Source organism: Eikenella longinqua, from assembly GCF_001648355.1.
Taxonomy (GTDB): Bacteria; Pseudomonadota; Gammaproteobacteria; order Burkholderiales; family Neisseriaceae; genus Eikenella; species Eikenella longinqua.
The window spans coordinates 54,929-110,957 of the sequence record NZ_LXSL01000012.1 but is presented as its reverse complement, the minus strand read 5'-3'; the positions used below and the strand labels follow the sequence as shown (position 1 = coordinate 110,957).

Genomic DNA, 56,029 nt, shown 5'->3' with positions numbered 1-56,029 from the left:
CACAAGAACAACAAAGCAAGCAACCTCTTCATTCTCCATCTCCTTAACACAATCAAACACTCTGCCATCATACTCCAAGCTAACGAAAAAGGCAGCCAGCGATGTTCTTTCTCCCTACCTATGTCTCAGTAAACTGCTAAACACCTCCATCACGTCCTCATTAACCTATTGTTCACCCCCTATCCGCACTAACGCCGCACACAAAAAGGCTACCTGAAAACTATTTTTCAGGTAGCCTTTAGCGCAATCGGACAAACGCTTTATTTAATCGCCATCAGCCTTTGGTAAAGCTGGGTCATCAGGCGGCTGGTGTGCGCGTCTTTGGGCAGGATGACGTAGCTGTTGGCCATGGCTTCTTCGCTGGGGAAGATGGATTGGTCGTTGCGGTATTTCTCGGGCATCAGCTCACGCGCGGGCTGGCTGGCGGGAGCGTAGGTGACGAAGCTGCCGTTGGCGGCGGCCACTTTGGGGTCTAGGGTGTGGTTAATATATTTGAGGGCGTTGGCGGGGTGGTGCGCGTCTTTGGGGATCATCAGGGAATCAATCCACACGGCCAGCCCGGTTTTGGGCACGAGCACTTGGATGTCGATGCCGTTGCCGGCTTCGATGGCGCGGTTGCGGGCGATGTTGAGGTCGCCGCCGTAGCCGATGGCCACGCAAAGGTTGCCGGCGGCCAGGTCGTTGATGTAGGTGGCGCCGGTGAAGAGGCGGATGTCTTTGCGCACAGCGCGCATGAGGTCGGTGGCTGCTTGCAGGTCTTCGGGCTGGGTGCTGTTGGGGTCTTTGCCTAAGTAGCTGAGTGCCAATGGGTATTGCTCGAGCGGGCTGTCGAAATAGGAAATGCCGCAAGATTTGAGCTTGGCGGTGTATTGCGGGTTGAACACCAAATCCCAGGGGTTTTCGGGCAGAGGGGCGCCGCCCAGGGCTTTCTGCACCATTTGGATGTTGATGGCGAGGGTGTTGATGCCCCAGAAATAGGGCACGGCGTATTTGTTGCCGGGATCCACCTGCTCCATCAGCTTGAGCAGGTGCGGGTCGAGGTTGCCGTAGTTGGGGATTTGGCTTTTGTCGATGGGCTGGTAGGCGCCGGCCTGTATCTGGCGGCCGACGTTGGCAATGGAGGGCACCACCAAATCGTAGCCGCTGCTGCCGCTGAGCATTTTGGCTTCGAGGGTTTCGTTGTTGTCGTAATAGGCGGAGCGCACGGTGATGCCGGTTTGCTTGGTGAACTCGGTGAGCGTGGCGGGATCGACATAATCCGCCCAGTTGTAGAGATTGAGCACCTTGGCGCTGTCGGCGGCAGGCGCCGAGGCGTTGTTGTTTTCCTGTGCGCCGCCGCAGCCGGCCAGCAATCCGGCACACAGCGAAACCAGAAGCAGTTTTTTCATCGTTATTCCTTCCTTGGGGGCGGAGCGCGGTTTCCGCCAAATCAAATTTTGCCTATTAAACTTGGAAAGCTCTGCCTAGGCAAGTATTTTCTTTATCCGAACAGCAGATTGGCACTTCATGGCGCGGCATCCGCCCTTTGGCGGCAGGGTATATCCGGATTTTCAGGTAGCCTTGGCTATGGATAAAGCACATGTTATAGAGTATCATGCCGCCCGTTACAACATAACACGGCCACCGCTATGCACTCCTGGTTACTCGACAGCCTCCCCCGCCGCCTGCTTTTGGCGGCCGCACTCATCGCCCTGATGCTGGGCGTATTCGCCTGGACGGGCGCCGCGCTATGAGCATCGTGTTCGACAACCTCACCGTGAGCTACCGCCGCCACCCCGCCGTGCACCACATTTGCGGTGAATTCGCACCCGGCAGCATGTGGGCGGTGTTCGGCCCCAACGGCGCGGGCAAATCCACCCTGCTCAAAGCCATCATGGGCCTGCTGAAAACCAGCACTGGCGCCGTGCACTGGCAAGGCCTCGAGCGCCGCGACATCGCCTATTTGCCGCAGCAGTCCGACATCGACCGTAGCCAGCCTATTTCCGTGTATGAGCTGGCCGCCATGGGCTTGTGGTATGAAATCGGCTTTTTCGGCGGCGTCAAGCCCGCCCAGCGCGAACGGGTGCACGCCGCGCTCGAACGCGTGGGCATGGCCGACTTCGCCCGCCGCGGCATCGGGCAGCTTTCCAACGGCCAGTTCCAACGCGTGCTGCTCGCCCGCATGCTGGTGCAAAACGCCAAATTCCTGCTGCTCGACGAGCCCTTCAACGCCGTGGACGCGCGCACCACCTACGAGCTGCTCGACGTATTGCGCCAATGCCACCAAGACGAAGGCCGCGCCGTGATTGCCGTGCTGCACGATTATGAGCAGGTGCGCGCCTATTTCCCCCACACCTTCCTGATTGCGCGCGAAAAAATCGCCAGCGGCGCCACCGCAGACGTGCTCACCGAAGGCTACCTGAAACAGGCCGCCCACGCCATGCACCGCCATGCCGACAGCCGCGAATGGTGCGAAGCCTAGGTTTTCAGGTAGCCTATTTTCAGGTAGCCCATGTTTGCCGCCCGAGTGATTTTTTTCCAAAACCGCAGCGAAGATTTCCCCGCTGGAGCTTTTCCGCAGCGCATCCGCAGCCGGCCGCACTTTCCCGCCGCAGGCTACCGCCCACACTTCGCGCCCAAAGGCAGCCGCCAAATGTTCGGCATCGTGTTTGCCGAGTTTGAGCACAGCCGGCTAGGCAAACCGCTGCAAGCCGGGCTGGATTATCTCTACCCCGGCCGCGTGGATTATTCCGCCCTGCGCCCCGGCACAGAATTTTGGATTATGGAAGGCGGCACCGCCGTGGGCGAAGGCGTAATCACTGCCAATGACAGCCCGCCCGCCAAACAGGCTACCTGAAAACCGAATCGAACATCATGCCGCATATTCAAGGGCAGCCCCAACCAACAGAAAATGATGACATCAGCAGAATTAGTAAACCATTATCGAACCAAGCTAAACAGCTTACCCGAAGCCGCATTGATTGCAGACATCCCCGATGGCGCGCGCGATATTCCTCATCCATTGAAACAGCTGCTGATTCAAGAGCACCAAAATTTCCTGGCAATATGCAATGGCGGCTCGTTTGGGGATATTGTGCTTTGGAGCACGGCAGAGATTTTGGATAGGCAATACCGCGTTGAAGAACGCCTTAAAGGGGCGGTGTATGAAATCGGCCAGGTTTTGTATGCGCCGATATTTGCCGACATCCGTTCCGGGCAGATCAATTTTGAAGTAGATAAGCCGATAAGCTGCCCATTCAACGAATTTATCGCCCACTATATTTTTGGAGGGAAATATCCGGATATTTTCTCCAATGCAGCGGAAGATGATATGTGGTTTGCGTTTTTAACTAACAATCAACCCAAGCCGCCAGCATTAAAGGCTACCTGAAAACTGACACCGCCGCCCATTCCCACCACTCACTTGAGCCAAACACACACCATGACCCTATCCCAGCTCCTCATCGAACCCTTTGACGACGATTTCATGCGCTATGCGCTCGCCTCCGTGCTGTTTTTGGCCGTGGGCGCGGCGCCGGTGGGCGTGTTTTTGGTGATGCGGCGCATGAGCTTGGTGGGCGACGCGCTCGGCCATGCGGTGCTGCCCGGCGCGGCGGCGGGCTATATTGCCGCCGGTTCGCTCAGCCTGCCGGCGATGAGCCTGGGCGGTTTTGCCGCCGGGCTGGCGATGGCGCTGCTCGCCGGCCTAGTGAGCCGGCACACGAATTTGAAGGAAGACGCAAACTTTGCCGCGTTTTATCTGGCCAGCCTGGCCTTGGGCGTGGTGCTGGTGAGCAGCTACGGCAGCAATGTGGATTTGCTGCACCTGTTGTTCGGCTCGGTGCTGGCGGTGGACACGCCTTCGCTGATTCTGGTGCTGTGCGTGAGCGCGGTGTCGGTGCTGATGCTGGCGGTGATCTACCGCCCGCTGATGCTGGAGAGCATCGACCCGCTCTTCCTGCGCGCGGTAAACGGGCGCGGCGGGCTGTGGCATGTGCTGTTTCTGATGCTGGTGGTGCTGAACTTGGTGGCGGGCTTTCAGGCCATCGGCACGCTGATGTCGGTGGGGGTGATGATGCTGCCGGCGATTACGGCGCGGCTGTGGGCGCGCAGTATGGGCGGGCTGATTGCGCTCGCGGTGCTGATTGCGCTCGCGTGCAGCTTCTGCGGGCTGCTGTTTTCCTACCATGTGGACATCCCTTCGGGGCCGGCGATTATTTTGTGTTTGGGCGGCGTGTATGCGGTGTCGCTGTTTATCGGGCGCGAGGGCGGGATGCTGCCGAAATGGTGGCGCGGGCGGCATTTGCGGGTGTGAGGTTTGCTGTGCCCAACTGCACCCAACCAGCTTTAAAGGCTACCTGAAAATTTTCAGGTAGCCTCAAGGAAGAGCCAAACGGCTCGTTGATACAAGCCAATCAAAAGGAGCAAAAGATGAAATTGAAACATTGGAAACTCGGCCTCATCGCCGCCCTCTTCTCCGGCAGCCTCTATGCCGCGCCGCTGGAAGTCGTGTCCAGCTTCAGCATTCTGGGCGACGTGGCCAAGCAGGTGGGCGGCGAGCGCGTGAACGTGAGCAGCCTAGTCGGCCCCGACCAAGACGCCCACGCCTACAACCTCACCAGCCGCGACATGCACCGCATCCGCAACGCCAAGCTCGTGCTGGTAAACGGCCTCGGCTTCGAGCAGGCCGCCGTGATGCGCGGCATCCGCCAAAGCGGCACCCCCTTTGCCGAAGCCACCAAAAACATCCGCCCGATGAAAGCCGAAGAGCACGACGACCATGACCACGATCACGGCCATCACGGCCACGATCACCACCACCACGGCGAATTCGACCCCCACGTATGGAACGACCCCGTGCTGATGAAAACCTACGCCCAAAACGTAGCCGACGCCCTCATCCGGGTCGATCCCCAAGGCCGCGCCTATTATCAGCAACGCCTCACCAACTACCAAGGCCGCCTCGACGCCATGCACCAATGGGCGCAAACCCAATTCAACAGCGTGCCCGCCGCCCGCCGCAAAGTGCTCACCGGGCATGACGCCTTCAACTACCTGGGCAAACGCTACCGCGTGGAATTCATCGCCCCGCAAGGCGTGAGCACCGAAGCCGAGCCCTCCGCCCGCCAGGTTTCCGCACTCATCCGCCAAATCCGCAGCCAAAACATCCGCGCCGCCTTTAGCGAAAACATCAAAGATTCGCGCATGGTGGAACGCATTTCCCGCGAAACGGGCATCCGCGTAAACGGCAAGCTCTACTCCGACGCCCTCAGCCGCGGCGCCCCCGCCGCCACCTACGAGCAGATGTTCCGCCACAACGTCAGCTCACTGGTGAACGCGATGAAGCAGTAATTGCTTTGAAACCGGTTTGAACCGGGCATAGTAAAGGCTACCTGAAAAATAGTTTTCAGGTAGCCTTTTTGCATGCCGCAGTCGCCCGGGCATTCATGCTCGACAATCCTGCGTATGGTGTGGAAAACATTCGGCCTGCATACCCGGCCTACTTTTTTCAGGTAGCCTCTGCGGGCTGCCGGAGGCTACCTGAAAATTTCCGCACCGTTAACGCACGGCTTTCGGCCTTATCTGACTTTTGTGTACATAGCCATAAGTGTCGCCGCCTCTGCCTTGCACACCCACATAAAGCCAATCACCTCTGCGATTGGCGGGGCGCTCGATCAGAGTGGTGCCGTTGGGGATGCGTTGCTGTATTTCGGCGCGGATGTTGGCATTCATGCGCAGGTTGGCCGTGCCGTCGGCGCTGTGCACGATATAAACGTGGCGCAGGCTAACCTGGCTTTGGTGCACATAGCCATCGATGAGGCGCCGATCTTGCGGCTGGTACGGGCGCAAAGCCAGCTGCACACGGTACCACGCGCCATTTTTGCCGAGGATGGCGACCTCGCCCAAGTTGTCACACACGGCAAGGATGTCGGCGCGGGTGGTGGGCTGGGCGCGAATGTTTACGGTTTCATCGCCGTCGGTAACCAGATAGGTGGAGACAGAAGCGGGGCTGGGCAGGACGCAGCTGTCGGTGTCGGCACCGGCGACAGCGGAAGCGGAAGCTGCCAGCAGCACGGCGCTGAGGGCGGCGGTTCGGATGGTTGGGGAAGAAATCATGGGCTTGCTCCTATACGGGGTTGGGAAAATCTGGCGGCATTATCTGCCATCATGATGGCTGATATGTGCCGGATAAATTTCAGGTAGCCTGAGCCTGCATGGCAACACAGGCTACCTGAAAATGCGGTGCGGCCTTGCTTCTCAATTTTCGCGCTGCAACTGGCTTTTGTGCACAAAGCCCATCACCGGCTCGGTCACAAACAGCCAGCTGCCCATGCTCTGCTCAGGATACACCCACACCCGCGTACCCCTGCGCAGTTGGGCAATCGGCGGCTCGTCCATATAAACGCCGCTTTTATAGGCTTCGCGCACATTGGCGTAGCCGTCGCGGCTGCTCACGATATAGCTGTGCAGCAGGTGCACCACCTGGCTCTTGTGAATATAGCCTTCTATGTAGCCGCTGTGCCGGCGCTGCACGTGATACCAGTTTCCCTGTCGGCCCAAAATTGCGAATTTCTCGTTGCGATCTAGTTGCACCAATATCCCGCTTTGCGTGGTGGGCTGCGCGCGCAGGTTTACCCGATTGTCCGGCTGCATATGCGGATCAGTTTGCGCTACCGCAGATAAAGAGAACGCTGCCAGCAAAGCCATAGCGGAAGGCTGCCAACGTGATACGGAAGAAAACATAAGACACCTCCTCAGTTAATCGGCTACCCACAAACATTTCTTTACATACAGCCATCATACCTAAAATACTGGCCGAAATAAAGTTTCAGGTAGCCTGCATGGTGATACAGGCTACCTGAAAATGCAGCTTCAACACAGTTGAAACGGGCAAAGCGAGTTTCTACGCAACTAAAGCAGCGGTGTCCGCTTCTGTGGAGCAAAAACGGTGCACGGCTGCGCCGTCAATCAACGCTCAATCTGGCTCACATCCCTTACCGCGCCCCGGTCGGCCGAGGTGGCCATGAGGCCGTAGGCGCGCAGGGCTTGGGAGACGTGGCGGTCGCGGTTTTCCGGCTTCCAGGCTTGGCTGCCGCGTGCTTCCATTTCGGCGCGGCGGCGGGCGAGTTCTTCGTCTGATATGGCGAGGTGGATGCGGCGGTTGGGGATGTCGATTTCAATGGTATCGCCTTCGTGTACGAGACCGATTGCGCCGCCTTCGGCGGCTTCGGGGGAGGCGTGCCCGATGCTTAAACCGGATGTGCCGCCGGAGAAGCGTCCGTCTGTGAGCAGGGCGCAGGCTTTGCCGAGGCCTTTGGATTTCAGGTAGCTGGTGGGGTAGAGCATTTCCTGCATCCCCGGGCCGCCTTTGGGGCCTTCGTAGCGGATGATGACGATGTCGCCGGCGACGATTTGGTTGCCCAAAATGCCTTCTACGGCGGCTTCCTGGCTTTCAAACACGCGGGCGCGGCCGGTGAACTGCCAGATGCTTTCGTCCACGCCTGCGGTTTTGACCACGCAGCCGCGTTCGGCGATGTTGCCGAAGAGTACGGCCAAGCCGCCGTCTTGGGAGTAGGCGTGGGCGGCGTCGCGGATGCAGCCGTTGGCCCGGTCGAGGTCGAGCGTTTTCCATTGGCGGTTTTGCGAGAAGGCTTGGGTGGTGCGGATGCCGCCGGGTGCGGCTTTGAAGCGTTCGATGGCTTCGGTATTGGCGGGGTTTTCGATGTCCCAGCGTTGGATGGCTTCTTTCAGGCTGCCTGAATGAATAGTGGAGACGCGGGTGTCGAGTTTGCCGATTTGGTCGAGCTGTTTCAAAATGGCCATGATGCCGCCGGCGCGGTGCACGTCTTCCATGTAGTAGTCGTAGTTATTGGGCGCGGTTTTGCACAGGCAGGGCACGACGCGGCTGAGGCGGTCGATGTCGGCCATTTTGAAGTCCACGCCGGCTTCTTGGGCGACGGCGAGCAGGTGCAGGATGGTGTTGGTGCTGCCGCCCATGGCGATGTCGAGGTTCATGGCGTTTTCAAAGGCGGCTTTGGTGGCGATGCTGCGGGGCAGCACGGTGTGGTCGTTTTGCTCGTAGTAGCGGCGGGTGATGTCTACAATCATGCGCCCTGCTTCGAGAAACAGCTCTTTGCGCCCTGCGTGGGTGGCCACCAGCGAGCCGTTGCCGGGCAACGACAAGCCGAGCACTTCGGTGAGGCAGTTCATGGAGTTGGCGGTAAACATGCCTGAACATGAGCCGCAGGTGGGGCAGGCGTTTTGTTCGATTTCGCTCACAGCGGCATCGGATACGTTGTCGTCTGCCGCATCAATCATAGCGTCAATCAAATCCAAACGGCGGTCGGCGGCAATATTGATAGCACCGACCACTCTGCCCGCCTCCATCGGCCCGCCGGAGACGAAGATGGTTGGGATATTGAGGCGCATGGCGGCCATCAACATTCCAGGGGTGATTTTGTCGCAGTTGGAGATGCACACCAGTGCGTCGGCGCAATGGGCGTTCACCATGTACTCCACGGAATCGGCAATCAAATCGCGGCTGGGCAGGGAGTAGAGCATGCCGCTGTGCCCCATGGCGATGCCGTCATCGATGGCGATGGTGTTGAATTCTTTGGCAATTGCGCCGGCTTTTTCGATTTCGCGGGCAACGAGCTGGCCCATGTTGTGCAGGTGCACATGGCCGGGTACGAACTGGGTGAAGGAGTTGGCGATGGCGATAATGGGTTTGCCGAAGTCTTCGTCTTTGACGCCGGTGGCGCGCCAGAGCGAACGCGCACCCGCCATGTTGCGGCCGTGGGTGGAGGTTTTGGAGCGGTAGTCGGGCATTTGGGTGGTCCTTTGTTGGGCACGATGGTTTATAGAATAGTTGAGGCTACCTGAAAACGCCGGCTTCCACGCTTAGTGAAAACGGATTGGGCGCTTGGTTTTCAGGTAGCCTTTCGGTTGGGACGTATTTTAGCCGAATAGGGCGGGCTTGTTGCAAGTGTTGACTCAAAACGCTATGCGCCATTTGTTTTATATTTTATCCATATTTTTGCAATTTTATTCCACAAACTCTGTTTTCAATATGATTCCAAACCGTTTTCAGGTAACCTAAAACACAAATCGAGCAAATTCCTGCCTGTTTGAATCGGGTGTTTCCCACGCCGAGATTGCCTTGGCGGGCGGAAAATGATAGTTTGGCGGCTTCTTTACAAAAATTGTGGCACAAACTGCCAATGCAAAATTAGAGGAAACTGAAGTGAAAGAAGCAAAAGAAGCCTTGTTGGAAATGCGCCCGCGCGAGGCGGCGGTGATTGCCGCGCTGGTGGTGGCCGTGATGGGTATCACCATGATTCAGTTTGGCTGGGTGCCGCATTTGTCGGTGATTTTGGTGTTGTGCACGCTCTTGGTGTTCGGCAAAAGCAAGGGGCTGGAATTCGGCCAAATGCAGCTGAGCATGGCGCGCGGCGTGCTCTCGGGCATCGGCGCGATTTATCTCTTTTTCTTCATCGGCTTGCTGGTGTCCGCGCTGATGATGGCGGGTTCGATTCCCACGCTGATGTATTACGGCTTCGAGCTGATTTCGCCGCGTATTTTCTATCTTTCCGCCTTCGTGCTCACTTCACTGGTGGGCGTGGCCATCGGCAGCAGCCTCACCACTTGTGCCACCCTGGGCGTGGCCTTTATCGGCATGGGCACGGCGCTGGGCGCCAATCCGGCCGTGGTGGCTGGGGCGGTGGTGTCCGGCGCGTTTTTCGGCGATAAGATGTCGCCCTTCTCCGACACCACCAGCATCGCCGCCTCCATCGTGGGCATCGACCTCTTCGACCACATCCGCAATATGATGTACACCACCGTGCCCGCCTGGCTCATCACCGCCGTGTTGCTGTGGCTGCTCTCCGGCCACACCGCCAATGCCGACCTCGGCATGGTGGCCGCCTTCAAAACCCAGCTTCATGCCAGCGGCCTGGTGCACGGCTACACCCTGCTGCCTTTCGCCGTGCTCATCACCCTCGCCCTGCGCCGTGTGAACGCCATCTACACCATCATCCTCACCATCCTGGTGGCGCTCGCCCTCACCTATCTGCACAGCAGCCCCAGCATTGAGCAGCTCGGCGGCTACTTCTTCAACGGCTACCAAGCGCCCGAAGGCAGCGATTTGGGCGACGTGGGCAAACTGATTTCACGCGGCGGCATCAGCAGCATGTTTTTCACGCAAACCATCGTTATCCTCGCCCTCAGCCTCGGCGGCCTGCTCAACGCCCTGGGCATCCTGCCCGCCCTGCTCTCCGGCATCAGCCACATGCTGGTGAACGCCGGCCGCGCCACCTTCACCGTGGCCGCCACCTCGCTGGGCGTAAACGTGCTCATCGGCGAGCAATACCTCAGCCTGCTCCTGGCCGGCAACACCTTCAAACCGGTATACCAACGGCTCGGCCTGCATCCTCGCAACCTCGCCCGTACCGTGGAAGACGCCGGCACGGTAACCAACCCGCTGGTGCCCTGGAGCGTGTGCGGCGTGTTTATCCACCACGCGCTGGGCGTGGCCGTGATCGACTACCTACCCTATGCCTTCTTCTGCTACCTCAGCCTGCTGCTCACCCTCGTGTTCGGCTTCACCGGCATCACTCTGAGTAAAAGCGAAGCCGCGGCATAAAGCACACGGCCAAACCAAAAGGCTACCTGAAAGCGTGAGCTTCAACGCAGTTAAAACGAGCAACGCGAGTTTCTGCGAAGCTAAAATTTTCAGGTAGCCTTTCGCGCCCACGGGCCAATCGGCCTGCCTTGGCTTTGCAACTGCCGCCGTATCTCATCATGCCGAAACCAGAAAAACCTGGTTTCAGGCTACCTGAAAATATCCCCACCGTTTTTCAGGTAGCCTCTTCCTCCCCAAAATCAAACCGCCCGAGCCGAAGCCCGGGCGGTTTCTCAAACGGACGAACCGTTCAACCCAAAAACATTTTGGCAAACATCAGCCCCAGCACCAGGCTGAAGCCCATGCTCAAAAGCCCGGGCAGCATGAAGCTGTGGTTGAAAATATACTTGCCGATTTTCGTGGTGCCCGTGCTGTCGAAATCGATGGCCGCAATAATCGGGCCGTAGTTCGGGATAAAGAAATAGCCGTTCACCGCCACAAACGTGCCGATGATAATCGGCGCGGACACGCCCAGCGCAATCGCCACCGGAAACAGCGTGGCCACCGTCGCCCCCTGGCTGTTTACCAGCACGGAAAGCACAAACAGCGCAAAGGTAAATGCCCAAGGCGCGCTTTCCACCAAGCCCGATACCGCCATTTTCACCTCGTCCAAATGCCCGTGCATCAGCGTATCGCCCAGCCAGGCCACGCCAAACACGGCAATCACCGCGCGCATACCGGCATGAAACACCGAGCCCTGCGTAATCGCGTTGCCGTCCGGCTTGCAGGTGACGATAATCAGCGCCGCCGCGGCCAGCATCACGATTTCAATCGTGTGCGCCATGCCCATCGGCTTGTCGTTAAACACCGGGCGCAGCGAAGGCAGCGCGCCGAGCAACACCACCAAAATGGCGGCAAACAAGAAAATCCCCACCGAAATCTTAGCCTTGGCGCCCACTTCCGTATCCGCTACCGCCGTTTCCGCCTCATACAGCTTGCGGTAGGCCGGGTCTTGCGGGCGGCGCTGGTATTCCGGGTCGTCTTTCAGCTCCTTGCCCATTTTGTTCACCAGCACGCAGGCAATGCCGATGCCCAACACCGTGGAAGGAATGCTCACTTTCAGCACGTCCGCCATCGTGATGTGCTGCGGCTCCAAATAGCTCACGCAAGCCACCACCGCCGCCGCAATCGGACTGGCAATAATGGCAAACTGCGAAGCAATCACCGCCATCGAAAGCGGCCGCTCCGGGCGGATGCCGTTTTTGCGGCTCACTTCCGCAATCACCGGCAGCACCGAATACGCCACATGCCCCGTGCCGGCCAGCACGGTGAAGCTATAAGTAACCATCGGCGCGATAAAGGTGATGTATTTCGGATTTTTGTGCAGCACACGGGTAGCGATTTTAATCATATAGTCCAAACCGCCCGCCGCCTGCATGGCTGCCGCAGCCGACACCACCGCCATAATCATCAGCATCACATCAATCGGCGGGCTGGTGGGCTCCAGGCCGAAGCCGAACGACAGCACCGCCAAACCCACGCCGCCAAACACACCCAGGCCGATGCCGCCCACGCGCGCGCCGGCCAAAATGCACAGCAGCACCACGGCAAACTGGATGAAAAACTGCATATGTTGAGCAAAAAAGCCCATGTTGCCTCCAAAAGTAAATTTATGTATGCAAAACGAAGGCCGCAGTTTAGCAAAAATTAACAGCAAATAAAACAAGTTTTATGCCAGCCATGCCGCAAACCGCCCGCCCCTCGCCGAAATCATTTTTCAGGTAGCCTCACACGCAGAACGAAGGCTACCTGAAAACGCCAACAAAAATCCCACGCCAAACAGCGTGGGACAAATGGAGCGGGTAACGGGAATCGAACCCGCATAGTCGGCTTGGGAAGCCGGTGCCTTACCATTAGACGATACCCGCAAAACAGGAGTGTGCGCAGTATAGCAGAAGCCGCCGCACCTGCCCATGCCCGCATACCGCCTAATCGCGGAAAAACAGCTCGCGCAAAAGCCCATCCCGCGACGCCGCATCGCCTCCGGCCGCACACACCCAATACTCCCCTTCCGGCCGAATACAACGCCATTCCAGCTTCGCCCCTTCCTCGTTTCTGCCCGAAGCAGACAAAGCCTGCCCGTCCCGCTTCGCCTGCGGGGACTATTTCAGGCTTCAACAACACCGTATCCTTCCTCCACATCTCCCCCCTCGCCAACCCCGAAAGCTGCGCCAGAAACCCAAGCGCCTGCAGCCGGCACGGCCTGCAATACACCTACGGCAAAGACGGCCGCCTGCAACAAATCCAAATCTACGACCGCAGCATCATCCTCAAAGGCGAAAACAGCTACACCTTCCTCGCCAACGGCACCGCAAACGTATACGACCACAAGAGCAACAACGACACGGCAAACTTCAACAAAATCGACAACATCCCCGCCAGCGAAGCCCTGCGCCGCCTCACCACCCAGCCCCTCCAGCTCGCCGCCCAAGCAGCGCAACTGCCCGCCGGCTGCCTTCGCGTGGCATCCCTGCCCGAACCGGCGTTTTGGCGAAATTTGCTTTGCCTGCTTTCACTGTGTGGCAGCTTACCGTTTTAGCGAAACTCGCTTCGCTGGTTTTAACTTCGTTGAAGCTCACGCTTTCAGGTAGCCTTTATGCTTCCAGCCAATCAGCCAGGCTGGCGAGCCCGTCGAGCATGGCCAGGTGGGGCACGGTTTGCAACTGCGCGGGGGTGTGGGCGCCAGTGGTAACGGATACGGCGGGGCTGCGGGCGTTGGCCGCCATCTGCAAATCGTGGGTGGTGTCGCCGATCACCAGGGCTTCGCGGGGGTGCACGCCGAGCTCGTTGCAAATGGAGAACACCATGTCGGGCTGGGGCTTGGAGGCGCATTCGTCGGCGGTGCGGGTGGCGAAGAAGAGGCTTTGGGTGTTGGTATCTGCCAGCCCGGTGTCGAGTTTGCGCCGGCTGCGGCCAGTGGCGACGGCGAGCCAGTAGTGCTGCTGTAGCCGATGCAAAACATCGTAGGCGCGGTCGAATAGAATATCGGGGGGGCTGTGGTGGAATCGGTCGGTTTGGTACACCCGGCCGACTTCGGCAATTTGTGCGTCGTTCAAATCGGGGCAGAGGCGGCGCAGTGCGTCGTGCAGGCCAAGGCCGATGATGTCTCGGATGGCGGCTTCGCCCGGCGGCGTGCGACCGAATTCGCGGAACGAGGTTTGTACGCGGCTCACAATTTGGGCGGTGGAATCGGCCAAGGTGCCGTCCCAATCGAAAATCAATACGCGGTAGGGTTTCATGGGGGTTCTTTCTATTGGGTTGGATTGGGGCTACCTGAAAAAGCATGGCGGTATTTTTCAGGTAGCCTGATTGCGGTTTGCGCGCCGGGCGGATTATCCGCCATACAGCACCATCTCGCCCGATTTGTCCTCTCCCTCGGGCGCGTTTTCCAGCAAAAGATGCAGCAGGTGGTCGATGACCAAATCGTTGGGCGTGCTGCAATAGGGGCGGTTGGCGAAATAGCGGCTGTGGTGGCGGTATTGCCGTTTGATGACGGCGGCGTCCTGCAACAGCAGGCATTCAACAAAGGGGCGGAACAGCAGGGCTTTCACGGCAAGCGGCAGGCGGGTTTGGGGGAAATGCACGCGCACGCTCAGGCCGATTTGGCCTTTGTCCTGCGGGATAAAGAAGGCGGAGATGCGGTATTCGCAGCCGCGCGGGGACAGGTAGTCGATGCGCGCCAGCCCGGGGAAGGTGAAGGCGGCGTCGTTTACGGTGATGCCTTGGTCGAACAGCTTGTTAATCAGGCCGTTCTGCCGCTCGTGGAGGACGTAGCGGGTGGCAAAGCCGTTGGCGTGGCGGCTCTGGCTCACGGTCATGCCCTGCCGTCCCGCGCCGCGCAGCAGGCCTCGGTGGATATAGGGCGTGTGGGTGGGGTCGAGGAAGTTTTCGATGGCGTGGATGAAATCGCCTTCCATCTGTTTGGCGGCGTTTACGGTTTCAAAGCTGGGCGGCGCGTCGAAATCGGCATAGGGCGCAAACGGCACGTCGGGCGCAAGGCACACCCACACCCAGCCGCCGTGTTCGCGGCAGGGATGGGCGGGCACGGCGGAGGCCTCTTCGCAGGCGCACATTCCGCCCGGCACGGCGCACACTTTGCCCGCCGCGTCGAACTGCCAGCCATGGTAGCCGCATTGCAGCCGCCCCGACACGATTTTGCCCGCGCTCAGCGGCACATGGCGGTGCGGGCAGCAGTCGTCGAAACACACCGCCTGCCCGCCAAGCCGCGCCAACACCAGCGGCTGCCCCAACAGCTTGCGGGCAAGGGGCTTGTGTTTGAGTTTGGCGGAAGGCACCAGCGGGTACCAGGCGCGTTTCATTTTGGCGATGTTCATGCGGTGTTCCTGTGGTATTAAAAGCTGCTTGAAAACGGAGTTTCCGAAGGAAGCGAAGTTTCTGCGAAGCTAAAACGGAGTTTCTGCGAAGCTAAACGGCGTTTCCGGTTTTCAGGTAGCCTGATTGCGGTTTGTGTATATTCGGGCGGTTTGCCGCAGGTCGGGCAGCAATGCTGGCCTATCCGACTGCGGATTTGGAGGCTACCTGAAAAACAATGCCCTCTTTTTCAAGTAGCCTGAATTGCGCCCCGCCGCCTTAAAACCTGTCTTTAACCTTGTCGAACTCGATTGCAAAATCGCCCAGGCAAAACAGATATTCCCGCTCGAAATCGGGCGTGTCCCAGCCTTCGATATATTGCAGGAAGGAGAAAACGGCGGGGTCGGTTTCCGCGCCGGCGGACTCTATCCGCCCAAGCAGGGCGGATGCGCTTCGGGAGGCGGCTTCTCTGGATATGCTGCCGTCCAATACCGCTTCGGCCAATTGTTTGATTGCCTGGTTGGTTTCTCGGCTGATGTCTGCCATACGCATTCCTTTCGGATAGGGCATTGCCTGCCGCTTCCGTTTTGCCCTCCCGTGGGAGTATATGTAGGTTGGATTGCAAAACCCAACAAAACCTTTGAATTGTCTGAAATGTTGGGGCTTGACCCAACCTACCCTGCGGGCTTGGAGGCTACCTGAAAAACGATGTCGGTTTTTTTCAGGTAGCCTCCCGTTTCACAGGCCGTATTTCAGCAGCGTTTTCTTGTAAAACGCATGGCTCAGCGCGTGCAGCAGCGTCCAAATCGCTCGGCGCGGCGGCGGCAGGTGGCGGGTATAGACCGCCATGTATTCGATGGCGGGGGCGGCTCCGCGCACTTTTTTGAAATCGGGCGCGCCGGAGCTGAAATTCAACACCAGCCCGGCTTCGTGCGCGGTCTGCATCGCCTGCGCCATGCAGCGGCGGTACAGCCCTGCGCGTTGCGGCACGGCATCGTCGTAGCCCACGATGGGGGCGGTGGCGGTGTCGCTGTCCTTCACAATGCCGGACACGCCCGCTCCCGCGCCGGTTTCCGCGTCGCGCAGCAGATACAGGCTCAGGATGCCGCGCGCGGCGGCTTCACGCAGGAAGCGGGTGGCGAACTGCACGTTTTGCTGGGAATATTTGTGCAGATACAGACGGTTATAGCAATATAGGGTTGCCTGAAAATCGGCTTCGGGGCTGCTTGCGTCCAAACGTTGGAACACATAACGCCCGTCGTGCAGCAGTTTGCGGTCGCGGCGGGTGTTGGCTTTGGCGCAGGCGTGCGGCCAGTCGTCGATGATATAGACTTGGCGCGACACCAGCATCTGCCAGCCGAGCCGTTGCAGGCGGGCGATTAAATCCGCGTGCTGGCGCACGTTGAGCGAGCGGACGGAGAGGGCGTGGCGCGGCCATTTCTGCACGGCGGCATCGGTCAAATCCGCCATGGAGGCTACCTGAAAACGCTGCGAGAAGCTGTTGGTGGAAAGGCAGTAGTTGTTGAGCGTGGCCATGCGGTCGATTTGGTTGGCGCGCAAAATACCACCCAAGCCCGCCAGCAGACCTGCCGCCGCCATGCGCCGCAGCGGCGGCAGTTTCACCAGTTCGTCTCGGGCGTAATCCACAATGGCGGCGTGCGGCGAGGCGGTGTAGCAGTTGGGCGTGGTGCGGTCGATGACGGTGCAGGGGATGTTCAGGCTGCCTGTGTCGAGCTCTTCGGCGCGGGCGTTCATGTTGGCAAACAGTGCGTGCAGCGGCACGTCGCGAAACAGCGCGGCAAAGGCGCGGGACAAATCAGTTTCCATCGCCGTCGAACTCGATGTCGAAGGTGCTGGCGTTGGTGAGCGGCTTGCGGTATCTCGCGCTGCGCCAAACCATCTCGCCCAAGGCCAGCCATTGCGCGTAAAACGGCAAATCGGCAATCACGTCTTGGGCACGGCGGTAATCCTGCCAAAGCTCGGCCCATGTTCCGCGTTTCCATGCCTGCACGCCGAACAGCAGCGGCAGGCTCGCGCCCACGCGCAGGGGGCGGGGCGGGGGCGGGTTTTCCTGCGACACGAGGCTGCCTGCCGCATCAAACGCCAAACGGCCGCGCAGCAGGTGCAGCCCGCTGGTGGCGCGGGGGTTGCATTCGATGAGCCACAGGTCGCGCCCGTCGTCAATAAAGTCGAACGCCGCCTGCCCGTGGTAGGCGTTTTGGGCGGCAAAGCGGGCAACAAACTCGTCCAAGCGCGAATCGTGCAGCGGCTCGAAATAGGTGGATGCCGCGCCGTTGAGCAGGTAGCGCGGGCGGTAGGCAGCGTGCGCCAGCACCTTGCCGCGCTCGCACACGGCATAGTTGCACACGCCCTGCCCCGCGATGAATTCCTGCTGCACCCAGGGATAGTCCGCGCCGATGCGGAGGTGTTTCAGGCTGCCTTCGCGCACGCCGCGCACCACCGAACGCCCGAAGCGGGAATACACGGGTTTCAGCACCGTTTTGCGCGTATCGTCGTCCAAGCGCACTTCATCGGGCGAGGCCACGCGCCGCGTTTCGGGAAAGCGCACCGCCGTGCCTTGCGGCATCCGCGCGAAAAAGCGGAATTTGTCGTGCAGGGCGAACAGGGTTTCGTTGTCGGGCATCCGGCATTTCGCCCGTTCGGCGGCGGGTAAATCCAGCTTGGCGAGATAGAAAATGTCCTCGCAGGTGGGGATGACGCAGTCGGCCTGCGCCACCAGTTCCGCCATGGCTTGCGCGTAGCCCGCAAAATCGAGGCGCGGGGGCGGAATGCGGCGGTATTCGCCCAAGCCGGCAAACGCGCCCACGGGAAAGCGCAGGCTGTCGCAAAACACGACGCGGTGGCCGCCGCTGCGGGCGAAGCGCGCCCATTCGAGTGCCACGGGGGCGCGGGGGGAGGTGATGAGGAGGTTCATTGGGGGGGTCCTAGATTTCAGGTAGCCTTTGGTGGGTGGCATGGCAACGCGGTTTGATTTTTCAGGTAGCCTTGAACACGTTTCCATTTCATTCGGGGCAGGATTTAGTTTTTCAGGTAGCCAATTTCCACAGCCAAAGCAGCAGAGGCACAGCAAAAAACATACCTCGTTGCAGCAGAGTATTACGCCGTACAGCATCAACACATACGGCCGCAGCTCCGCATAAGCCGCCGGCCGGATATACGGATTATCCGCCACCTCGGCATGCCGCCACACCAGCCGCTCCACCGGCCGTGCCCGAAAACTCATCCCGCGGCCCATCATCGAATCCGGCAGGAAATAATCTTCCTTCACCTCCCTGCCCGGCGGCGCGGTGTGGCGATACCAGGCCAACAGCGGCGCGGCATATTTGTCCACATGCAGGCGCAATCCCAGCTCGATAATCAGCAGCAGCACGATGCCGCCGACGCAGGCGAAAAACCAGCTCATCGCGTTTCCTTATTTGGGTTCTGCCGCAACCGATATTTTTCAGGTAGCCTTCAATGCCCGTATTCCGGCGCGGCTTGATTTTTCAGGTAGCCTCTTTAAAGGCTACATTCTAACTTATTTCCCCGCCGCAGCCGCCCGCCCCTTTCAGCCCGTCCGCTCTTGCCTTACAATGCCGCCCATTTCCCACACGCACACCCGCCATGATTGCCCACTTGATTGATTTCGTCCTGCATATCGACCAACACCTCATCGAGCTCACCCAAAGCTACGGCGTTTGGATTTACGCCATCCTATTCCTCATCGTGTTTTGCGAAACCGGGCTGGTGGTCACGCCCTTCCTGCCAGGCGATTCGCTTTTGTTTGCCGCCGGGGCGGTGGCCGCGCTGGGCGGCATGAATGTGCACTTGGCGGCAGCGCTGCTGCTCGCCGCGGCGGTGATTGGCGACGCGGTAAACTTTGCCATCGGCAAATATTTCGGCGAAAAGCTGTTTTCCAAACCCGATTCGCGCATCTTCAAACGCGAATATCTGGATAAAACCCACGCCTTCTACGAAAAATACGGCGGCAAAACCATCATTCTGGCGCGCTTCGTGCCGATTGTGCGCACCTTCGCGCCTTTCGTGGCCGGCATGGGCGACATGCACTACGGCCGCTTTATCCGCTACAATATCATCGGCGCCGTGCTGTGGGTGGGTCTGCTCACCTATGCCGGCTATTTCTTCGGCGAGCTGCCGGTGGTGAAAAACAATTTCGGCCTGGTGGTGATCGGCATCATCGTGATTTCGGTGCTGCCGATGGCGGTGGAAATCGCCAGGGCCAAGTGGGGCAAAAAAGGCTAGTTTGCCCGCCCCGGCTGCCGATTTGTGCCGCGCGCATTTTTCAGGTAGCCTTCCCGCCCGCTTCCCCGCACCGAAGCTTTGTTTCTTAAAGAGAAAATTTTTCAGGTAGCCTCATCTTTTCCGGCAGCCTCATCCCGCTATGATTTACCCCTGGCAACAATCCGCCTGGCAGCAGCTGGCCGCGCAGTGGGCCAACCGCCCCAACGCCTGGCTGTTCACCGGCCGCCGCAACACCGGCAAAACCACCTTCGCCCGCCATCTAACGCAGGCGCTGCTGTGCGAGCAGCCGCAAGCCGGGCACCAGCCCTGCGGCAGCTGCCCCTCCTGCCACCTGTTCGCCCAAGGCAGCCACCCGGACTACTACGAGCTCACGCCCGAGCTGCCGGCCGAAGGTGAAAGCGGCCGCAAATTGCTGCAAATCAAAATCGACGCCGTGCGCGCCGTGCTCTCCCCCCTGCTGCAAAGCTCCGTGCGCGGCGGGCTGCGCGTGGTGCTGGTGCAGCCGGCGGAAACCATGAACATCCAAGCCGCCAACGCGCTGCTGAAAATGCTGGAAGAGCCGCCCGCCGCCGTGGTGTTCCTGCTGGTAACGCACAACAAAGACCGCCTGCTGCCCACCATCAAAAGCCGCTGCCGCCCCTTCCTGCTGCCCGCCCCGAGCGCCGAAGAAGCCTTGGGCTACCTGAAAACGCACGGCTCGCACGATGCCGCCCAGGCCGAAGCCCTGCTCGCCTTCCACTGCGGCGCCCCCCTGTTTGCCGCCGAGCCCGAGCAAGACGCCCTGCGCGAAGAGTTGTGCCAGCTGCTGGCCAAGCCGCGCCTGCTCGCCATGCTGGATTACGCCGCCGCCTTCGACAAGCAAAAATGGCCGCTCGCCGTATTCCTGGATTGGCTGCACAAATGGCTGGCCGACACCGCCCTCGCCCAGCAGCAGCTGCCCCCGCTGTATTACCCGCAGCACGAAGCCGCCCTTTTTCAGGTAGCCTCCCGCACGGCAGGGCAGCCCCTGTTTCAATTGGTGCAGCGCCTAAACCGCCTCAGCCCTTACGGCCGCCACACCTTAAGTGTTAGAATGCAGATTGAAAATTTGTTAATCGACTATCTCGCCTTCTGGCAAAACAAACCCTCTACTTACTAAACAACAAGGACATACCATGAGCACACCCGCCGAGCAAGCACCCGGCCGCATGATGAGCGTGAGCCTCAAAGACAAACCCACCGCCTACTACAGCTACATGCCCTTCCTCGAACACGGCGGCATCTTCGTGCCCACCAACGATCAATTCACCATGGGCGAAGAAGTGCTGCTGATTCTCGAGCTGTTCGACCAGTCTGAAAAATACTTCCTGCGCACCCGCGTGGTGTGGATCAACCTCAGCCGCACCACCAGCGGCCAGCCGCAAGGCGTCGGCCTCGCATTCGGCGACGACGAAACCGCCATCAAGTGTAAAAACTACATCGAAGACCAACTGCCCGGCCTGCTGCACACCGACCGCGCCACCTACACCATGTAGCCATGCTCATCGATTCGCACTGCCACCTCAACTTCCCCGAGCTCGCCCAAAGGCTACCTGAAATCCTCGGCAACATGGCCGAAGCCGGCGTGGGCAAAGCCATCGCCATCAGCGTGAGCCGCCAGAGCTTCGAAGAAGTACACGCCATCGCCCAAGCCCACCCCCACATCTACGCCACCGTCGGCATCCACCCCGACGACCCCGAAGCCCAAGAATTCAGCCTGGATGAGCTCTTGGCGCGCGCCGCCCTGCCCAAAGTGGTCGGCATCGGCGAAACCGGCCTGGACTACCACTGGTGCAAAGGCGATTTGGCCTGGCAGCACCAACGCTTCTCCCTACACATCGAAGCCGCCAACCGCAGCGGCCTGCCCCTCGTGGTGCACACCCGCGATGCCGCCGACGACACCATGCGCCTGTTGCGCGAGCACCAAGCCCACGCCGGCGTGATCCACTGCTTCACCGAAGACGTGCGCATCGCCAAGCTGGCCTTGGATTTGGGCTTCTACATTTCCTTCTCCGGCATCGTTACCTTCAAAAACGCCACCGCCATCCAAGAAGCCGCCCGCTACGTGCCGCTCGACCGGCTGCTGGTGGAAACCGACTCACCCTACCTCGCCCCCGTGCCCAAACGCGGCAAAACCAACGAGCCCGCCTACGTGCGGCACACTGCCGCCTTCGTTGCCCAACTGCGCGGCGACACCCTGGAAAACATCGCCCAAGCCACCACCGCCAACTGCCTGCGCCTGTTTCACAAAATTCCAGCAGCTTGATTAGTCCGATTCAATCGGCTTATCCGCCCAAAGGTATGGACGCAACAAAAGGCTACCTGAAAATTTTCAGGTAGCCTTTTACTATAAACCAAACCGGCTTAATCAGCTTGTCGGCGAATCACCGCCGGAATCTCGAAATCGTCCAGCACAGATTGGTTGGCAAAATCGGAAGCGGCCAAATTCATGGTGCGGGCGGTGCGGCCGGAACGGATCACGCTGTCGATTTCCGGGAAGCCGCCGTCGGTGCCGGTGGCTTGGGCGGCTTTCACCATACGCAGATTGCTGCTCTGGCTGTTGTCGCCCTGCTCTTTCAGGCCGGTTGCGATGATGGTAACGCGGATTTCGCCTTCCTGCATGGCCGCATCTTCGGCCGTGCCGTATTTCAGCTCAGCATCCGGGTGGGCATATTCGCTCACCACCGACATGATTTCTTTATATTCTTTCATGGTCAGGCCGTCGGGGGCGGTGGTGATGTTCACCAGCACGCCGCGCGCGCCTTCCAGCGTTACGTTGTCCAGCAGCGGGCTGGCAATCGCCTGCTCGGTGGCCATACGGGCGCGGTCGATGCCCTGCGCGAAGCCGGAGCCCATCATGGCCATGCCCGTAATGCCCATCACGTTGCGCACGTCGGCAAAGTCCAAGTTGATCATGCCCGGGCAGGTAATCACTTCAGCAATACCGGCCACGGCGTTGCGCAATACGTTGTCCGCGGCGCGGAATGCCTGGCGCACGGTTACGTCTTCGCCCAATGCGGTCATCAGCTTGTCGTTCGGGATAACAATGAGGGAATCCACCTGGTTTTTCAGGGTATCCAAGCCTTCTTTGGCAATCTGGATGCGTTTGCCTTCGTGCTCGAACGGGCGGGTTACCACGGCCACGGTGAGGATGCCCAGCTCGCGGGCGATTTCGGCCACCACGGGAGCGGCGCCGGTGCCGGTGCCGCCGCCCATGCCGGTGGTGATGAACAGCATATTGGCGCCCTGAATGGCATCGGCGATGGTTTCGCGGTCTTCCTGCGCGGCGGCACGGCCGGTTTCAGGATTGGCGCCGGCGCCCAAGCCTTTGGTCAGGTTGGTGCCCAGCTGGATGCGTTTGGGTGCTTTATTGCTCTGCAAGGATTGGGCATCGGTATTGGCGCTGATGAATTCGACGCCTTGTACCGTGTTGTCAATCATGTTGTTAATGGCATTGCAGCCGCCGCCGCCGATACCGATAACCTTAATGACCGCGGGACTGGCTGCGGATTCGACAACATCATAAACCAATTGCATTTAACACTCCTTGATTGTGCCCGGAAGGCTACCTGAAAACTGAAATCGCCCGTATTATAAAGGTTTGAACGGATTTTGTGTGCAAGAATAAGCAAAAAGGCTAGAAATTGTTTTTCAGCCACTCTTTAAGGCGGTAGAAGACAGAATCGCCCTCGCCGCCCTGCCTGCCGGCGGGATGCGCGGCGTGCTGGCTGCCGCCTTGTTCCGCCGCGGTCTGCAACAGGCCGATAGCGGTGGCGTAGCGCGGGTTGCGGATGCGCTCAGAGAGGCCGCCCATTTCCTTCGGCACGCCGATGCGGGCGGGCAGGTTGAACACGTCTTCTGCCAGCTCCACCACGCCGGAGAGCAACGAAGCGCCGCCGGTGAGCACCACGCCGGAAGTGAGCACTTCTTCGGGGAAGCCGGAACGGTGCAGCTCGTTGCGGGTGAGCTCCAAAATTTCTTCCACGCGCGGGCCGATCACGCTGGCCAGCACGCGGCGCGAAATCTGGCGCGGCTGGCGGTCGCCCACGCTGGGCACTTCGATCATTTCGTCCAAGCCGTCGCCGGTGGCCAATGCCACGCCGTGGTTGATTTTGATGTATTCGGCGGCGCTGTAGGGCGTGCGCAGGGCTTGCGCCAAATCTTTGGTGATCAGGTCGCCGGCCACCGGAATCACGGCGGTGTGTCGGATGGCGCCGTTGGTGTAAACGGCAATATCGGTGGTGCCGCCGCCGATGTCGATCACGCACACACCCAATTCTTTTTCGTCTTCCGTCAACACTGCGCGGCCGCTGGCCAGGGGCTGCAAAATCATATTGTCGATATGCAGGCCGCAGCGTTCAATACATTTCTGGATGTTCTGCATGGCGGTAACGGCACCGGTAACGATGTGGATGCGCGTATCCAGGCGCACACCGCTCATGCCGATGGGCTCGCGCACGCCGGGCTGGTTATCGATGATGTATTCCTGCACCACGGTGTGCAGAATCTGATGATCCGGCGGGATATTCACGGCTTTGGCGGTTTCGATGGCGCGGTCGATGTCGGCCTGCATCACTTCGCCTTCTTTGATTTTCACCACGCCCTGCGAGTTCATGCTGCGGATATGGTTGCCGGCAATGCCGGTAACCACGCTGCCGATTTGGCAGTCGGCCATCAGCTGGGCCTCTTCCATTGCCTGGGTGATGGCTTGGGCGGTGGCATCGATGTTGGTGACCATGCCGGCTTTGAGCCCGTGCGAGGGCGCTTGGCCGAAGCCGATGATGTGGATTTCGTCGTCATCTTGCACTTCGCCGATCAAAACGATGGTTTTGGAAGTGCCGATGTCCAGCGCGCCTACCAGTTGTTTGTTGTTTGCCATGATGTTTGTCTCGCTTGTTGCTTAAATTATCGGATTGTTGAAATGGTTAGTCGGCCGCCTGATTGCGGGGTGTGGTTTCGTTGTCGTTTTCGTTATCGTTGCCTTCGTTATCGGCGCCTTGCCGGTAGCGTACGGCAAAGCCGTCGCGGTAGCGCAAATCCACGTAGCGGATGTCGGCAGCGCGATCTTTCAGGATTTCGTGCCAAGCCTGCACGAAACGGCGCAGGCGCATGGACGCCTCATTGCGCCCCAAGTGCAATTGGATGCCGTTGCCCAAGGTCAGCACCCGCGACGAGCGCGGGCTGTAGTCCATCCGGCTGATGCTTTGGCCGGTAGGCGCCAAAATGGCCTGAAATTCGGCAAATTCGTCCACCATAATTTTACGCATTCCCGGCGTGCCTGCAAATATGGGAAAGTTTTCGTCGCTCGGCGCATCGAAACCTTTGCCTTCGCTGTCCACCAAGCCGCCGCCTTCCCAGCGCGCCACGGGTTTGCGCTCCACCACCTGAATCTGCACCGTATCCGGCCACAGGCGGCGCACTTCGGCTTTGGCCACCCACGGCAGCGCTTCAAACGCCTGCCGCGCTTCGTTTAAATCGGCTTTGAAAATATTGCCGCGAATATGCTGGCTGGCGGTTTGTTGCAGCTGGGCGGCGCTCAGGCGCTGGAGCTGGCCGTCGATTTTCACCAGTTTAACAGGGAAATACGGCGAATTCATCATCCACATCACGGCAGCCGCCACCAAGCCGATGCCGGCCAAGAGGTAGAGGCTGCTGTTGATGCGTTTTAACGCGCCGGCATTATCCCAAAGTCGCATGGCTCAGCACTTCAACGCATAAGTCGGCAAAATCCAAGCCGGTTTGTGCGGCGGCCTTGGGCACCAGGCTGTGGCTGGTCATGCCGGGCACGGTGTTGATTTCCAAGAGATACAGCTGGCCTTCCTTGCTGCGCAGAAAATCCACCCTGCCCCAGCCGCGCCCGCCGATGGCTTCGAAGCCGGCTTTGGCCAGGCGGCGGATTTCGGCTTCGCCTGCCGCGTCCAAATCGCTCGGGCATTGGTATACCGTGTCGTTGCGGAAATATTTGGCGTCGTAGTCGTAAAACTCGGTGGCGGGGATGATGCGGATGCTGGGCAGCGCCTGCTTGCCGAGCACGGCGCAGGTGTATTCGCCGCCGTCGATGAAGCGTTCGGCGATGATTTCGCCGTGCAGGTGGCGTTCGCGCAGCTCGCGGTACACTTTGGGCAGCTCGCCGGCCTGCTTCACTTTCACCACGCCCACGCTGCTGCCTTCGGCGGCGGGCTTCACAAACATCGGCAGCCCAAGCTCGGCTTCCACGGCGGCAAAATCGCTGTCGTCGTGCAGCACGGCGAAATCGGGCACGGGCAGGCCGAGCGCCTGCCAAATCAGTTTGCAGCGGTATTTGTCCATACCCAGCGCGGAGGCGGCCATGCCGCAGCCGGTGTAGGGGATGCCGATGGAATCGAGCAGCGCCTGCACGGTGCCGTCTTCGCCGTAGGTGCCGTGCAGCACGTTGAAGGCTACCTGAAAACCCTGCGCCTTCAGTTGCAGGATGTCTTGCTCTTTCGGATCGAACCGGTGGGCGTCGATGCCCCGGCCCTGCAAGGCGGCCAACACGGCGGCGCCGCTGTCGAGCGACACTTCGCGCTCGGTGGAAAACCCGCCGTTCAACACGGCCACTTTGCCAAACTGCTTGTTCATTTGCTTTGCTTCTTTCTTGCTAAAACTTTTTTCAGGTAGCCCCTTTGCCAGACGCCCGTCTGAGAGGCTACCTGAAAACTTAAAACCGATAATGCCGCCAGTTCGGATCGTATTCGCAATCCACCTGCGGCTTGAGCTGCGCAAACCGTGCGCATATCTCCTGCGCCTTAGCTGCCAGCCGTTCCGGCTCACCGGTGGCGGCAAACACGGTGCGCTCGCCGCGCGTGAGGTTGGTCACAGACAAGGTAACGATGCCCTGCTGCTGGTGGGCGGCTTCGGCATCGAGCTCGTCTTGCAACTGATAGGCGGCGGTGAGCCCCTCTTCGCCGTCGATGCTGCACTGTACCGACACCACCCAGCCCATGTCCGCGCGGCCGAGCAGGCCGTTGGCCGATTCGTTGCGCAGCAGCACCAGCGCATCGCGGCCGGCTTCTTCGTCTTCGTCGCACTGGTAGGCGGCAAACTCCCATTCCGGCTCGGGATAGAGCGCGTCGCGCCCCAAGGCTTTCCACACTTCGTCTAATTTTTCAGGTAGCCTGTTGAGCGGCACGGCATCCGGCGGCACGGCATCTACAAAATCCAGCGCGCCCACTTTCACCACCGCGTCCCACTCGCCCAGCACATGGTCGAGCATGATGATGGCCAAGTGCTGCACCGCAGCCTTGTCTTCTTCCTTCGGTGGGGCGGCAAACGCCATTTCCAGCGCCGGCAAACCCTGCCACTCCTCGCAGCGCACCAAAATATCCGCCGCGCGCAAATCCACGCCGTTCATGCGGATGGCAAACTGCTCCGAGGCGCCCACCCGCTGCCGGAAGCACACCACCGAGCGCTGCGTGCCCTCCGCCGCTTCGGCCACCAGCGCCAGCACCTGCGGAAACCGCGCAATCACACCGTTGGCGCTGAACACCAGCGCGCCGTTGGCCGGCTCTCCGTCCAGCTCCACCACCACTTCCGGGCAGTGGCGTTGCAGCAATTCGTTGGCTTCGGTTACGAAGGCCACGGCATCGGCAAGCGCCGCCAGCCGTGCTTCTTCCTGCTGCCAATCCGCCCAGAAGCAGCGGGCGTTGGCATTTAATTCATCCAAACGTACGCGGTAGGAGCGGGCGTTGCCGCCGGATTCTGACGAACTCATATTTTGTCCTTGCAAAGGCTACCTGAAAATTGTTCAGCACAGCCTGAACTATCCACAATCAGGCTACCTGAAAGCGCCAGCTTCTGCGAAGCTAAAACTACGCCGCGCCCGCCAAATCGCGCAAAGCCTGCGGCACCTTGTTGATGCTGCCAGCGCCCATGTTCAACAGCAGGTCGCCGTCTTGCAGCAGGGTGAGCAGGGTACTCGGCATATCGGCCACATCGGCGCAGTAAATCGGCTCCAGCCGCCCGGCCACGCGCAGGGTGCGGATGAGCGCACGGCTGTCGGCGGCCACAATCGGATCTTCGCCGGCGGCATACACATCGGTGAGCACCAAGGCGTCGGCGGTGTTCAGCACGCGCACAAAGTCTTCAAACAAATCGCGGGTGCGGGTGTAGCGGTGGGGCTGGAAGGCCAGCACCAGGCGGCGTTCGGGATAGGCGCCGCGCGCGGCGGCCAGGGTGGCGGCCATTTCGGCGGGGTGGTGGCCGTAGTCGTCGATCACCAAGGCGCTGCCACCCTGGGGCAGCTTGATTTCGCCATAGCTCTGGAAACGCCGACCCACGCCGCCGAAGCCGGCCAGCCCGCGTTGGATGGCTTCCACATCGGCGCCGCACTCCAGCGCCACGCCGATGGCGGCCAGCGCGTTGAGCACATTGTGCCGCCCCGGCGCGTTCAGGCGCACGTCAAACGGCGCGATATCGCGGTTTTTCAGGTGCACGGTGAAGCACATCTGCGCGCCTTCGTTGCGCACATTGTCGGCATAAATATCCGCTTCGGGGTTGAAGCCGTAGGTGGCGAAGGGCTTTTGGATACGCGGCAGGATGGCACGCACATGCTCGCTCTCGATACACAAAAACGCCTTGCCGTAGAACGGCATACGGTGCACAAACTCCACAAAGGCCTGATGCAGCTTGTCCACGCTGTGGCCGTAGGTGTCCATGTGGTCGGTGTCGATATTGGTCACCACGGTGATCACGGGCGTGAGGTAGAGGAAGGAGGCGTCGGATTCGTCGGCTTCGGCCACGATATATTTGCCGCCGCCGAGCTTGGCGTTGGTGCCGGCCGCCATCAGGCGCCCGCCAATCACGAAGGTGGGATCAAGGCCGGCGGCGGTGAGGATGGAGGCGGTGAGGCTGGTGGTGGTGGTTTTGCCGTGCGTGCCGGCGATGGCAATGCCTTGGCCGAAACGCATAATCTCGGCCAGCATCATGGCGCGCGGAATCACCGGAATCTTGGCCGCGCGCGCCGCCAGCACTTCGGGGTTGTCTGGCTTGATAGCGGTGGAAGTAACCACCACGTCCACGCCTTCGATGTTTTCCGCCGCATGGCCGTTGAACACTTTAATGCCCATATCGGCGAGCTGGCGCGTTACCGGGCTTTGCGCCTGGTCGGAGCCGGACACGTCGAATTCTTTATACAGCACCTCGGCCAGGCCGCACATACCGGCGCCGCCGATGCCGACGAAATGGATGCGTTTGACACGTTCTTTCATAATCTGCCAACTATTCTTGCGGCCGCCGCGCGGCAGCCGGTGTGTAAAAAAGCGTTATTGTAAATGCCGCCGCCCAATCATGCCATGTTTTCCACAAATTAACACACGGCTGAAGAGGCTACCTGAAAACTTCTACGCCGATTTTCAGGTAGCCTACTATTGCATCTTTCAGGCTAGTTGAAAGCATGGGCTGCAGCGCAATTAAAACGGGCGAGCGAGTTTTTACTAAGCTAAGGCAGCTTCTCCAGCAGCGCCGCCACTTCCCCGCGCGAAGCAGTAAACAGCTTCTCCCGCAGCTCGGCCACCAAGCCCGGCGGCAAGGCCAACACCTCGCCCTCATGCCGACACCAATACAGTACATCGTCCGCGCCTAAGCCGATAAAATCACCATCGGCAATTTCCCGCAACCGCAGATAGCCTAGCCCCGCGATTTCCACTTCATCCAGCACCGCCGGCACGCTGCCAGCAAAACCTAGTGTCTCCAAGCGGCGCAGGCCAGTCTGCTCTTCCGCCGAAGCCGCTCGGGTAATCGAGCCGACATCCGCCGACAGGGGCTGCGTGAAATCAAATCCTGCATGATCAAACGCAATGCCCGCCGGCAGATTGTCGATTACCACAAGCTCCAGCCGCGTTTGCTGACCGTCGGCATTGCACACCTCAATCCCGCGAAACACCGCATTCCGTTTCGGTAACAGCGCTTCATATTCTGCTGCACAGGGTGAAAAGAACACGTCAAATCGGTTGCCCACGCCGCGCGAAAACCGCTCCACCGCCCCATTTGCCACTGCCTGCCGCAGCCGCTACTCGCCAAGCTGCGCGAACACTTCTGCCAGCAGCGCATTCAACCGCTCGGTTTCGCGGCGGCTTTTGCTTTTCAGCCAATTAAACATGATTGCATTTCCCTGCCGTTCTGGCTACCTGAAAAATCCAACACTGCTTCTATTTTTCAGGTAGCCTCATCCGGCAATCAGCCCACGGCCGCCAGCGCTGCTTCCGCCACTTTGGCCGCGCTGTCGGGCTTGGCCATCTGCCGTGCATGCTCCGCCCATTGGCGGCAGGTGTCGCGGTTCAGGCCGGCCAGGGTGGAGGCCAGCTTCTGCGCCGTGAGCTCGCCCTGCGGCAGCAGCAACCCCGCCCCGCCGGCGGCCACGAAGCGCGCATTGGCGGTTTGGTGGTCGTCCACTGCGTAGGGATAGGGCACCAGCAGCGCGCCCACGCCCGCCGCCGCCAGCTCGGCGATGGTAAGCGCGCCGGAGCGGCACACCACCAAGTCCGCCGCGCCGTAGGCCGCCGCCATATCGTCGATAAACTCGCTGCATTCGGCCTGCACGCCCGCTTCGGTATAACGCTGCTGCAAACCTTCCAGCTTGCCGCGCCCGCTCTGGTGGCACACCTGCGGGCGCTGCTCTTCGGGCAGCAGCGCCAGCGCTTCGGGCAAGAGGCGGTTTAGGATATCTGCGCCCAGGCTGCCGCCGGTAACCAGCAGCTTGAGGCTGCCTTCGCGCTCGGCAAAGCGCTCTTCGGGCGCGGGCAAGGCGGCAATATCGGCGCGCACCGGATTGCCCACCAGCCCGTCTTCCCCGGCAAAGGCTCTGGGGAAGGCATACAGCACGCGGCTGGCCAGCTTGGCCAAAATGCGGTTGGAAAGGCCGGCCACCGCGTTTTGCTCGTGAATCACAATCGGCACGCCGCAGAGCTTGGCCGCAATGCCGCCGGGCACGGTGACGAAACCGCCGAAGCCGATCACGCCATCGACATGGTGCTGCCGGATAATCCGTTTGGCCGCGCAAACGGTACGCCACAGCGTGAACGGCAGCGCGAGCTTGCGCTTGAGGCCGTTGCCGCGCACGCCTTTGATGGCCAGCGTTTCGATTTCAATGCCGTGCTGCGGCACGATGCGCGTTTCCATCGCGCCCTCGCTGCCCAGCCACAGCACGTTCTGCCCGCGCTCCTTCAGCGCGGCGGCCACCGCCAGCGCCGGAAAGATATGCCCCCCGGTGCCGCCGGCCATCAGCAAAAATGTTTTGCCGCCCATATTCCGTCCTTTACACATTAAACCCGCGCATTTTGCGGCGGTTTTCATAATCCACGCGCAGCAGCAGCGCCAGCGCGATCAGCATGGCCCACAAAGCCGAACCGCCGAAGGAAATCAGCGGCAGGGTGAGCCCCTTGGTGGGCAAGAGGCCGATGTTCACGCCGATGTTGAAAAAGCTCTGGATGCCCAGCCAAATGCCCACGCCGCTGGCCACGAAGGCGCCGAAAAACAGCTCCAAATCGCGTGCCATCTTGCCGATGGAAAACGCGCGCCACACCAGCCACAAATAGCAGGCGGTGAGCGCCATCATGCCGAGGAAGCCGAATTCCTCGCCGATTACCGCGGTGATGAAATCGGTGTGCGCCTCGGGCAGGTAGAAGCGTTTTTCCAAACCCGCGCCCAAGCCCACGCCCGTCCAGCCGCCACGGCCGATGGCCATCAGCGCGTGGGTAAGCTGGTAGCCGCTGCCCAGCGGGTCGGCCCAGGGGTCGAGGAAGGCGGTTACGCGCGCCATGCGGTAGGGCGAAATCAGCACCAGCGCGCCCATGCCGCTCAAGCCCGCCAGCACCACCACGATAAACCAGCGAAACGGCAGCCCCACCAAAAACAGCAGCCCGATGCTGATAACAGACACCACCACAAACGAGCCGAAATCCGGCTGCAACATAATCAGCCCCAGCCCGCCGCCCACCGGCAGCGCCACCCAGCACACCTTTCTCAAATGCTGCAACACTTCCGAGCGACGCATAAAAAAGCCCGAAAGATAAAGGATTACCGCCAGCTTGAAAAACTCCGTGGGCTGCAAATTGATCGGCCCCACATGAATCCAGCGGCGCGCGCCGTTGATTTCGCGCCCCACCACCAGCACCACCATCAGCAGGATCAAGCTGCCCAAGAGCAGCGCCATCGAATATTTCTGCCACACCCGCATCGGTATCTGAAACGCCGCCCAGGCCAGCAGGCCGCCGCCGCCGATATACGAAGCCTGGCGGATCAGGAAAAACCATTTGCTGCCGTTGGCCTGCCCGGCATACGCCACCGAGGCGGAATACACCATCACCAGGCTGAAGCCCAGCATCAGCACCACCAGCCACAGCAGCGATTGATCGACAGTGTGGCCGTGGCGAAGGATTTTGCGGTCGAGGAGTTTGGATTCGGTAATCATTCGGGTGTTTCGGGTTACTTCAAAAATCAATGGGAAAACTTTTTCAGGTAGCCATTGCGGCTGCGGAGGAGGCTACCTGAAAACACCAGCTTCAGCGAAGCTCAAACCAAGCAGCGGTTTTCAGGTAGCCTCAAAATTTGAAAGGCTACCTGAAATTCAACCACCCGCCTACAGCGCCTCAAACGCCTCGATAAACACCTGCGAGCGGTGCGCATAGCCTTTAAACATATCGAAGCTGGCACAGGCGGGGCTGAGCAATACGATGTCGCCGGGCTCGGCTTGGCGGTAGGCGGTTTGCACGGCTTCCTGTAAGCTGGCGCAATCGATCATTTCCACGCCGCAGCCGGCGAGGTCGCGGCGGATTTGCGGCGCGTCCACACCGATGAGCAGCACGGCGCGGGCTTTGCCGGGCAGCACGTTTTTCAGTGGGGTGAAGTCCTGCCCTTTGCCCTGCCCGCCGGCAATCAGGAAGAGTGGGCTTTGCAGGCCGGCGATGGCGGCTTCGGTGGCGCCCACGTTGGTGCCCTTGCTGTCATCGATAAACACCACGCCGTTTTTCTCGCCGATTTTTTCCACGCGGTGTGGCAGGCCTTTGAAAGTGCGCACGTGGCGCAGCAGTTCGGCGCGCGGCAGGCCGACGGCTTCGCACAGGGCGAGCGCAGCCAATACGTTGGCGGCGTTGTGCAGGCCTTGCAGCGGGATGTCGGCGGCGGCAATCAGCGTTTCGGCGCCGTGTTTCAGGTAGCCCGAGGCGGCGTCAAACCAATAATCGGCCTGCTGTTGCAGCGAAAAACGGCGCACTTCGCGCCCGCTGCGCTTCATGGCGCGGCACAATGGGTCGTCGGCGTTGAGCACTTGCACGCCGCTGCCGCGGAAGATTTTATCTTTGGCGTGGGCGTAGTCGAGCAGGTCGTCGTAGCGGTTGAGGTGGTCTTCGGAGATGTTGAGCACGGCGGCGGCGGCGGCGTTTAAGTGGTCGGTGTTCTCCAGCTGGAAGCTGGAGAGCTCGAGCACCCACACGTCGGCGCTTTGCTCCTGCCTGTCTTCATAAGCTTCGAGCACGGGCGTGCCGATGTTGCCGGCCACCACGGTATCGAGCCCGCATTCTCGGCACAGGTGGCCGACCAGGCTGGTAACGGTGGTTTTGCCGTTGCTGCCGGTGATGGCGATGATTTTGTCGCGCCTGCCGGAAAGCTCGTGGGCGAGGATTTCCACGTCACCCAGCACGCGGCCTCCGGCCTGCTTGAAGGCTTCGATCTCAGGCGTGCGCTCGCTGATGCCGGGGCTGAGGGCAAGGATGCCGAAGCCTTCGGCCAGGGCGTTTTTCAGGTAGCCTGTGTGGCAGGCGAGGCCGGGGAAGCGTTGTTGCAGCTCGGCCTGTTTGTCGGCGGGGAAGTCGGCATCATAGGCGGCCACCTGCGCGCCTTTGCGGCGTAGGAAGTCGAGCATGGAAATGCCGCTGCCGCCCATGCCGGCCACGAGGATTTTTTGGTTTTGCCATTCGCTTTTCATTTTGTTCTCCATGCCGCGCAGCTTGCCTGCGGGCGGCGGTTTTCTCTCTTCATTAGGTTTGGTTTTGCCAAAGCCTATTTTTAGCTTTGCAGAAACTCCGCTTCCTGCGGAAACTTCGTTTTCAGGTAGCCTTTATTGCCCGCTCATGCCAAGCAACAGCTTCATCAGCAGCAGCCACGACAACAAAATCCCGCCGATGCACACCATCAGCCACAAAATCAAACTGTCGGTTACCCGCCGCAGCAGGGCCAAATAGCCCCAGGAATACAAGCCCCAAAACGCCGCGGCAATCAGCGCCGCCGCCATATTGCCGTCTGTCAGGCCAAACAGGAAAGTGATGCCGGCAAAGGCCAGCGCCCACTGCCAGGCGCGAGAGTTTTCGGAAAAATCCTGCATCTTGGCAAAGGTCAGCAAAATAAGCAGGTGCAGCAAGCCCATAACAAAACCTCTCTATTCAGTTCAATCTATTTCAGCTTCGCAGAAGCTTGCAATGTCTGTTTTCAGGTAGCCTCTTAGCCTGTTGAGGCTACCTGAAAACCGTTTAGCGGATTTTCAGCGTGCTCAAGCCCACCAGCACCAGCACGATGGTGATGATCCAAAAGCGCACCACCACCTGCGTTTCCTTCCAGCCCTTCTGCTCGAAATGATGGTGGATGGGCGCCATCAGGAAGATGCGCTTTTTCGTCTTCTTATACCAGCCCACTTGCAGCATCACGCTCAACGCTTCCACCACAAACAGCCCGCCCATAATCACCAACACAAACTCCTGCCGCACAATCACCGCCACCGTGCCCAGCGCCGCGCCCAGCGCCAGCGCGCCCACGTCGCCCATAAACACCTGCGCCGGCGCCGCGTTGAACCACAAAAAGCCCAAACACGCACCGCACATCGCCGCGCAAAACACCATCACCTCGTTCGCCCCCGGCACGAAAGGCAGCTGCAAATAGCGCGCAAACTGCCAGTGCCCCGTGGCATAAGCGAAAATCGCCATCCCGCCGGCCACCAGCACCACCGGAAAGGCCGCCAGCCCGTCTAAGCCGTCGGTGAGGTTGACCGCATTGGAGGTGCCCACAATGGTGAAATACGACAGCACCACAAAGCCCACCACGCCCAAAGGCAGCGCCACCTGCTTGAAGAAAGGCACAATCAAAATATTGTTGGCCGCATTGCTCGCCACATAAAACAGCAGCAGGCCCGCCGCCAGCGCCACGCTACTCTGCCACACCATCTTAAACTTGGCCGACACGCCGTGCGGGTCTTTATACACCACCTTGCGCCAGTCGTCGTAGAAGCCCAGCGCGCCCGTGCCCAGCAGCACGCCCAGCAGAATCCAGATATACGGGTGCGACACATTGCTCCACAACAGCGTAGACACCGTAATCGACACCAAAATCAGCACCCCGCCCATGGTGGGCGTGCCCGCCTTGGCCAAGTGGGTTTGCGGGCCGTCGCTGCGGATGGCCTGCCCCGCCTTCAGCTCGGTGAGCTTGCGGATGGTCCACGGCCCCAGCATCAGGCTGAACAGCAGCGCCGTGAGCGCCGCCATCACCGCGCGGAAAGTGGTGTATTGGAAAACATTCAGCGCCGAAATCCAATTGCTGAGCTTGGCCAACCATAAAAACATAAAACTTCCTCAAAATCGTTTTGAAACAGGCTGCCTGCAAGCTGAGGCTACCTGAAAATTATTGTGCACACGCTGCGGCAAACAGCACAAACTGCCAAAAGGCAGCATTATAAACCAGCCGCCGCGCTCACGCCGACCCGTCCTGCAAGGCCTGCACCACCTCTTCCATCGCCATAAAGCGCGAGCCTTTCACCAGCACCGAAGCGCGCTCCGGCAAATCGTACGCGAGCACCTGGATCAGCGGGTCTTTGGCGGCAAACCACAAGCCCGCCGCGCCGAAGGCTTCCGCAGCCTCCACGCTGAAATCGCCCACAAAATAGGCGGCCTCGATGCCCTTATCCCGCGCGTAGCGGCCGATTTCGGCGTGCATGGCCGGCGCTTCGTCGTCGCCCAGCTCGCCCATGTCGCCCATCACGAATACGCGCGGCGCAGGCAGCTCGGCCAGCACATCCAGCGCGGCCTTCATGCTGTCGGGGTTGGCGTTGTAGGTGTCGTCGATGAGCGTGGCGCCGCGCAGGCCGGCTTTGCGCTGCAAACGGCCTTTGATGTTGGCAAAATCGGCCAGCGCGGCAGCAATTTCAGGTAGCCCCACGCCCGCCTGCAAAGCCAAGGCGGCAGCGGCCACGGCGTTGGCCACATTGTGTTTGCCCGGCACGGGCAGCGCCACCGCCGCACGTTCGTTGTGCCACACCAAATCGAATCGGCAGCCCAAGGGCAGCAGCTGCACGTTTTCAGCGTAAATCTCGCCCTTCTCCACACCAAACTCGATCTGCCGCACATTCAGCGCGCGGCAGGCGGCGCGGAACACTTCAGCGTATTCGTCTTCCGCCGGAACCAGCGCCGTGCCGTTTTCAGGTAGCCCACGGTAGATTTCGCTTTTGGCGCGGGCAATGTCGCCCACGCCGTCGAAGCCGCAGCCGATGTGCGCGCGCAGGGCGTTGTTTACCAGCGCGGCATCGGGGCGGGCGAGGCGGGTGAGCGCGTCGAGCTCGCCGAAGTGGCTCATGCCCATTTCGATCACGGCGTAGCGGTGCTGCGGGCGCAACGAGAGCAGCGTGAGCGGCAGGCCGATGTGGTTGTTGAAATTGCCGGCGGTGGCCAGCACGGCCGCTTCGCCAAATTGGCGGCGCAGGATGGCGGCCAGCATTTCCTTCACCGTGGTTTTGCCGGAAGAGCCGGTGATGCCGAGCACCAGCGGGTTCACCGCTTCGCGCCAGGCCGCCGCCAGCGTTTGCAGCCCGGCCAAGGTGTCGGCCACTTGCAGGCTGCCCGAAAGTGCGGCGCAGTCGGCGCGCGATACCAGCGCCAAGGCGCCCTGCTCCAGCACGGCGGGCACGAAATCGTGGGCATCGTGTTTCTCGCCGATCAGGGCCACGAACAAATCGGCGCCGCGCTCGTCGGCAGCGGCGGCTTGGCGGCTGTCGGTGATCACGCGGCGGATGAGGAGGTTGCGCTGCGGCGCGGGCAGGTTTAGGGCGCGGCAAACGAAGGCTAAGTCGAGTGTGGGCATGGGAAGTTCCATTAAAAATATGCGGTGGGGCAGGCCGAAACGGGCAGGCTACCTGAAAAAGTTTCCACGCTTTCAGGTAGCCATAATCGCCATGAGGCTACCTGAAAATGAAGGATGGGAGCGGCAAGGCCGGCCTGCTCAATCAGCAGGCTACCTGAAAATCTGATGTGCCGTTTTTTCAGGTAGCCTTTGTTGTTTAAGCAAGCTCGGCCAATGCGGCTTCGGCGATTTCGAAATCGGAAAAGTGGTGCTTCTCGCCCTGCACGTCCTGATAGGTTTCGTGGCCTTTGCCGGCAATCAGGATGATGTCGTGCGGCGCGGCGCGGCGGATGGCGGTTTCGATGGCGGCGCAGCGGTCGGCTTCCACCAGAGCGGGCTGCGGCACGGCGGGCAGGATGTCGGCGATGATGTCTTGCGGCTCTTCCATGCGCGGGTTGTCGCTGGTTACCACTACCTTATCGGCGCCCTGCACGGCGGCGGCGCCCATCAGCGGGCGTTTGCCGCGGTCGCGGTTGCCGCCGCAGCCGAACACGCACCACAGGCTCGCGCCCTGCGGCTTGATTTCTTGCAGGGTGGCGAGCGCTTTTTCCAGCGCGTCGGGCGTGTGGGCGTAATCCACCACCACCAGCGGGCGGCCGGGATGGCTGATGCAGTCCATGCGGCCGGTGGCGGGCTGGATTCGGGCGAGCACGCGCAGCACGTCGACCAGCGCGTAGCCCTCGGCGCACAGCAGGCCCACGCAGGCGGCGAGGTTTTGCGCGTTGAAACGGCCGAGCAGCCGGCTGTGCACTTCGCCGCTGCCCCACGGCGTATCGAAGGCCACCTGCATGCCTTGGGCGGAGGCGGCAAAACGGGTGATGCGGACGGAGGCTTCTGCGTTGAAGCCGTAGCCGTACACTTGCAATTCGGGGCGCTCGGCGCGCAGTTGGGCGGCCAGTTCGCGGCCGAAGGGGTCGTCGGTGTTGATGACGGCGTGTTTGAGGCTTTGCCAGTAGAACAGTTTGGCTTTGCTCGCGCCGTAGGCGGCCATGCTGCCGTGGTAGTCGAGGTGGTCGCGGGTGAGGTTGGTGAAGATGGCGCTGGAGAAAGGCGTGCCGACCACGCGGTTTTGGTCGAGCCCGTGGCTGGACACTTCCATCGCCACGGCGGCGGCGCCTTGCTGCTTGAACTGGTGCAGCAGGGTTTGCACGCGCACGGGGTCGGGCGTGGTGTGGGTGGTGGCTTCAAGCTGCCCCCAGAAGCCGTTGCCCACGGTGCCGATGATGGCGCATGGCGTGCCGAACAGGCCGGCGGCTTGGGCCAGCCATTGCGTAATCGAGGTTTTGCCATTGGTGCCGGTTACGCCCCAGCAGGAGAGGCTACCTGAAAAATTGCCATACAGTTTGGCGGCAAGCAGGCCGGCATTCTGCTTCAAATGCGGCACGCCGCAGTTGGCCACCTGCCATTCGGGCTGCCAAGAGAAGCCGTCGCTGCTGTCCCAAAACACCATCACCGCGCCATTGGCGATGGCGGCGGGGATGTAGTTGCGCCCGTCGGCATATTCGCCCTGGCAGGCCACAAAAATATCGCCGGGGCGCACCAGGCGGCTGTCCATACGCAAAATGCACCCCGCCGCCACAGCGGGCGGCAGAGTGCAGTTGTCGGGCAGGGGAAACTGTTTGTCCTTCAAGCAATACATGGTCGGCTCCAGCACCGATTTATTTGGCAGCCACGCGCTGCACGGGTTTGGTGGGCGTTACGCCCAGGATGTTGAGCGAGCCGGCCATGATGTCTTTAAACACCGGCCCGGCCACGATGCCGCCGTAGTAGCCGTTTTGCGTGGGCTCGTCGATGTTCACCGCCACAATCACGCGCGGATGCTCGGCGGGGGCGAAGCCGATGAAGGTGGCCATGTGTTTGTTGTCGGCGTAGCGGCCGTCCACCAGTTTGCGGGCAGTGCCGGTTTTGGCACCCACGTCGAAGCCGGGCACGGCGCCGTGCGTGCCGGTGCCACCGGGCTCGGTTACGGCCACCATCATGCGGCGGATGGCGCGCGCAGTTTCCGGCTTGATCACCTGCTCGCCCTGCGGCGCGGTGCTCTGGCGCAGGAAACTCACCGGCAGGAGTTTGCCGTCGCTGGTGAAGATGGTGTAGCCGTGCGCCAGTTGCAGCAGGCTCACCTGCAAGCCGTAGCCGAACGACATGGTGGCCTGCTCGATCGGGCGCCAGTTGCGCCAATCGCGCACCAAGCCGGGCGATTCGCCGGGGAAGCCGGAATGCATGCGGCGGCCGAAGCCCACGGATTGGTAGAAATCGTGCATTTCTTCCGGCTTAAACATGGCCGAGAGCTTGCTCACGCCCACGTTGGACGATTTCTGCATGATGCCGCGCAGGGTGAGCGAGGGGTAATTGTGCGTATCGCGCACGGTGGCCGCGCCGATATTGTAGGTGTTGGTGTTGAACACCATGTTTTCGTTTACTTTGCCCGAATCCAAGGCTTTGGCAATCGGGAAGGGCTTCATGGCCGAGCCGGGCTCCAGCATATCGGTTACCGCGCGGTTGCGGCGCAGGGCGCTGTCGGCCTCGCCGGGCTGGTTCGGGTCGTAGTCGGGCAGGTTCACCAGCGCCAGAATCTCGCCGGTTTGTGCATCCAGCACCACGGCGGTGCCGGCTTTGGCCTGATGGTAGGCAATGGCCTGCGCCAGCTTCTCATGCGCCAGCGACTGGATGCGTTGATCGAGCGACAGCACCATATTGCGCCCGTCCACTGCATCGCGGTTGCGCGGCGAATCCAGCGAATCCACATAATTGCCCTTGTTGTCGCGCAGCACCACGCGCGCGCCGTCTTGGCCGCGCAGGTCGTCTTCACGAGACAGCTCCAAGCCTTCCTGGCCTTTGCCGTCGATATTGGTGAAGCCGATCACGTGCGAAAACAGGTTGCTCATCGGATATTGGCGCTTGGATTCGGTTTGGAAGGCCAGGCCATCAATCTTCAGCTCGCGCACTTTGGCGGCGGTCTCTGCCGTCATCTGGCGCTTGAGGAACACAAAATCGCTGTTGGTGCGCGCCAGACGGTCGGCAATGGTTTCCACCGGCACGTCGATCAGCGCGGAAAGCTGCTCCAGCTGCTCCTGGCTGGGCATTTTCTCCATGGCGGAGGGCACGGCATACAGCGAATCGGTGGGCGCGCTCAAGGCCAGTACGGCGCCGTTGCGGTCGGTGATGGTGCCGCGGTTGGCCGGCTGCACCAGCGTGCGCACGAAGCGCTTGTTGCCTTCTTCCTGCAGCCTGTCCTGTTCCACCGTGTGCAAATGCACGCTCCAAGCCACCGCTGTGCCGAAAGCCAAAGCAAACACCAGCAGCACAAAGGCAATCCGGCCGTTGGTGCTCACCGGTTTCTTCTGCTTGGCCGGCTTCTGCCGCATCTGCGGTTTGTAGTCGCTTTTGATTAACATGGTCTGTCCATACTCTCTGCTGCCGCCTGCTGCCGACAATTCAACTCATTATTTTATTTAGCTCACCCGCATCAATAGCTTAAGCGGACGATTTTGGTATTCTGCATGGTGGGCGCCTGCAACTGCTGCTTCTGCGCCACATCCTTGATAAAGTCGTGGTTGGCCAATTTGGCCTGCTGCCATTGCAGGCGGCGGTATTCTTCTTCCAAATCCGCCTGCCGCTGGTTTTCTTTTTCCAGCGCGATAAACGATTCGCGCGAGCTATCTTGCACCGACACTACCGCCAGCGCCGACAACAACACCAGCACAAACAGCAAAATATTCAGCTTATTCATCGGCAAACTCTCCCGCCGTCCGTTCGGCCACGCGCAACACGGCAGAGCGTGCGCGCGGATTGGCGGCCACTTCCGCCGCCGAAGCCTTTTGCGGCTTGCCGATTTCCGCCAGGGGCGGCATCTGCCGCTCGCTCTCGCGCACCATCACCCACTTGGGCAGCGGCGCCGGCCGGCTGTGGCGGCGGATAAACTGTTTCACAATCCTGTCTTCCAGCGAATGGAAGGCAATCACCGCCAAGCGCCCGCCGGTTTTCAGGTAGCCTGAAGCCTGCGGCAGCACGGCGGCTATTTCTTCAAGCTCACGGTTGATGAAGATCCGCACGGCCTGAAACGTCCGAGTCGCCGGGTCTTGCCCGCGCTCACGAGTACGGACGACTTGCGCCACGAGCTGCGCCAGCTGGCCGGTTGTAGCGATGGGGCGCTCCTGCCGCTGCTGCACAATCGCACGCGCAATCTGGCTGTTAAACCGCTCTTCACCATAATCTCTGATTACCTCGCGAATCTCTTTTTCGTCGGCTTCGGCCAGCCACTGCGCGGCGGTTTGGCCGCGTGTAGTGTCCATGCGCATATCCAGCGGCGCATCGTGGCGGAAGCTGAAGCCGCGTTCGGCGTTGTCGATTTGCGGCGAAGACACGCCCAAATCAAACAGCGCGCCGTCCACCGCTTCGATGCCCAGCTCTTGTAAGGCTACCTGAAAACCGGCAAAGCCCCCGTGCACTACGTGCACGCGCTTGTCGGTTTCCGCCAGCTGCCGCGCCACGGCCACCGCCTGCGGGTCTTTATCGAACACCACCAGCCGGCCGTGTTCGCCCAGCTTCGACAAAATCAGGCGGGAATGCCCGCCCCGGCCGAAAGTGCCGTCCACATAAATGCCGTTCGGTTTCACCGCCAAGGCGTCCACCGCCTCGTGCAGCAGCACGGTTACGTGCCCCCATTCCTGCTGGCTCATAAGCGGAACCCGGCCTTATCCAGCTGCGCGGCCAATTCGTCCGGATCCATATCCAGCACCGCATTCATATTGGCTTCCCACTGCTCGCGGTTCCACAATTCCAAGCGGTCAGCGCGGCCCACCAGCGTTACTTCCTTATCAAACTGCACGCGGCGGCGCAGGCTCGGCGGCAGCAGGATGCGGCCGGAAGCATCCAAATCCAGCGTTTCGGCGTGGTTCAGCATCAAATCGCGGAACATTCTGGCCGCCGGATTGCCCGACACATTCATCGCCTGCAAGTTTTCCGCCGTTTTCTGCCACTCCGCCTCCGGATACATCACCAAATGCGTGCGCGCCTCCACGGTTACCACCAAAGACGGCGTGTAGTGGCACGCAAGCAGATCGCGGAACTTGGCCGGAATCGCCAAGCGCCCCTTGCTGTCAATGCTCAATTCATGTACGCCGCCAAACACTTTGCCCCACCTTCGGTTGATTTCCGGAATTGTAAAGGCACTTTGCCCCACAATTCCCCACGAAACGACACTATACGCAAAGCCGCCCCCACGGTCAATTGCCAATGCGGCAAAAATGCAGGATTAACAAACTGTTTTTACATAAAATAGTTTGCCCCGCCCGCCCCGCTGCCGATTTTATTGCCGCCCGTTATTTCGCCTCACGGCAGCAAACCTTTATAATCCCGAATGTTTTCCGATTTTTCATGTAATTGCTCTATGAACCGCCCTGCCCTGCCCGAGCCTTCCGCCGAAGAAAGCGCCTCCTCCCGCGCCCTGTGTGGCTTGATACAACAACACATCCGCGAGCGCGGCGGCTTCCTGCCCTTTGCCGACTTCATGCAGCTCGCCCTCTACCAGCCGCAATACGGCTACTACACCGGCGGCGCGCACAAAATCGGCGCCGGCGGCGACTTCATCACCGCCCCCGCGCTCACCCCCCTGTTTGGGCAAACCCTCGCCACGCAGCTTTTGCCCCTGCTGCCGCAAACCGCCGGCAACGTGTATGAATTCGGCGCCGGCACCGGCGAGCTCGCCGCCCAGCTGATTAGCGAACTTTCAGGTAGCCTCAAGCACTACCACATCATCGAAGTCTCCCCCGATTTGGCCGAGCGCCAACGCCGCCACCTCGCCGCCACCGTACCGCAATATCTGCACAAAATCAGCTGGCTGGCCGAGCTGCCCGCCGAGCTCGACGGCATCGTGATCGGCAACGAAGTGCTCGACGCCATGCCCTGCGACATCGTGCGCCGCGAACACGGGCAATGGCGGCTGATGGGCGTGAGCCTAAACGAAGCCGGGCAATTCCAATGGCAGAGTACCCCCCTGCCCGCCGAGCTTGCCGCCGAAGCCCAAGCCCTCCTGCCCGACATCGACGGCTACACCAGCGAGCTGCACCTGCGCCAGCAAGCCTTCGTGCGCACCCTCGCCCAGCGGCTCGCGCGCGGCGCCCTGCTCTTTATCGACTACGGTTTCGACGCTGCCCAGTATTACCACCCCCAGCGCAGCGGCGGCACTCTCATCGGCCACTACCGCCACCACACCGTGCACAACCCCTTCGAGCGCGTCGGCCTCACCGACCTCACCTGCCATGTGAACTTCACCGCCCTCACCGAAGCCGCCGTGCAGGCCGGGCTCGACCTCATCGGCTACGCCACCCAAGCCGCCTTCCTGCTCAACCTCGGCCTCACCGAACGCCTGGCCGCGCAGGGCAGCCCCGAAAGCGAAGCCTACATCCGCGCCGCCGCCGCCTGCCAAACCCTGCTCGCCCCGCAGGAAATGGGCGAGCTGTTTAAAGCCATCGCCTTCGGCCGCCGCATCGACCCCGACTGGCAAGGCTTCGCCCTCGGCGATTTGTGCCACAAACTCTAGCCGCCGCTTGAGCCGCCTTGCAGCCGGTGTTTCAACCCCGTTGAAGCTCACGCTTTCAGGTAGCCACCCTGTCTCCGCCAACAGCAAAACGCTTGCAGAACCTTATCCTGCAAGCGTTTTATAGTGGATTAAATTTGCCGAAACCCGCCAATCCAACCCAAGGCGGCCTAAAATCCTGCGCCGAAAAATTTTCAGGTAGCCTCTGAGCGCTTAGAGGCTACCTGAAAACCTATAATCCGGCGTGTTTACACATCCAGCCGGTAGAAGTTGAAATCCTCAATCCGGTGGAAGCCGGTTTTCGGATAGAACGCGTTGCCCGGGGCGTTGGTTTTGGCGGTGTCCAGAATCACGCCGGCGGCGCCAGTATCCTGCGCCAGGCGTTTGGCTTCGGCAATCAGCTTGGCGCCGCAGCCGTGGTTGCGGCATTCGGGGCGCACAAACAAATCGTTCAGCATCCACAAGGGCTTGAGCGCCAGCGAATCAAACAGCGGGTAGAGCTGCATAAAGCCCACCGCCTGCCCGCTTTCTTCGCACAGGTAGAGCCGCGAATCGCCGTTTTCCAGCCGCTGCCGGAGGAAGGCGCGGGCTTTTTCGGGCTGCGATTCCACTTGGTAAAACACCAGATAGGCGGCAAACAGCTCGGTTAAGGCATCCAAATCCTGCAAAGTGGCGGCACGAATCATTGCTTTCTCCTTTCGGTAGTGAGTTTTGGCCGATAATGGCGAGTTTGATGATATACTTAACAAGGGCGGCAAACCAGCAGATAAATCAAGGATTGCTGGCTTGGAATTGCGGTTGGCGCTTTCAGGTAGCCTTTGCTTGCGAAAAGGCTACCTGAAAAACATCCGCCCAAAATTTTCAGGTAGCCTCCGCATCGGGAAGGCTACCTGAAAATTTTTGCCTGTGCCGCACCTTAATCCTGCTCGGCCAGCCAATCCACATAGCGGCGCACGCCGGCGGCCACGTCGTCGAAATCTTCGGCGTAGCCGGCTTCGCGCAGGGCGCCGATGTCGGCCTGGGTGAAGCTTTGGTATTTGCCTTTGAGCGCCTCGGGGAAGTCGCTATACACAATCAGCCCTTGCGCCACCAATTCTTCCAGCGGCAGCTCGGGCTTGCCTTCGCGGGCGCGGCAGGCGTTAACGGTGGCGGCGGCGAGCTCGTTGAAGGTTTGGCTGCGGCCGGTGCCGCAATTGAAGATGCCGGAGATGTCGGGGTGGTCGTAGAAGAAAAGGTTCACTTTGGCCACGTCTTCCACGCTGATGAAGTCGCGGCTTTGCGCGCCGGCGGGGTAGCCGTCGTAGCTGCCGAAAAGGGTAACGCGGCCGTGCTCGCGGTATTCGTGGAAATGGTGGAAGGCCACGGAGGCCATGCGGCCTTTGTGCTGCTCCTGCCGGCCATACACGTTGAAATAGCGCAGGGCGACCACTTGGCTGTGCAGCCCCTGCGCCATGCGGCGGCGCAATACTTGGTCGAACAGGAATTTGGAATAGCCGTACACATTGAGCGGGGCTTCGAGCTCGCGCTGTTCGCGGAAGGTTTGGCCTTTGCCATATACGGCGGCGGAGGAGGCGTGGATGAGGCGGATGCGTTCGTCTTGGCACCAGTCGAGCAGGTCGAGCGTGTATTGGTAGTTGTTGTCCATCATATACACGCCGTCGTGGCACATGGTGTCGGAGCAGGCGCCCTGGTGGAAGATGGCTTCGATGTCGTCGCCGTTGATTTGGTGGGCGCGCACTTGGCGGATGAATTCGTGTTTGTCGAGATAATGGGCGATGTCGGCATGTACGAGGTTGCGGAATTTGTCGGCGCGGCTGAGGTTGTCCACCGCGATGATGTCGCTGATGCCGCGCCGGTTGAGCGCGTGCACAATGTTGCTGCCGATGAAGCCGGCGGCGCCGGTAACGATGATGGTCATGCGTATCTCCTGTTCAATCCAGTATCGGCGCGTATTCTAACCGATTTCAGGCTACCTGAAACTTGATATTCCGCCACCCGCAGCCATATTGCAGCCCAAGCTCAATTCATAACGATAAGGAAAACCCATGACCACCCATCCCGCCGCCGACCTGCGCACCCGCTTTATTTTCGACGACCAGCCCGTGCGCGGCCTGCACGTGCACCTGCAACACGTATGGCAACACATCGTGCAGCGCAAACACTACCCCGCCGTTATCCAAAGCGCACTGGGCGAGCTGCTGGCCGCCGGCGCCCTGCTCTCCAGCAACCTCAAGCTGCCTGGCAAACTCATCTTGCAAATCCAAGGCCAGGGCGACCTCAAAATGCTGGTGGCCGAAACCGACTCCAACCACAGCTGCCGCGCCACCGCCCGCTGGAACGAACAAGCCCGGCTCGACGACGGCCGCAGCCTCACCGAGCTGCTCGGCGAAAACGCCATTTTCGGCATCACCCTCCAGCCCAACGAAGGCGAGCCCTGGCAAGGCATCGTGCCCCTCGAAGGCAGCAGCATCGCCGCCATGCTCACCGCCTACATGCGCCGCTCCGAACAGCTCGACACCCACATCACCCTCGCCGCCTCCGAGCACGCCGTGGGCGGGCTGCTGCTGCAAAGGCTACCTGAAAAACAAATCGACGCCGACGCCTGGGCACACTACACCACCCTCGCCGACACCCTCACCGCCCAAGAGCTGCTCAGCCTAGACGCCCAGCACCTGCTCTACCGCCTCTTCCACGAAACCCCGCCGCGCGTGTTCGAGCCCGAAGCCCTCGAATTCGCCTGCACCTGCTCGCGCGGCAAAGTGAGCGACATGCTCCTGCTCCTGGGCGGGCAGGAAGTGGGCGGCATCGTGGCCGAGCAAGGCAGCATCGCCATCGACTGCGACTTCTGCGGCGAAAAATACGTGTTCGACGACACCGACATCCAAGCCCTGTTCGGCATGGAAATCGAAGCCATGATCGGGCAGCAGCTGCAATAATATCCGTATGCTTTCCACAATCAAGGCTACCTGAAAACTGATTTTCAGGTAGCCTTTCCCTTGCACTGCCGCAAGCCAAGCCCCCGCCGTTCGGGTACAATACCGGGCGTTCCGCCACCAATCCAAGGAGACACCATGCCCAGCACCCAAACCCAAATCGCCGGTTTCCAATTCAACAACTGCCTGATGAACGCCGCCGGCGTGGCCTGCATGACCATTGCCGAGCTCGAAGAAGTGAAAAACTCCGCCGCCGGCAGCTTCGTCACCAAAACCGCCACCCTCGAGCCCCGCGCCGGCAACCCCGAGCCCCGCTACCGCGACGTGCCCCTGGGCAGCATCAACTCCATGGGCCTGCCCAACCAAGGCCTCGCCTACTACCTCAACTACCTGCTCGACCTGCAAAACCGCGAGCCCGAGCGCACCTTCTTCCTCTCCCTCGTCGGCATGTCGCCCGATGAAACCCACACCATCCTGCGCCAAGTGCAGGAAAGTGGCTTCACCGGCCTCACCGAGCTCAACCTCTCCTGCCCCAACGTGCCCGGCAAGCCCCAAATCGCCTACGATTTCGAAACCACGGAAAAACTCCTCGGCGAAGTATTTGCCTATTTCAGCAAGCCGCTGGGCGTGAAGCTGCCCCCCTATTTCGACATCGTCCACTTCGACCAGGCCGCCGCCATCTTCAACAAATTCCCCATCAAATTCGTCAACTGCGTCAATTCCATCGGCAACGGCCTCTATGTGGAAGACGAAACCGTGGCCATCCGCCCCAAAAACGGCTTCGGCGGCATCGGCGGCGAATACATCAAGCCCACCGCGCTGGCCAACGTGCACGCCTTCTACCAGCGGCTCAACCCCGCCATCCAAATCATCGGCACCGGCGGCGTGCTCACCGGCCGCGACGCCTTCGAACACATCCTCTGCGGCGCCAGCATGGTGCAAGTGGGCACCACCCTGCACAAAGAAGGCGTGTCCGCCTTCGCCCGCATCACCGAAGAGCTGCAAGCCATCATGGCCGAAAAAGGCTACGAAACCCTAGAAGACTTCCGCGGCAAATTGAAATACCTCGGCTAAGCCCAAGCCGCCGTTGCAACGACAAAAGACTACCTGAAAACATCAACTCACATTTTCAGGTAGCCTTTGTATACCCCGGCTCAAACATTCATGCCCAATATTTACCGCAAGGCATTAATACTATGGTTTTCCTACAAGACTTAGTTGCCCAATCTGCCGAATTCTATTCAGCAAAACAACGGTTGGATAGATTGCTGACTCATTGCCATAGCAAGATTAAAGAATTAATCCAATCCATGCAGCAGGCAGATTTTGAAGATGCCGGCGAAATATTTACAGAATTATTTGCCATACAGCAGGCCTTGTCCGCCGCCAAGCACAAATACCTGCCCGATTTGGAGCTAAGCAGCTTCTTGAACGATTTCCTCTACTTTTTCGACAGGCAGGACGAATACAACAAGCGGTATTTGTATACCCATTTCCAACAATCCAATGATTTACCAGATTAATTTGCCTATTCCCCTATTTCAACAGGCTACCTGAAACTTCAAATCCTTCGTAGGGGCGGATTTTATATCCGCCCTTTTCGCTTGTTTCCAACGGCGTGGGCATGCCGATATTCGCGGTGCGGGCGGATGTGAAATCCGCCCCTGTGGCGTGGCGGCGTGCTGCCGAAACCATTACGGCAAACCGTATGCGCATTCCGCACGCCCTGCCCTTTCCGCAACAAAAGGCTACCTGAAAACGATGTCTTGGCGCAGCCAAGGCTGAGTTTCTGCGAAGCTAAAATTTCAGGTAGCCTTTTTGCGTGTTGCACCAAACAATTATGCGGCTTAGCGCAATGCGCGGATGCCCACGGCGTCGCGCACTTGGTCGAGCAGCTCGCGGGCCTGTTTGCGGGCTTTGGCGGCGCCGGCTTGCAGGATGTCTTCGATTTGCGCGGGGCGGGCTGTGAGCTCGTGGAAGCGTTCGCGTTTGGGGGCGAGCTCGGCGTTGAGCTTGGCGCCGAGCAGTTTTTTGGCTTCGCCCCAGGCCAGGCCGTCGGCGAGCATTTGGGTGAATTCGGCGGTTTCGGCGGGGGTGGCGAAGGCTTTGTAGATGTCGAACAGGGGGCTTTCGTCGGGGCTTTTGGGCTCGCCGGGCTCTTTGAGGTTGGTGATGATTTTGTTCACGGCTTTTTGCAGCTTTTTCTCGCTTTCAAACAGGGGGATGGTGTTGCCGTAGCTTTTGCTCATCTTGCGCCCGTCGAGGCCGACGAGGAGTTCGACGTTGTCGTCTACTTTGGCTTCGGGCAGCACAAACAGTTCTTTGAAGCGGTGGTTGAAGCGCTGGGCGATGTCGCGGGTCATTTCCACGTGTTGGATTTGGTCGCGCCCCACGGGCACCTCGTGGGCGTTGAACATGAGGATGTCAGCGCTCATAAGGATGGGGTAGCTGTAGAGGCCCATTTCCACGCCATGGTCTTGGTCGGTTTGGCCGGCGTCGAGGTTGGCCTGCACGGCGGCTTTGTAGGCGTGGGCGCGGTTCATCAGGCCTTTGGCGGTGATGCAGGTGAGTATCCAGTTGAGCTCGGGCACTTCGGGGATGTCGCTTTGGCGGTAGAAGGTGGTGCGCTCGGGGTCGAGGCCGCAGGCGAGCCAGGTGGCGGCCACGGCTTGGGTGGAGGCGTGGATGACTTCGGGGTCGTGGCATTTGATGATGCCGTGGTAGTCGGCGAGGAAGAGGAAGGATTCGGCGTCTGGGTTGGCGGCGGCGGCAATGGCGGGGCGGATGGCGCCGACGTAGTTGCCGAGGTGGGGGATGCCGGTGGTGGTAACGCCGGTAAGGACTCGTTTTTTCATGGGGAGCTTTCGTGTGGTTTGCGGGGATGGGGGGCCGCGGTGCGGGGGCGGCGGGAAAGTGGGGGATTATAGTGCAAGGGAGGGTAGCGGTCATGCCTGCTGCGGGGTGGCGGAGAAATTTTTTAGCTTCGCAGAAACTTGGCTGCGCTATGTTTTCAGGTAGCCTTTGTTTGGGGAAAGGCTACCTGAAAATTAGAATGATGGTGTAGGCAACCCGTTGCCTACACTACCCGTCTTCACTTTCTTATATATATCAGCATTATGCCGTAATCCACTTTTGCGAGAGGGGCGCATAAATTTTTGCATTTTTATTAAATGTATCGTATTCGGTAATCAGTTGCTTAAATGCCGATATTTCTTCAAAAAATACATCTTTGCCAACTGAAAAACCCGATATATACAATTCATCCGACGATAACCGCGCAAGTTCTAACGAACGCTGAATAGCCTGAAGGAAGATTGGAATATTCTCCTCAGTCTGTAAATAATCCTTCAGCGAAACTAGGATACCGACAACCCAATGAGGCAACAATTCTTCAATTTCTGCTCGTAACGCCACCATTTTATCGGGATGTTTTTCAGTTCCTCCAACAGAATGGCAGCAAAGACTTCGCCTGTTGCATTGTGTATCCAGAAATATTTTTCTTTGTATGCAATTGCCATTGTTCCCATTAGCCCCTAGTCTTCGGTATCTTTCCTTCATGTATTAATATTAAAAAAGGCTACCTGAAATTTCAGCTTCGCAGAAACTCTACTGCGCTGTGTTTTAACTGCGTTGAAGCTTCGTTTTAACTTCGCTGAAGCTGGCGCTTTCAGGTAGCCCTCCATTCCATCACATCAACCCTGCTCCAACTCAATCGAAGCCGCCAAGAGCGAGAGCCGCGCCATCACGCCGTACACATACAGCCGGTTGTTGGCGCAGTCGCAGCCCTGGTTGTAGTCGGGCAGGCCGAGCGTTTGCCACTGCTCGAACACACGCTTGCTGCCGGCGAGGTATTCCGGGTCTTCGCCGCTGCTGTCGGTTTGCGGCATATTGCGGCTCAGGGGCACGAAGCGCATGCCGCTGGCGTTGAGGTTTTCATCCGTGCCCCTCCCTTCGTGCACGCGGAAGAAGCCGCCCACCACGAAGCGGTCGATCATATACACCACCGGCTCGGCCACGGCGCCGTTGAGCGTTTCGTAGGTGTAAATCCCTTCCTGCACAATCACTTCGCTTACCGCCAAGCCTTCCTTCACGGTGGCCATTTTGTTGCGGTTTTTGCGGTTGAGCGCGCGCACTTCGTCGGCGGATTTCACGCTCATCACGCCCATGCCGTAGGTGCCGGCGTCGGCTTTCACAATCACGAAGGGCTGGTCGGTGATGCCTTTTTCGTTGTACTTGGCCTGCGTTTTGGCCAGCACGCGCTCCACGGCGGCGGCCAGCGCATCTTCGCCTTCGCGCTCGTGGAAGTTCAGGCCGGACACTTTTTCAAAATAGGGGTTGATCTGCCATTCGTCCACGCCGATCAGCGCGGCAAATTCGGCGGCCACTTGGTTATAGGCGGCGAAGTGGGCGGTTTTGCGGCGGGTGGTCCAGCCGCCGTGCAGGGGCGGCAGCACGGTGTGGCGGATGCCCTGCAAAATTTCGGGCACGCCGCCGGAGAGGTCGTTGTTCAGCAGCACGAGGCAGGGAGAGAAGCCGTCGGCCAGGTGCACGCGCTCGCGGGTGCGTTGCAGGGGCTCGAGCAAAATGGTGTGCCCCAGTGCGGTTTGAAACTCGGTGGGCGCGGTGATTTCGGGGTTGAGGCTGCCCAAGCGCACGGCAAAACCGGCCTGGCGCAGGATATTGCTCAGCGCATACACGTTTTCCAGATAGAAGGTGTTGCGCGTATGGTTTTCCGGCACAATCAGCACGGATTTGGCCGATTCGCAATAGCGCTCCACCGCGTCGGTGGCGGCAGCGGCGGCCAGCGGGCTGAACTGCGGGTTGAGGTTGTTGAAGCCGCCGGGGAAGAGGTTCATGTCGATGGAAGCCATTTTGTAGCCGCTGTTGCGGATGTCCACCGAGCCGTAAAACGGCGGTTTGTGCCGCTTCCACTGGCTGCGGAACCAGGCTTCGATTTCGGCTTGCTTTTGCAGGATGAGTGTTTCAAAATCCCGCAGATATTGCGCGTATTGCGGGGAAATGGCCGGAATGCCCATGCTGATTATCCTTTCAAACGGTGCGTGCAGACGGCAGGCATTATACTCCAAGCCCGCGCCGCAATCGGCAATCCCCTTATATCCCGCAAGGCTATCCCATGCTCGACAACATCCTCCCCTTCGCCCACCGCCTGCTCGCCCAAGCCACGCCCGAGGGCGGCACCGCCATCGACGCCACCGCCGGCAACGGCCACGACACGCTGTTTCTGGCGCAATGCGTGGGCGCGCGCGGCCGCGTGTATGCTTTCGACATCCAGCCGCAAGCCCTCGCCGCCACGCAAACCCGTTTGCAGGAAGCCGGAGAGGAGCAGCAGGTGCGCCTGATTGCCGACAGCCATGCCCGGCTGGCGCACTATGTGCACGAGCTCGCGCACAGCATTGTGTTCAACTGCGGCTACCTGCCCGGCGGCAACAAATCGCTCACCACCGAAACCGGCAGCACCCTCGCCGCGCTCGGCCAAGCCGTGCGGCTGCTACGCCCCGGTGGGCTGCTGGCCGCCGTGCTCTACCCCGGCCACGCCGCCGGCGCGCTCGAAGCCGAAGCCGTATCCGCCTGGGCGGCCGAACTGCCGCAGCAGCAGTTTGCCGTATTGCGCTACGGCTTCCTCAACCGCCGCAACCGCCCGCCTTATCTGCTGGCCATCGAAAAACACGCCGCAGCCGCAGCAAAGGCTACCTGAAATCTGAAACGGCAACTTCATCCAAGCTCAAACCCTATGTCTAAAAAACGAAAACGCCAATCCGCCCCCGAATTTCCGCCCGCCCTCTTCCCTTATATCCAACAAGCCAGCGATGACACCCTGCGCCGCATCAGCCGCTTCGACTACGGCATGGAAGCAGAGCGCCACTTCAATGCCCTGCACCAAATCGTGCACGAGCAAAACGGCTACGTGAGCTTGGGTTTAGATCAAGCCTTCTACCCCGGCGACGTGATCGAACTGGCCGCCTTCGACCCGCAAGACGCTTTCGCCTACACAGTTTGCCACCTCATCATGATACAGAGCGAGCTGGCCGAAACCTGCCGCTTCACCCTCTCGCCCTACTGGAAACGCTACCGCACAGGCGAACGCGAAGCCCTGCCGCCCACCATGCAGGCCCAGCTCGACGCCGCCTACCGCCTCGCCGACGAACGCGGCTGCCTTGACCACGATTGGTAATGCCGAAAAGGCTACCTGAAAATACCCGCCATATTTTCAGGTAGCCTTCCCCATTTCACCCCAAAGGGCTATTGGCTGTTCTCATACTTTCAGGTAGCCTTCCGCCTGCCAACTAAAACACCCACACACAAACACCACCGGAGCCGCCATGTACCCCATCGTCAAACACAGCCACCTGCTGTTCGTGATCATCACCGTTATCCTGTTCAACCTCCGCTTCTGGCTGCGCACCGCCCGCCCGCAGCGCCCCGTGCCCAAAGTGCTGCGCTTCCTGCCGCACATCAACGACACCCTGCTGCTCTTCACCGGCATGATGTTGATCGCCCTTACCCGCTACACCCCCTTCGGCAACGCCAACTGGCTCGGCGTGAAGCTGATTTTAGTGGTGGTGTATATTTTTCTCGGCATGTTCTGCCTCAAAAGCCCGCCGCGCTCCGGCAAATGGTGGCTCGGCTACGCCCTCTCGATGGCCTGCCTCGGCCTCATCTACTGGCTCGCCACCTACAAACCCCTGTTTTAACGCCCACCCGATTCAGCCAACAGGCTACCTGAAAAATCCAGCCGCCCTATTTTCAGGTAGCCTAATTTTCAGCTAATTCACCCCTGCTATACTGCCGCCATCTTTTTCAGGTAGCCTCCCACCATGCGCCTCCTCCTCATCGAAGACGACACCATGATCGCCGAAGCCGTAGCCGGCAGCCTCCGCGACAGCGGCCACGCCGTCGATTGGCTCGACAACGGCCACAGCGCCACCGCCGCCCTCAAAAGCCAAAGCTACGACCTCATCCTGCTCGACCTCGGCCTGCCCGGCCAAGACGGCCTCAGCGTATTGCAGCAACTGCGCGGCAGCGGCAACCCCACCCCCGTGCTCATCCTCACCGCCCGCGACGACCTCCACAGCCGCCTATCCGGCCTCGACGGCGGCGCCGACGACTACCTAGTGAAACCCTTCGACATGGCCGAGCTGCAAGCCCGCATCCGCGCCATCCTGCGCCGCCACCACCGCCAGGCCAACCCTGCCCCCGGCAACGGCGCCCTCACCCTCCATCCCGCCGCCCACCAAGTGCACATCGCCGGCCAAAGCGAGCCCGTCATCCTCAGCAACAAAGAATTCGCCATCCTCGAAGCCCTGCTCCAACGCCCCGGCACCATCCTCTCCCGCAGCAGCCTCGAAGACAAAATCTACGGCTGGGGCGAAGAAGTGGAAAGCAACGCCATCGACTACCTCATCCACGCCCTGCGCAAAAAAATCGGCAAAGAACACATCAAAAACATTCGCGGCGTCGGCTGGATGGTGCCCAAAGAGCCCCAGCCCGACTAAACCCGCAAACCCCCCATCAGGCTACCTGAAACCCGCAAGCCGCCCAAAATCAGCATATTAAAAGTTTCAAAACACCCAAACCCCATGAAGCTCCCCCTCCCCTTCCGCCACTCCCTCCAGCTGCGCCTCGCCGCCGCCCTCATCGCCGGCGGCTTCTCCTTCTACGACAGCTACCGCAGCACCCACAAGCTCCAAGACGACCTCCTGCGCCAAATCGCCGCCCACATCGACCCCCAAAGGCTACCTGAAAACACCGAAAGCCAGCGCGATGCCCACATCCGCATCCAAACCCCCGCCGGCGAGCAAGCCCGCGCGCATCATCAAGACAAAGACGACGAACACATCACCCTCCCCCCCAACCTCCCCGAAGGCCTCCACACCTTCCAAGAGCCCGGCGACAGCGACACCTACCGCGCCTACATCCGCCACACCCCCCAAGGCCCCATCGCCGTCTTGCAAGAAAACGAATTCCGCGAAGACATGGCCGAACACGCCGCCTGGAGCAGCGCCCTGCCCCTGCTCCTGCTCGCCCCCCTCTCCATCCTCCTCACCATCCTCATCGTCCAGCGCACCATGCAACCCGTGCGCCGCCTCTCCCAAAGCCTCGACACCCGCCCCAGCGCCGACCTCACCCCCCTGCCCGAAGCCGGCCAGCCCCACGAAATCCGCGGCTTCATCCGCGCCATCAACCACCTGCTCGCCCGCACCGAAGCCGCCATGCAGCAGCAGCAACGCTTCATCGCCGATGCCGCCCACGAACTACGCAGCCCCATGACCGCCCTCTCCCTGCAAGCCGAACGCCTCGCCGCCCAGCCCCTGCCCGAGCCCGCCGCCGGCCAGCTCGCCACCCTCCTGCAAGGCATCCGCCGCAACCGCCATCTGCTTGAGCAGCTCCTCTCCCTCACCCGCGCCCAAGCCCCCGAAGCCCAGCGCCCCAAAGCCCTCCTCAGCAGCCAAGCCCTCTTCCGCAGCGTGATTGAAGACCTCCACCCCCTCGCCGAAGCCAAACAGCAAGACCTCGGCGTAGCCAGCCCCGCCGACCCCATCTTCCACGCCAACCAAGCCGAGCTCTACACCCTCGTCAAAACCCTCACCGACAACGCCATCCGCTACACCCCCGCCGGCAGCCAAATCGACCTCTCCGCCGCCGAAACCCCCGGCCACATCATCCTGCGCATCGAAGACAACGGCTCCGGCATCCCCCCCGCCGAACGCAGCCGCGTGTTCGACCCCTTCTACCGCATTCTCGGCAGCGGCCAAGAAGGCACCGGCCTCGGCCTCTCCATCGCCCGCACCATCGCCGAACGCCACGGCGGCCGCATCGAGCTTTCCAACAGCCCCCGCTTCCCCAGCGGCCTGCTCGTCAGCGTTTACCTCAGCAAAAGCCATCTCGGCTAACCGTCTTTAATCACCAGCAAAATTTTCAGGTAGCCTTCCATCCAACAAAGACTACCTGAAAGCGCCAGCTTCAGCGAAGCTAAAACACCGGCTTCCACGAAGCGAAAACCACCCGCCCCAACCATCCAAACCAGCCTGCCCGCCGCTACCGCCGAAGCACAAAAAGGCTACCTGAAAATGTTCCCACACATTTTCAGGTAGCCTTTTAATTTGACACAAAATACCGCTGCCGCTAACGCCGCACCACCACCGCCGTGGCCAGATAGCGTTGCGCGCCAGCAGTAATCGCGCGGGCGGCTTTTTGGCGGAACTGGCTGCTGGCCAGCATCCGCTCCTCGGTGGGGTTGGAGATGAAGGCCGTTTCCACCAAAATCGAAGGAATATCCGGCGCTTTGAGCACGGCAAAACCGGCCTGGTCCACATGGCCTTTGTGCAGGCGGTTGATTTTGCCCATTTCATCCAGCACCGATTTGCCCAAGCGCAGGCTGTCGTTGATGGTGGCGGTTTGCACCAGGTCAAACAAGGTATGGTCCACCTGCCGGTTGCCGCTCACGCGGATGCCGCCGATTTGGTCGGAAGCGTTTTGCGACTGCGCCAGCCAGCGGGCGGCGGCACTGGTAGCGCGGCCGCGGCTGAGGGCATACACGCCGGTGCCGCGCGGCTGCGGCGTGGTGAAGGCATCGGCATGAATCGAAATGAAAATATCGGTCTTGCGGCTGCGCGCCTTGGCCACGCGCACGCCCAGCGGGATAAACACGTCTTCGTTGCGCGTCATGTATACCTGGTAGCCGAGCCGTTCCATTTCGCGCTTGGCCTCGCGTGCAATGGAAAGCACCACGTCTTTCTCGCGCAGGCCGCTGGGGCCGACCGCGCCGGAATCTTCGCCGCCGTGGCCGGGGTCGAGCATCACCACCAGCCTGCGGTTGCCGCGCCGCGTGTTGGCGGCATGGTTCTGCACCGGCGGCACGCTGGTTTGCGCCTGCGCGGTGGCGGTGCCGTCTTGGCGGATGCGGCCGTTGGTGTAGTCTTGCAGGAGCGCCATCAGCGGGTCGTTGGCTTCCTGCGCTAGCGCCACGGCCTGCGTGGGATAGAGGTCGATCACCAGGCGGTGTTTGAAATTGGCCACCGGCGCGAGTGCGAACACTTGCGGATTGACGGCGGTTTTCAAATCCATCACCACGCGGATGGTGTCGGGATTGAACTGCCCCACGCGGATACCGGCCACATACGGGTCGTTGCGGCTCAGCTTCTGCGGCAGGCTCTGCACCACACCGTCGAGGCT

At 60.4% G+C, this 56,029-nt stretch carries 56 protein-coding genes and 1 tRNA gene (2 of these 57 cut by a window edge); 21 read left to right on the top strand and 36 right to left on the bottom strand.

What is annotated here, in order from left to right; genetic code table 11:
* Both A7P95_RS02590 and A7P95_RS02585 read right to left on the bottom strand, forming a co-directional pair.
* On the bottom strand, positions 1–32 hold the start of the coding sequence (locus A7P95_RS02590) for a DUF4431 domain-containing protein (RefSeq protein ID WP_067590694.1). The gene continues 343 nt to the left of window position 1, outside the view; only the first 32 of its 375 coding nucleotides appear in the window; it begins with the start codon at positions 30–32; its stop codon lies beyond the left edge, outside the window.
* A 228-nt stretch (positions 33–260) separates the two neighbouring features.
* Positions 261–1,388, bottom strand: coding sequence for a polyamine ABC transporter substrate-binding protein (locus tag A7P95_RS02585; protein WP_067590690.1), 1,128 nt, complete (start codon positions 1,386–1,388; stop codon positions 261–263).
* A gap of 341 nt (positions 1,389–1,729) precedes the next feature.
* On the opposite strand from A7P95_RS02585, the gene A7P95_RS02580 reads away from it, so the two are divergent.
* The 5 genes from A7P95_RS02580 to A7P95_RS02560 all read left to right on the top strand — a co-directional run bounded on the left by A7P95_RS02580 (position 1,730) and on the right by A7P95_RS02560 (position 5,331).
* On the top strand, positions 1,730–2,461 hold the full coding sequence (locus A7P95_RS02580) for a metal ABC transporter ATP-binding protein (protein WP_067590688.1): 732 nt from the start codon (positions 1,730–1,732) through the stop codon (positions 2,459–2,461).
* A gap of 30 nt (positions 2,462–2,491) precedes the next feature.
* Positions 2,492–2,836 carry a hypothetical protein gene (locus tag A7P95_RS02575; protein ID WP_067590686.1) on the top strand — a complete coding sequence of 115 codons (345 nt, stop codon included), beginning with the start codon at positions 2,492–2,494 and terminating at the stop codon, positions 2,834–2,836.
* A 54-nt stretch (positions 2,837–2,890) separates the two neighbouring features.
* The gene (locus A7P95_RS02570) at positions 2,891–3,370 is read left to right on the top strand and encodes a hypothetical protein (protein WP_156503473.1); all 480 of its coding nucleotides are present in this window, start codon (positions 2,891–2,893) and stop codon (positions 3,368–3,370) included.
* Between the two features lie 51 nt (positions 3,371–3,421).
* Entirely contained in the window at positions 3,422–4,294 is an 873-nt protein-coding gene (locus tag A7P95_RS02565) for a metal ABC transporter permease (protein WP_067590681.1), read from the top strand.
* Positions 4,295–4,416: 122 nt separating this feature from the next.
* Entirely contained in the window at positions 4,417–5,331 is a 915-nt protein-coding gene (locus A7P95_RS02560; RefSeq protein WP_179945888.1) for a metal ABC transporter solute-binding protein, Zn/Mn family, read from the top strand.
* Between the two features lie 207 nt (positions 5,332–5,538).
* On the opposite strand, the gene A7P95_RS02555 is transcribed toward A7P95_RS02560, so the two are convergent.
* From A7P95_RS02555 to ilvD, 3 genes are all read right to left on the bottom strand, one after another.
* The gene (locus A7P95_RS02555; RefSeq protein ID WP_067590678.1) at positions 5,539–6,096 is read right to left on the bottom strand and encodes an SH3 domain-containing protein; all 558 of its coding nucleotides are present in this window, start codon (positions 6,094–6,096) and stop codon (positions 5,539–5,541) included.
* A 141-nt stretch (positions 6,097–6,237) separates the two neighbouring features.
* Positions 6,238–6,633: an SH3 domain-containing protein gene (locus A7P95_RS02550; protein ID WP_067590676.1), complete on the bottom strand. Its 396-nt coding sequence runs from the start codon at positions 6,631–6,633 to the stop codon at positions 6,238–6,240.
* Positions 6,634–6,948: 315 nt separating this feature from the next.
* Complete coding sequence (gene ilvD / locus A7P95_RS02545; RefSeq protein ID WP_067590674.1) at positions 6,949–8,808, bottom strand: dihydroxy-acid dehydratase; 1,860 nt, start codon at positions 8,806–8,808, stop codon at positions 6,949–6,951.
* 445 nt (positions 8,809–9,253) lie between these two features.
* Between ilvD and nhaC the strand changes: the two genes are divergently transcribed.
* Positions 9,254–10,621, top strand: a complete 1,368-nt coding sequence (nhaC, locus tag A7P95_RS02540; protein ID WP_067590740.1) for a Na+/H+ antiporter NhaC — start codon at positions 9,254–9,256, stop codon at positions 10,619–10,621.
* A gap of 289 nt (positions 10,622–10,910) precedes the next feature.
* Here the strand turns inward: nhaC and A7P95_RS02535 are convergent, their stop codons facing one another.
* Together A7P95_RS02535 and A7P95_RS02530 are read right to left on the bottom strand one after the other, a co-directional pair.
* Positions 10,911–12,230 carry an anaerobic C4-dicarboxylate transporter gene (locus A7P95_RS02535; RefSeq protein ID WP_067590736.1) on the bottom strand — a complete coding sequence of 440 codons (1,320 nt, stop codon included), beginning with the start codon at positions 12,228–12,230 and terminating at the stop codon, positions 10,911–10,913.
* 224 nt (positions 12,231–12,454) lie between these two features.
* Positions 12,455–12,528 (bottom strand) — tRNA-Gly (locus A7P95_RS02530).
* An 11-nt stretch (positions 12,529–12,539) separates the two neighbouring features.
* On the opposite strand from A7P95_RS02530, the gene A7P95_RS02525 reads away from it, so the two are divergent.
* On the top strand, positions 12,540–13,199 hold the full coding sequence (locus A7P95_RS02525) for a hypothetical protein (protein WP_067590671.1): 660 nt from the start codon (positions 12,540–12,542) through the stop codon (positions 13,197–13,199).
* A gap of 55 nt (positions 13,200–13,254) precedes the next feature.
* On the opposite strand, the gene A7P95_RS02520 is transcribed toward A7P95_RS02525, so the two are convergent.
* The 5 genes from A7P95_RS02520 to A7P95_RS02500 all read right to left on the bottom strand — a co-directional run bounded on the left by A7P95_RS02520 (position 13,255) and on the right by A7P95_RS02500 (position 18,395).
* A complete protein-coding gene (locus A7P95_RS02520; protein WP_067590668.1) occupies positions 13,255–13,899 on the bottom strand; it encodes an HAD-IA family hydrolase in 645 nt (214 codons plus the stop codon).
* Positions 13,900–13,992: 93 nt separating this feature from the next.
* Positions 13,993–14,994: a Rieske 2Fe-2S domain-containing protein gene (locus tag A7P95_RS02515; RefSeq protein WP_067590665.1), complete on the bottom strand. Its 1,002-nt coding sequence runs from the start codon at positions 14,992–14,994 to the stop codon at positions 13,993–13,995.
* 256 nt (positions 14,995–15,250) lie between these two features.
* On the bottom strand, positions 15,251–15,517 hold the full coding sequence (locus A7P95_RS02510) for a hypothetical protein (protein WP_067590661.1): 267 nt from the start codon (positions 15,515–15,517) through the stop codon (positions 15,251–15,253).
* Between the two features lie 192 nt (positions 15,518–15,709).
* Positions 15,710–16,786, bottom strand: a complete 1,077-nt coding sequence (locus A7P95_RS02505) for a GNAT family N-acetyltransferase (protein WP_245636547.1) — start codon at positions 16,784–16,786, stop codon at positions 15,710–15,712.
* A gap of 1 nt (position 16,787) precedes the next feature.
* Positions 16,788–18,395, bottom strand: a complete 1,608-nt coding sequence (locus tag A7P95_RS02500; protein WP_245636546.1) for an ATP-grasp domain-containing protein — start codon at positions 18,393–18,395, stop codon at positions 16,788–16,790.
* Between the two features lie 200 nt (positions 18,396–18,595).
* On the opposite strand from A7P95_RS02500, the gene A7P95_RS02495 reads away from it, so the two are divergent.
* The 4 genes from A7P95_RS02495 to A7P95_RS02480 all read left to right on the top strand — a co-directional run bounded on the left by A7P95_RS02495 (position 18,596) and on the right by A7P95_RS02480 (position 21,518).
* Positions 18,596–19,234, top strand: coding sequence for a DedA family protein (locus A7P95_RS02495; RefSeq protein ID WP_067590652.1), 639 nt, complete (start codon positions 18,596–18,598; stop codon positions 19,232–19,234).
* A gap of 139 nt (positions 19,235–19,373) precedes the next feature.
* Positions 19,374–20,372, top strand: coding sequence for a DNA polymerase III subunit delta' (holB, locus tag A7P95_RS02490; protein WP_067590649.1), 999 nt, complete (start codon positions 19,374–19,376; stop codon positions 20,370–20,372).
* 16 nt (positions 20,373–20,388) lie between these two features.
* Complete coding sequence (locus A7P95_RS02485) at positions 20,389–20,748, top strand: PilZ domain-containing protein (protein WP_067590646.1); 360 nt, start codon at positions 20,389–20,391, stop codon at positions 20,746–20,748.
* Between the two features lie 2 nt (positions 20,749–20,750).
* A complete protein-coding gene (locus A7P95_RS02480) occupies positions 20,751–21,518 on the top strand; it encodes a TatD family hydrolase (RefSeq protein WP_067590643.1) in 768 nt (255 codons plus the stop codon).
* Between the two features lie 98 nt (positions 21,519–21,616).
* On the opposite strand, the gene ftsZ is transcribed toward A7P95_RS02480, so the two are convergent.
* The 18 genes from ftsZ to mraZ all read right to left on the bottom strand — a co-directional run bounded on the left by ftsZ (position 21,617) and on the right by mraZ (position 41,495).
* On the bottom strand, positions 21,617–22,789 hold the full coding sequence (gene ftsZ, locus A7P95_RS02475) for a cell division protein FtsZ (RefSeq protein ID WP_067590639.1): 1,173 nt from the start codon (positions 22,787–22,789) through the stop codon (positions 21,617–21,619).
* Between the two features lie 100 nt (positions 22,790–22,889).
* Positions 22,890–24,131 carry a cell division protein FtsA gene (gene ftsA / locus A7P95_RS02470; protein ID WP_067590636.1) on the bottom strand — a complete coding sequence of 414 codons (1,242 nt, stop codon included), beginning with the start codon at positions 24,129–24,131 and terminating at the stop codon, positions 22,890–22,892.
* 46 nt (positions 24,132–24,177) lie between these two features.
* Positions 24,178–24,948 (bottom strand): cell division protein FtsQ/DivIB, encoded by a 771-nt coding sequence (locus A7P95_RS02465; RefSeq protein ID WP_067590633.1) that lies wholly within the window; start codon positions 24,946–24,948, stop codon positions 24,178–24,180.
* Positions 24,932–25,852 (bottom strand): D-alanine--D-alanine ligase, encoded by a 921-nt coding sequence (locus A7P95_RS02460; protein ID WP_067590629.1) that lies wholly within the window; start codon positions 25,850–25,852, stop codon positions 24,932–24,934. The genes A7P95_RS02465 and A7P95_RS02460 overlap by 17 nt, the downstream gene beginning before the upstream one ends.
* A gap of 79 nt (positions 25,853–25,931) precedes the next feature.
* On the bottom strand, positions 25,932–26,984 hold the full coding sequence (locus tag A7P95_RS02455) for a hypothetical protein (protein WP_067590627.1): 1,053 nt from the start codon (positions 26,982–26,984) through the stop codon (positions 25,932–25,934).
* Between the two features lie 97 nt (positions 26,985–27,081).
* On the bottom strand, positions 27,082–28,482 hold the full coding sequence (murC, locus tag A7P95_RS02450) for a UDP-N-acetylmuramate--L-alanine ligase (RefSeq protein ID WP_067590624.1): 1,401 nt from the start codon (positions 28,480–28,482) through the stop codon (positions 27,082–27,084).
* A 227-nt stretch (positions 28,483–28,709) separates the two neighbouring features.
* A complete protein-coding gene (locus A7P95_RS02445) occupies positions 28,710–29,210 on the bottom strand; it encodes a hypothetical protein (protein ID WP_156503472.1) in 501 nt (166 codons plus the stop codon).
* A 236-nt stretch (positions 29,211–29,446) separates the two neighbouring features.
* Positions 29,447–30,514 (bottom strand): undecaprenyldiphospho-muramoylpentapeptide beta-N-acetylglucosaminyltransferase, encoded by a 1,068-nt coding sequence (gene murG / locus A7P95_RS02440; protein ID WP_067590618.1) that lies wholly within the window; start codon positions 30,512–30,514, stop codon positions 29,447–29,449.
* 10 nt (positions 30,515–30,524) lie between these two features.
* Positions 30,525–31,679: a putative lipid II flippase FtsW gene (gene ftsW, locus A7P95_RS02435; protein ID WP_067590615.1), complete on the bottom strand. Its 1,155-nt coding sequence runs from the start codon at positions 31,677–31,679 to the stop codon at positions 30,525–30,527.
* 168 nt (positions 31,680–31,847) lie between these two features.
* Positions 31,848–33,191 carry a UDP-N-acetylmuramoyl-L-alanine--D-glutamate ligase gene (murD, locus tag A7P95_RS02430; RefSeq protein ID WP_067590730.1) on the bottom strand — a complete coding sequence of 448 codons (1,344 nt, stop codon included), beginning with the start codon at positions 33,189–33,191 and terminating at the stop codon, positions 31,848–31,850.
* 132 nt (positions 33,192–33,323) lie between these two features.
* The gene (locus A7P95_RS02425) at positions 33,324–33,629 is read right to left on the bottom strand and encodes a hypothetical protein (protein WP_082890691.1); all 306 of its coding nucleotides are present in this window, start codon (positions 33,627–33,629) and stop codon (positions 33,324–33,326) included.
* Positions 33,630–33,732: 103 nt separating this feature from the next.
* On the bottom strand, positions 33,733–34,815 hold the full coding sequence (gene mraY / locus A7P95_RS02420; protein ID WP_067590612.1) for a phospho-N-acetylmuramoyl-pentapeptide-transferase: 1,083 nt from the start codon (positions 34,813–34,815) through the stop codon (positions 33,733–33,735).
* A 127-nt stretch (positions 34,816–34,942) separates the two neighbouring features.
* Complete coding sequence (locus A7P95_RS02415) at positions 34,943–36,325, bottom strand: UDP-N-acetylmuramoyl-tripeptide--D-alanyl-D-alanine ligase (RefSeq protein WP_067590608.1); 1,383 nt, start codon at positions 36,323–36,325, stop codon at positions 34,943–34,945.
* A gap of 196 nt (positions 36,326–36,521) precedes the next feature.
* Complete coding sequence (locus A7P95_RS02410; protein WP_067590605.1) at positions 36,522–38,003, bottom strand: UDP-N-acetylmuramoyl-L-alanyl-D-glutamate--2,6-diaminopimelate ligase; 1,482 nt, start codon at positions 38,001–38,003, stop codon at positions 36,522–36,524.
* Positions 38,004–38,022: 19 nt separating this feature from the next.
* The gene (locus A7P95_RS02405; protein ID WP_067590602.1) at positions 38,023–39,759 is read right to left on the bottom strand and encodes a peptidoglycan D,D-transpeptidase FtsI family protein; all 1,737 of its coding nucleotides are present in this window, start codon (positions 39,757–39,759) and stop codon (positions 38,023–38,025) included.
* Between the two features lie 71 nt (positions 39,760–39,830).
* Entirely contained in the window at positions 39,831–40,094 is a 264-nt protein-coding gene (gene ftsL / locus A7P95_RS02400; RefSeq protein WP_067590594.1) for a cell division protein FtsL, read from the bottom strand.
* Positions 40,087–41,043, bottom strand: a complete 957-nt coding sequence (gene rsmH, locus A7P95_RS02395) for a 16S rRNA (cytosine(1402)-N(4))-methyltransferase RsmH (protein WP_067590590.1) — start codon at positions 41,041–41,043, stop codon at positions 40,087–40,089. Before rsmH ends, ftsL begins: the two co-directional genes overlap by 8 nt.
* A complete protein-coding gene (mraZ, locus tag A7P95_RS02390; RefSeq protein WP_067590587.1) occupies positions 41,040–41,495 on the bottom strand; it encodes a division/cell wall cluster transcriptional repressor MraZ in 456 nt (151 codons plus the stop codon). Before mraZ ends, rsmH begins: the two co-directional genes overlap by 4 nt.
* Positions 41,496–41,753: 258 nt before the next feature.
* Between mraZ and A7P95_RS02385 the strand changes: the two genes are divergently transcribed.
* The gene (locus A7P95_RS02385; protein ID WP_082890690.1) at positions 41,754–42,905 is read left to right on the top strand and encodes a class I SAM-dependent methyltransferase; all 1,152 of its coding nucleotides are present in this window, start codon (positions 41,754–41,756) and stop codon (positions 42,903–42,905) included.
* Between the two features lie 245 nt (positions 42,906–43,150).
* Here the strand turns inward: A7P95_RS02385 and A7P95_RS02380 are convergent, their stop codons facing one another.
* Positions 43,151–43,588 carry a GNAT family N-acetyltransferase gene (locus A7P95_RS02380; RefSeq protein WP_067590583.1) on the bottom strand — a complete coding sequence of 146 codons (438 nt, stop codon included), beginning with the start codon at positions 43,586–43,588 and terminating at the stop codon, positions 43,151–43,153.
* Between the two features lie 230 nt (positions 43,589–43,818).
* Complete coding sequence (gene rfaD / locus A7P95_RS02375) at positions 43,819–44,820, bottom strand: ADP-glyceromanno-heptose 6-epimerase (RefSeq protein WP_067590580.1); 1,002 nt, start codon at positions 44,818–44,820, stop codon at positions 43,819–43,821.
* 127 nt (positions 44,821–44,947) lie between these two features.
* Here rfaD and hslO point away from each other — a divergent pair, with 127 nt between their 5' ends.
* From hslO to A7P95_RS12305, 4 genes are all read left to right on the top strand, one after another.
* A complete protein-coding gene (gene hslO, locus A7P95_RS02370; RefSeq protein WP_067590578.1) occupies positions 44,948–45,838 on the top strand; it encodes an Hsp33 family molecular chaperone HslO in 891 nt (296 codons plus the stop codon).
* Positions 45,839–45,973: 135 nt separating this feature from the next.
* Positions 45,974–46,909, top strand: a complete 936-nt coding sequence (locus A7P95_RS02365; protein WP_067590576.1) for a dihydroorotate oxidase — start codon at positions 45,974–45,976, stop codon at positions 46,907–46,909.
* 122 nt (positions 46,910–47,031) lie between these two features.
* Positions 47,032–47,358: a hypothetical protein gene (locus tag A7P95_RS02360; RefSeq protein ID WP_156503471.1), complete on the top strand. Its 327-nt coding sequence runs from the start codon at positions 47,032–47,034 to the stop codon at positions 47,356–47,358.
* Positions 47,359–47,459: 101 nt separating this feature from the next.
* Positions 47,460–47,591 carry a hypothetical protein gene (locus tag A7P95_RS12305; protein ID WP_281179399.1) on the top strand — a complete coding sequence of 44 codons (132 nt, stop codon included), beginning with the start codon at positions 47,460–47,462 and terminating at the stop codon, positions 47,589–47,591.
* Between the two features lie 91 nt (positions 47,592–47,682).
* Here the strand turns inward: A7P95_RS12305 and trpS are convergent, their stop codons facing one another.
* From trpS to gshA, 3 genes are all read right to left on the bottom strand, one after another.
* Positions 47,683–48,690 (bottom strand): tryptophan--tRNA ligase, encoded by a 1,008-nt coding sequence (trpS, locus tag A7P95_RS02355; RefSeq protein ID WP_067590565.1) that lies wholly within the window; start codon positions 48,688–48,690, stop codon positions 47,683–47,685.
* 259 nt (positions 48,691–48,949) lie between these two features.
* Positions 48,950–49,393 (bottom strand): hypothetical protein, encoded by a 444-nt coding sequence (locus A7P95_RS02350; RefSeq protein ID WP_156503470.1) that lies wholly within the window; start codon positions 49,391–49,393, stop codon positions 48,950–48,952.
* 134 nt (positions 49,394–49,527) lie between these two features.
* Complete coding sequence (gene gshA, locus A7P95_RS02345; protein ID WP_067590561.1) at positions 49,528–50,871, bottom strand: glutamate--cysteine ligase; 1,344 nt, start codon at positions 50,869–50,871, stop codon at positions 49,528–49,530.
* Between the two features lie 98 nt (positions 50,872–50,969).
* Here gshA and mnmM point away from each other — a divergent pair, with 98 nt between their 5' ends.
* The 5 genes from mnmM to A7P95_RS02320 all read left to right on the top strand — a co-directional run bounded on the left by mnmM (position 50,970) and on the right by A7P95_RS02320 (position 54,747).
* Positions 50,970–51,551 carry a tRNA 5-(aminomethyl)-2-thiouridylate-methyltransferase MnmM gene (mnmM, locus tag A7P95_RS02340; protein ID WP_067590558.1) on the top strand — a complete coding sequence of 194 codons (582 nt, stop codon included), beginning with the start codon at positions 50,970–50,972 and terminating at the stop codon, positions 51,549–51,551.
* Between the two features lie 36 nt (positions 51,552–51,587).
* Positions 51,588–52,028 (top strand): hypothetical protein, encoded by a 441-nt coding sequence (locus tag A7P95_RS02335; protein WP_067590555.1) that lies wholly within the window; start codon positions 51,588–51,590, stop codon positions 52,026–52,028.
* 148 nt (positions 52,029–52,176) lie between these two features.
* Positions 52,177–52,548, top strand: a complete 372-nt coding sequence (locus tag A7P95_RS02330; protein ID WP_067590551.1) for a SirB2 family protein — start codon at positions 52,177–52,179, stop codon at positions 52,546–52,548.
* Between the two features lie 123 nt (positions 52,549–52,671).
* Entirely contained in the window at positions 52,672–53,349 is a 678-nt protein-coding gene (locus A7P95_RS02325; protein ID WP_067590549.1) for a response regulator, read from the top strand.
* A gap of 84 nt (positions 53,350–53,433) precedes the next feature.
* A complete protein-coding gene (locus tag A7P95_RS02320) occupies positions 53,434–54,747 on the top strand; it encodes an ATP-binding protein (protein ID WP_067590547.1) in 1,314 nt (437 codons plus the stop codon).
* 232 nt (positions 54,748–54,979) lie between these two features.
* On the opposite strand, the gene A7P95_RS02315 is transcribed toward A7P95_RS02320, so the two are convergent.
* Positions 54,980–56,029, bottom strand: partial view of an N-acetylmuramoyl-L-alanine amidase gene (locus tag A7P95_RS02315; RefSeq protein WP_067590544.1) — the 3' portion only. The gene runs 228 nt beyond the window's last position; the window shows 1,050 of its 1,278 coding nt (coding positions 229–1,278); its start codon lies beyond the right edge, outside the window — the gene reads right to left on this strand; its stop codon occupies positions 54,980–54,982.

Bases quoted from the DNA above. Each gene is read 5' to 3' on its own strand.
- A7P95_RS02535 (WP_067590736.1), bottom strand. From the start codon at position 12,230: ATGCAGTTTTTCATCCAGTTTGCCGTGGTGCTGCTGTGCATTTTGGCC.
- A7P95_RS02495 (WP_067590652.1), top strand. From the start codon at position 18,596: ATGATTGCCCACTTGATTGATTTCGTCCTGCATATCGACCAACACCTC.
- A7P95_RS02555 (WP_067590678.1), bottom strand. From the start codon at position 6,096: ATGATTTCTTCCCCAACCATCCGAACCGCCGCCCTCAGCGCCGTGCTG.
- mraY (WP_067590612.1), bottom strand. From the start codon at position 34,815: ATGTTTTTATGGTTGGCCAAGCTCAGCAATTGGATTTCGGCGCTGAAT.
- nhaC (WP_067590740.1), top strand. From the start codon at position 9,254: ATGCGCCCGCGCGAGGCGGCGGTGATTGCCGCGCTGGTGGTGGCCGTG.
- ftsW (WP_067590615.1), bottom strand. From the start codon at position 31,679: ATGATTACCGAATCCAAACTCCTCGACCGCAAAATCCTTCGCCACGGC.
- murD (WP_067590730.1), bottom strand. From the start codon at position 33,191: ATGAAAAGCGAATGGCAAAACCAAAAAATCCTCGTGGCCGGCATGGGC.
- A7P95_RS02320 (WP_067590547.1), top strand. From the start codon at position 53,434: ATGAAGCTCCCCCTCCCCTTCCGCCACTCCCTCCAGCTGCGCCTCGCC.
- A7P95_RS02575 (WP_067590686.1), top strand. From the start codon at position 2,492: ATGTTTGCCGCCCGAGTGATTTTTTTCCAAAACCGCAGCGAAGATTTC.
- A7P95_RS02325 (WP_067590549.1), top strand. From the start codon at position 52,672: ATGCGCCTCCTCCTCATCGAAGACGACACCATGATCGCCGAAGCCGTA.
- ftsA (WP_067590636.1), bottom strand. From the start codon at position 24,131: ATGGCAAACAACAAACAACTGGTAGGCGCGCTGGACATCGGCACTTCC.
- A7P95_RS02485 (WP_067590646.1), top strand. From the start codon at position 20,389: ATGAGCACACCCGCCGAGCAAGCACCCGGCCGCATGATGAGCGTGAGC.
- gshA (WP_067590561.1), bottom strand. From the start codon at position 50,871: ATGGGCATTCCGGCCATTTCCCCGCAATACGCGCAATATCTGCGGGAT.
- A7P95_RS02385 (WP_082890690.1), top strand. From the start codon at position 41,754: ATGAACCGCCCTGCCCTGCCCGAGCCTTCCGCCGAAGAAAGCGCCTCC.
- A7P95_RS02565 (WP_067590681.1), top strand. From the start codon at position 3,422: ATGACCCTATCCCAGCTCCTCATCGAACCCTTTGACGACGATTTCATG.
- A7P95_RS12305 (WP_281179399.1), top strand. From the start codon at position 47,460: ATGCCGATATTCGCGGTGCGGGCGGATGTGAAATCCGCCCCTGTGGCG.
- A7P95_RS02380 (WP_067590583.1), bottom strand. From the start codon at position 43,588: ATGATTCGTGCCGCCACTTTGCAGGATTTGGATGCCTTAACCGAGCTG.
- A7P95_RS02580 (WP_067590688.1), top strand. From the start codon at position 1,730: ATGAGCATCGTGTTCGACAACCTCACCGTGAGCTACCGCCGCCACCCC.
- A7P95_RS02480 (WP_067590643.1), top strand. From the start codon at position 20,751: ATGCTCATCGATTCGCACTGCCACCTCAACTTCCCCGAGCTCGCCCAA.
- A7P95_RS02360 (WP_156503471.1), top strand. From the start codon at position 47,032: ATGGTTTTCCTACAAGACTTAGTTGCCCAATCTGCCGAATTCTATTCA.
- A7P95_RS02515 (WP_067590665.1), bottom strand. From the start codon at position 14,994: ATGAACATCGCCAAAATGAAACGCGCCTGGTACCCGCTGGTGCCTTCC.
- A7P95_RS02520 (WP_067590668.1), bottom strand. From the start codon at position 13,899: ATGAAACCCTACCGCGTATTGATTTTCGATTGGGACGGCACCTTGGCC.
- A7P95_RS02570 (WP_156503473.1), top strand. From the start codon at position 2,891: ATGATGACATCAGCAGAATTAGTAAACCATTATCGAACCAAGCTAAAC.
- trpS (WP_067590565.1), bottom strand. From the start codon at position 48,690: ATGAAAAAACGAGTCCTTACCGGCGTTACCACCACCGGCATCCCCCAC.
- A7P95_RS02405 (WP_067590602.1), bottom strand. From the start codon at position 39,759: ATGTTAATCAAAAGCGACTACAAACCGCAGATGCGGCAGAAGCCGGCC.
- A7P95_RS02500 (WP_245636546.1), bottom strand. From the start codon at position 18,395: ATGAGCTGGTTTTTCGCCTGCGTCGGCGGCATCGTGCTGCTGCTGATT.
- A7P95_RS02550 (WP_067590676.1), bottom strand. From the start codon at position 6,633: ATGCAGCCGGACAATCGGGTAAACCTGCGCGCGCAGCCCACCACGCAA.
- ilvD (WP_067590674.1), bottom strand. From the start codon at position 8,808: ATGCCCGACTACCGCTCCAAAACCTCCACCCACGGCCGCAACATGGCG.
- A7P95_RS02330 (WP_067590551.1), top strand. From the start codon at position 52,177: ATGTACCCCATCGTCAAACACAGCCACCTGCTGTTCGTGATCATCACC.
- A7P95_RS02425 (WP_082890691.1), bottom strand. From the start codon at position 33,629: ATGGGCTTGCTGCACCTGCTTATTTTGCTGACCTTTGCCAAGATGCAG.
- A7P95_RS02410 (WP_067590605.1), bottom strand. From the start codon at position 38,003: ATGTATTGCTTGAAGGACAAACAGTTTCCCCTGCCCGACAACTGCACT.
- rfaD (WP_067590580.1), bottom strand. From the start codon at position 44,820: ATGACCATCATCGTTACCGGCGCCGCCGGCTTCATCGGCAGCAACATT.
- A7P95_RS02465 (WP_067590633.1), bottom strand. From the start codon at position 24,948: ATGCGACTTTGGGATAATGCCGGCGCGTTAAAACGCATCAACAGCAGC.
- hslO (WP_067590578.1), top strand. From the start codon at position 44,948: ATGACCACCCATCCCGCCGCCGACCTGCGCACCCGCTTTATTTTCGAC.
- A7P95_RS02585 (WP_067590690.1), bottom strand. From the start codon at position 1,388: ATGAAAAAACTGCTTCTGGTTTCGCTGTGTGCCGGATTGCTGGCCGGC.
- holB (WP_067590649.1), top strand. From the start codon at position 19,374: ATGATTTACCCCTGGCAACAATCCGCCTGGCAGCAGCTGGCCGCGCAG.
- ftsZ (WP_067590639.1), bottom strand. From the start codon at position 22,789: ATGCAATTGGTTTATGATGTTGTCGAATCCGCAGCCAGTCCCGCGGTC.
- murG (WP_067590618.1), bottom strand. From the start codon at position 30,514: ATGGGCGGCAAAACATTTTTGCTGATGGCCGGCGGCACCGGGGGGCAT.
- A7P95_RS02350 (WP_156503470.1), bottom strand. From the start codon at position 49,393: ATGAAGGAAAGATACCGAAGACTAGGGGCTAATGGGAACAATGGCAAT.
- A7P95_RS02455 (WP_067590627.1), bottom strand. From the start codon at position 26,984: ATGAGTTCGTCAGAATCCGGCGGCAACGCCCGCTCCTACCGCGTACGT.
- A7P95_RS02415 (WP_067590608.1), bottom strand. From the start codon at position 36,325: ATGCCCACACTCGACTTAGCCTTCGTTTGCCGCGCCCTAAACCTGCCC.
- ftsL (WP_067590594.1), bottom strand. From the start codon at position 40,094: ATGAATAAGCTGAATATTTTGCTGTTTGTGCTGGTGTTGTTGTCGGCG.
- A7P95_RS02460 (WP_067590629.1), bottom strand. From the start codon at position 25,852: ATGAACAAGCAGTTTGGCAAAGTGGCCGTGTTGAACGGCGGGTTTTCC.
- A7P95_RS02335 (WP_067590555.1), top strand. From the start codon at position 51,588: ATGTCTAAAAAACGAAAACGCCAATCCGCCCCCGAATTTCCGCCCGCC.
- rsmH (WP_067590590.1), bottom strand. From the start codon at position 41,043: ATGAGCCAGCAGGAATGGGGGCACGTAACCGTGCTGCTGCACGAGGCG.
- mnmM (WP_067590558.1), top strand. From the start codon at position 50,970: ATGCTCGACAACATCCTCCCCTTCGCCCACCGCCTGCTCGCCCAAGCC.
- A7P95_RS02365 (WP_067590576.1), top strand. From the start codon at position 45,974: ATGCCCAGCACCCAAACCCAAATCGCCGGTTTCCAATTCAACAACTGC.
- A7P95_RS02510 (WP_067590661.1), bottom strand. From the start codon at position 15,517: ATGGCAGACATCAGCCGAGAAACCAACCAGGCAATCAAACAATTGGCC.